Source organism: Rahnella sp. AN3-3W3 (assembly GCF_003263545.1).
Taxonomy (GTDB): domain Bacteria; phylum Pseudomonadota; class Gammaproteobacteria; order Enterobacterales; family Enterobacteriaceae; genus Rahnella; species Rahnella variigena.
On the sequence record NZ_JYDG01000063.1, the window covers coordinates 57,672 to 114,482 of the forward strand.

Annotated in this window: 59 protein-coding genes and 1 pseudogene (2 of these 60 running past the window's edge); 33 read left to right on the forward strand and 27 right to left on the reverse strand. The window is 50.2% G+C overall.

The genetic code is table 11. From position 1 onward, the window contains the following. On the forward strand, window positions 1-58 hold the end of the coding sequence (locus UC15_RS17235) for an MFS transporter (RefSeq protein ID WP_112289605.1). It extends 1,145 nt beyond the left edge of the window; 58 of the gene's 1,203 nt are visible here — the last part of the coding sequence; its start codon lies off the left edge, out of view; its stop codon occupies window positions 56-58. Window positions 59-151: 93 nt separating this feature from the next. Here UC15_RS17235 and UC15_RS17240 read toward each other — a convergent pair whose 3' ends face one another. Then, complete coding sequence (locus tag UC15_RS17240) at window positions 152-544, reverse strand: nuclear transport factor 2 family protein (protein ID WP_112289607.1); 393 nt, start codon at window positions 542-544, stop codon at window positions 152-154. Window positions 545-638: 94 nt separating this feature from the next. On the opposite strand from UC15_RS17240, the gene UC15_RS17245 reads away from it, so the two are divergent. Then, a complete protein-coding gene (locus tag UC15_RS17245) occupies window positions 639-1,397 on the forward strand; it encodes a helix-turn-helix transcriptional regulator (RefSeq protein ID WP_112289741.1) in 759 nt (252 codons plus the stop codon). Here UC15_RS17245 and UC15_RS17250 read toward each other — a convergent pair. After that, the gene (locus UC15_RS17250) at window positions 1,389-2,423 is read right to left on the reverse strand and encodes a LacI family DNA-binding transcriptional regulator (protein WP_112289608.1); all 1,035 of its coding nucleotides are present in this window, start codon (window positions 2,421-2,423) and stop codon (window positions 1,389-1,391) included. The genes UC15_RS17245 and UC15_RS17250 overlap by 9 nt on opposite strands. Before the next feature lie 344 nt (window positions 2,424-2,767). On the opposite strand from UC15_RS17250, the gene UC15_RS17255 reads away from it, so the two are divergent. From UC15_RS17255 to chbG, 6 genes are all read left to right on the forward strand, one after another. Then, window positions 2,768-3,091, forward strand: coding sequence for a PTS sugar transporter subunit IIB (locus UC15_RS17255; protein ID WP_255563976.1), 324 nt, complete (start codon window positions 2,768-2,770; stop codon window positions 3,089-3,091). Between the two features lie 127 nt (window positions 3,092-3,218). Continuing rightward, a complete protein-coding gene (gene chbC / locus UC15_RS17260; protein WP_112289611.1) occupies window positions 3,219-4,577 on the forward strand; it encodes a PTS N,N'-diacetylchitobiose transporter subunit IIC in 1,359 nt (452 codons plus the stop codon). Between the two features lie 63 nt (window positions 4,578-4,640). Next, complete coding sequence (chbA, locus tag UC15_RS17265) at window positions 4,641-4,988, forward strand: PTS N,N'-diacetylchitobiose transporter subunit IIA (RefSeq protein ID WP_112289613.1); 348 nt, start codon at window positions 4,641-4,643, stop codon at window positions 4,986-4,988. A 14-nt stretch (window positions 4,989-5,002) separates the two neighbouring features. Next, complete coding sequence (gene chbR, locus UC15_RS17270) at window positions 5,003-5,839, forward strand: transcriptional regulator ChbR (protein WP_157960998.1); 837 nt, start codon at window positions 5,003-5,005, stop codon at window positions 5,837-5,839. 65 nt (window positions 5,840-5,904) lie between these two features. Then, on the forward strand, window positions 5,905-7,248 hold the full coding sequence (locus tag UC15_RS17275) for a 6-phospho-beta-glucosidase (RefSeq protein WP_112289616.1): 1,344 nt from the start codon (window positions 5,905-5,907) through the stop codon (window positions 7,246-7,248). 44 nt (window positions 7,249-7,292) lie between these two features. After that, window positions 7,293-8,051: a chitin disaccharide deacetylase gene (chbG, locus tag UC15_RS17280; RefSeq protein ID WP_112289617.1), complete on the forward strand. Its 759-nt coding sequence runs from the start codon at window positions 7,293-7,295 to the stop codon at window positions 8,049-8,051. Window positions 8,052-8,109: 58 nt separating this feature from the next. Here chbG and UC15_RS17285 read toward each other — a convergent pair whose 3' ends face one another. From UC15_RS17285 to UC15_RS17295, 3 genes are read right to left on the reverse strand one after another with little or no spacing between them, the layout of a single operon-like run. Then, a complete protein-coding gene (locus tag UC15_RS17285) occupies window positions 8,110-8,901 on the reverse strand; it encodes a spermidine synthase (RefSeq protein ID WP_112289619.1) in 792 nt (263 codons plus the stop codon). A gap of 48 nt (window positions 8,902-8,949) precedes the next feature. Then, the gene (locus UC15_RS17290) at window positions 8,950-9,735 is read right to left on the reverse strand and encodes a DeoR/GlpR family DNA-binding transcription regulator (protein WP_112289621.1); all 786 of its coding nucleotides are present in this window, start codon (window positions 9,733-9,735) and stop codon (window positions 8,950-8,952) included. A gap of 36 nt (window positions 9,736-9,771) precedes the next feature. Continuing rightward, on the reverse strand, window positions 9,772-10,668 hold the full coding sequence (locus UC15_RS17295) for a sugar kinase (RefSeq protein ID WP_112289622.1): 897 nt from the start codon (window positions 10,666-10,668) through the stop codon (window positions 9,772-9,774). 172 nt (window positions 10,669-10,840) lie between these two features. Here UC15_RS17295 and yihU point away from each other — a divergent pair, with 172 nt between their 5' ends. The 7 genes and pseudogenes from yihU to UC15_RS17330 all read left to right on the forward strand — a co-directional run bounded on the left by yihU (window position 10,841) and on the right by UC15_RS17330 (window position 19,439). Next, window positions 10,841-11,737 carry a sulfolactaldehyde 3-reductase gene (gene yihU, locus UC15_RS17300; protein WP_112289623.1) on the forward strand — a complete coding sequence of 299 codons (897 nt, stop codon included), beginning with the start codon at window positions 10,841-10,843 and terminating at the stop codon, window positions 11,735-11,737. Window positions 11,738-11,759: 22 nt separating this feature from the next. Next, complete coding sequence (gene yihT / locus UC15_RS17305; RefSeq protein WP_112289625.1) at window positions 11,760-12,638, forward strand: sulfofructosephosphate aldolase; 879 nt, start codon at window positions 11,760-11,762, stop codon at window positions 12,636-12,638. A 15-nt stretch (window positions 12,639-12,653) separates the two neighbouring features. Beyond that, a complete protein-coding gene (gene yihS, locus UC15_RS17310; RefSeq protein WP_112289627.1) occupies window positions 12,654-13,895 on the forward strand; it encodes a sulfoquinovose isomerase in 1,242 nt (413 codons plus the stop codon). 17 nt (window positions 13,896-13,912) lie between these two features. After that, the gene (locus tag UC15_RS17315) at window positions 13,913-15,949 is read left to right on the forward strand and encodes an alpha-glucosidase (protein WP_112289628.1); all 2,037 of its coding nucleotides are present in this window, start codon (window positions 13,913-13,915) and stop codon (window positions 15,947-15,949) included. A gap of 124 nt (window positions 15,950-16,073) precedes the next feature. After that, a pseudogene (locus UC15_RS17320) lies at window positions 16,074-17,389 on the forward strand (MFS transporter). Between the two features lie 46 nt (window positions 17,390-17,435). After that, window positions 17,436-18,854, forward strand: a complete 1,419-nt coding sequence (locus UC15_RS17325) for an MFS transporter (protein ID WP_112289630.1) — start codon at window positions 17,436-17,438, stop codon at window positions 18,852-18,854. A gap of 141 nt (window positions 18,855-18,995) precedes the next feature. Continuing rightward, on the forward strand, window positions 18,996-19,439 hold the full coding sequence (locus UC15_RS17330; protein ID WP_112289631.1) for a PACE efflux transporter: 444 nt from the start codon (window positions 18,996-18,998) through the stop codon (window positions 19,437-19,439). Window positions 19,440-19,530: 91 nt separating this feature from the next. Here the strand turns inward: UC15_RS17330 and UC15_RS17335 are convergent, their stop codons facing one another. Both UC15_RS17335 and UC15_RS17340 read right to left on the reverse strand, forming a co-directional pair. Beyond that, window positions 19,531-20,007 carry a glutathione peroxidase gene (locus UC15_RS17335; RefSeq protein WP_112289633.1) on the reverse strand — a complete coding sequence of 159 codons (477 nt, stop codon included), beginning with the start codon at window positions 20,005-20,007 and terminating at the stop codon, window positions 19,531-19,533. A 26-nt stretch (window positions 20,008-20,033) separates the two neighbouring features. Then, window positions 20,034-20,501, reverse strand: a complete 468-nt coding sequence (locus UC15_RS17340; protein WP_112289635.1) for a DUF3237 domain-containing protein — start codon at window positions 20,499-20,501, stop codon at window positions 20,034-20,036. 549 nt (window positions 20,502-21,050) lie between these two features. On the opposite strand from UC15_RS17340, the gene UC15_RS17345 reads away from it, so the two are divergent. From UC15_RS17345 to UC15_RS17365, 5 genes are all read left to right on the forward strand, one after another. Beyond that, on the forward strand, window positions 21,051-21,575 hold the full coding sequence (locus UC15_RS17345; protein ID WP_112289636.1) for a phenolic acid decarboxylase: 525 nt from the start codon (window positions 21,051-21,053) through the stop codon (window positions 21,573-21,575). 247 nt (window positions 21,576-21,822) lie between these two features. Next, window positions 21,823-22,437, forward strand: coding sequence for a TetR/AcrR family transcriptional regulator (locus tag UC15_RS17350; protein WP_232829936.1), 615 nt, complete (start codon window positions 21,823-21,825; stop codon window positions 22,435-22,437). Between the two features lie 72 nt (window positions 22,438-22,509). Then, complete coding sequence (locus UC15_RS17355) at window positions 22,510-23,610, forward strand: efflux RND transporter periplasmic adaptor subunit (protein WP_112289637.1); 1,101 nt, start codon at window positions 22,510-22,512, stop codon at window positions 23,608-23,610. Beyond that, window positions 23,607-26,681: an efflux RND transporter permease subunit gene (locus UC15_RS17360; protein WP_112289639.1), complete on the forward strand. Its 3,075-nt coding sequence runs from the start codon at window positions 23,607-23,609 to the stop codon at window positions 26,679-26,681. Before UC15_RS17355 ends, UC15_RS17360 begins: the two co-directional genes overlap by 4 nt. Window positions 26,682-27,032: 351 nt before the next feature. Beyond that, window positions 27,033-27,782, forward strand: a complete 750-nt coding sequence (locus UC15_RS17365; protein ID WP_112289640.1) for a LuxR family transcriptional regulator — start codon at window positions 27,033-27,035, stop codon at window positions 27,780-27,782. Here the strand turns inward: UC15_RS17365 and UC15_RS17370 are convergent. Both UC15_RS17370 and UC15_RS17375 read right to left on the reverse strand, forming a co-directional pair. Further along, window positions 27,754-28,374: an acyl-homoserine-lactone synthase gene (locus UC15_RS17370; protein ID WP_112289642.1), complete on the reverse strand. Its 621-nt coding sequence runs from the start codon at window positions 28,372-28,374 to the stop codon at window positions 27,754-27,756. The genes UC15_RS17365 and UC15_RS17370 overlap by 29 nt on opposite strands. A gap of 377 nt (window positions 28,375-28,751) precedes the next feature. Next, window positions 28,752-29,651 (reverse strand): hypothetical protein, encoded by a 900-nt coding sequence (locus tag UC15_RS17375; protein ID WP_112289644.1) that lies wholly within the window; start codon window positions 29,649-29,651, stop codon window positions 28,752-28,754. Window positions 29,652-30,102: 451 nt separating this feature from the next. Between UC15_RS17375 and UC15_RS17380 the strand changes: the two genes are divergently transcribed. Both UC15_RS17380 and UC15_RS17385 read left to right on the forward strand, forming a co-directional pair. Further along, on the forward strand, window positions 30,103-31,038 hold the full coding sequence (locus UC15_RS17380; RefSeq protein ID WP_112289645.1) for a LysR family transcriptional regulator: 936 nt from the start codon (window positions 30,103-30,105) through the stop codon (window positions 31,036-31,038). Window positions 31,039-31,454: 416 nt separating this feature from the next. Beyond that, entirely contained in the window at window positions 31,455-31,790 is a 336-nt protein-coding gene (locus UC15_RS17385; protein WP_112289647.1) for a multidrug efflux SMR transporter, read from the forward strand. 28 nt (window positions 31,791-31,818) lie between these two features. Here UC15_RS17385 and UC15_RS17390 read toward each other — a convergent pair whose 3' ends face one another. The 3 genes from UC15_RS17390 to UC15_RS17400 form a co-directional block, all read right to left on the reverse strand. Then, window positions 31,819-33,144, reverse strand: coding sequence for an HdeD family acid-resistance protein (locus UC15_RS17390; protein ID WP_112289648.1), 1,326 nt, complete (start codon window positions 33,142-33,144; stop codon window positions 31,819-31,821). A gap of 37 nt (window positions 33,145-33,181) precedes the next feature. After that, complete coding sequence (locus UC15_RS17395) at window positions 33,182-34,450, reverse strand: MASE1 domain-containing protein (RefSeq protein WP_112289650.1); 1,269 nt, start codon at window positions 34,448-34,450, stop codon at window positions 33,182-33,184. 176 nt (window positions 34,451-34,626) lie between these two features. Then, window positions 34,627-35,064 carry an N-acetyltransferase gene (locus tag UC15_RS17400; protein ID WP_112289652.1) on the reverse strand — a complete coding sequence of 146 codons (438 nt, stop codon included), beginning with the start codon at window positions 35,062-35,064 and terminating at the stop codon, window positions 34,627-34,629. Between the two features lie 484 nt (window positions 35,065-35,548). Between UC15_RS17400 and UC15_RS17405 the strand changes: the two genes are divergently transcribed. From UC15_RS17405 to UC15_RS17420, 4 genes are all read left to right on the forward strand, one after another. Beyond that, on the forward strand, window positions 35,549-36,094 hold the full coding sequence (locus tag UC15_RS17405; protein WP_112289654.1) for a cysteine hydrolase family protein: 546 nt from the start codon (window positions 35,549-35,551) through the stop codon (window positions 36,092-36,094). 236 nt (window positions 36,095-36,330) lie between these two features. After that, window positions 36,331-36,696 (forward strand): GNAT family N-acetyltransferase, encoded by a 366-nt coding sequence (locus UC15_RS17410; RefSeq protein ID WP_232829938.1) that lies wholly within the window; start codon window positions 36,331-36,333, stop codon window positions 36,694-36,696. A 232-nt stretch (window positions 36,697-36,928) separates the two neighbouring features. Continuing rightward, the gene (locus UC15_RS17415; protein ID WP_112289657.1) at window positions 36,929-37,372 is read left to right on the forward strand and encodes a DUF3290 domain-containing protein; all 444 of its coding nucleotides are present in this window, start codon (window positions 36,929-36,931) and stop codon (window positions 37,370-37,372) included. Window positions 37,373-37,383: 11 nt separating this feature from the next. Beyond that, complete coding sequence (locus tag UC15_RS17420; RefSeq protein WP_112289659.1) at window positions 37,384-38,019, forward strand: DUF421 domain-containing protein; 636 nt, start codon at window positions 37,384-37,386, stop codon at window positions 38,017-38,019. Window positions 38,020-38,147: 128 nt separating this feature from the next. Here the strand turns inward: UC15_RS17420 and UC15_RS17425 are convergent, their stop codons facing one another. The 6 genes from UC15_RS17425 to UC15_RS17450 all read right to left on the reverse strand — a co-directional run bounded on the left by UC15_RS17425 (window position 38,148) and on the right by UC15_RS17450 (window position 42,447). Beyond that, entirely contained in the window at window positions 38,148-38,483 is a 336-nt protein-coding gene (locus UC15_RS17425; RefSeq protein WP_112289660.1) for a DUF1493 family protein, read from the reverse strand. Then, window positions 38,477-38,920, reverse strand: coding sequence for an STM2901 family protein (locus UC15_RS17430; RefSeq protein ID WP_112289662.1), 444 nt, complete (start codon window positions 38,918-38,920; stop codon window positions 38,477-38,479). The genes UC15_RS17425 and UC15_RS17430 overlap by 7 nt, the downstream gene beginning before the upstream one ends. Before the next feature lie 10 nt (window positions 38,921-38,930). Next, a complete protein-coding gene (locus UC15_RS17435) occupies window positions 38,931-39,416 on the reverse strand; it encodes an Hcp family type VI secretion system effector (protein ID WP_112289664.1) in 486 nt (161 codons plus the stop codon). A 387-nt stretch (window positions 39,417-39,803) separates the two neighbouring features. After that, window positions 39,804-40,589, reverse strand: a complete 786-nt coding sequence (locus UC15_RS17440) for an alpha/beta fold hydrolase (RefSeq protein WP_112289666.1) — start codon at window positions 40,587-40,589, stop codon at window positions 39,804-39,806. A 119-nt stretch (window positions 40,590-40,708) separates the two neighbouring features. Continuing rightward, window positions 40,709-41,584 carry an SMP-30/gluconolactonase/LRE family protein gene (locus UC15_RS17445; RefSeq protein ID WP_112289667.1) on the reverse strand — a complete coding sequence of 292 codons (876 nt, stop codon included), beginning with the start codon at window positions 41,582-41,584 and terminating at the stop codon, window positions 40,709-40,711. Beyond that, on the reverse strand, window positions 41,581-42,447 hold the full coding sequence (locus UC15_RS17450) for an SDR family NAD(P)-dependent oxidoreductase (protein ID WP_112289669.1): 867 nt from the start codon (window positions 42,445-42,447) through the stop codon (window positions 41,581-41,583). The genes UC15_RS17445 and UC15_RS17450 overlap by 4 nt, the downstream gene beginning before the upstream one ends. Window positions 42,448-42,590: 143 nt before the next feature. On the opposite strand from UC15_RS17450, the gene UC15_RS17455 reads away from it, so the two are divergent. Further along, window positions 42,591-43,514 carry a LysR substrate-binding domain-containing protein gene (locus UC15_RS17455; RefSeq protein WP_112289670.1) on the forward strand — a complete coding sequence of 308 codons (924 nt, stop codon included), beginning with the start codon at window positions 42,591-42,593 and terminating at the stop codon, window positions 43,512-43,514. 59 nt (window positions 43,515-43,573) lie between these two features. On the opposite strand, the gene UC15_RS17460 is transcribed toward UC15_RS17455, so the two are convergent. Further along, window positions 43,574-44,479 carry a LysR family transcriptional regulator gene (locus UC15_RS17460; protein WP_112289672.1) on the reverse strand — a complete coding sequence of 302 codons (906 nt, stop codon included), beginning with the start codon at window positions 44,477-44,479 and terminating at the stop codon, window positions 43,574-43,576. Window positions 44,480-44,653: 174 nt separating this feature from the next. Here UC15_RS17460 and UC15_RS17465 point away from each other — a divergent pair, with 174 nt between their 5' ends. After that, entirely contained in the window at window positions 44,654-45,667 is a 1,014-nt protein-coding gene (locus UC15_RS17465) for an NAD(P)-dependent alcohol dehydrogenase (protein ID WP_112289673.1), read from the forward strand. A gap of 122 nt (window positions 45,668-45,789) precedes the next feature. On the opposite strand, the gene UC15_RS17470 is transcribed toward UC15_RS17465, so the two are convergent. The 5 genes from UC15_RS17470 to UC15_RS17490 form a co-directional block, all read right to left on the reverse strand. Further along, window positions 45,790-46,581 (reverse strand): ABC transporter ATP-binding protein, encoded by a 792-nt coding sequence (locus UC15_RS17470; protein ID WP_112289675.1) that lies wholly within the window; start codon window positions 46,579-46,581, stop codon window positions 45,790-45,792. A 35-nt stretch (window positions 46,582-46,616) separates the two neighbouring features. Then, a complete protein-coding gene (locus UC15_RS17475) occupies window positions 46,617-48,335 on the reverse strand; it encodes an ABC transporter permease subunit (protein WP_112289677.1) in 1,719 nt (572 codons plus the stop codon). 802 nt (window positions 48,336-49,137) lie between these two features. Continuing rightward, a complete protein-coding gene (locus UC15_RS17480) occupies window positions 49,138-51,009 on the reverse strand; it encodes an amidohydrolase (RefSeq protein ID WP_112289678.1) in 1,872 nt (623 codons plus the stop codon). A 14-nt stretch (window positions 51,010-51,023) separates the two neighbouring features. Next, a complete protein-coding gene (locus tag UC15_RS17485; RefSeq protein ID WP_112289680.1) occupies window positions 51,024-51,584 on the reverse strand; it encodes an antibiotic biosynthesis monooxygenase in 561 nt (186 codons plus the stop codon). Between the two features lie 118 nt (window positions 51,585-51,702). Beyond that, a complete protein-coding gene (locus UC15_RS17490) occupies window positions 51,703-52,119 on the reverse strand; it encodes a helix-turn-helix domain-containing protein (protein ID WP_112289682.1) in 417 nt (138 codons plus the stop codon). Between the two features lie 132 nt (window positions 52,120-52,251). On the opposite strand from UC15_RS17490, the gene UC15_RS17495 reads away from it, so the two are divergent. Next, complete coding sequence (locus tag UC15_RS17495; protein ID WP_112289683.1) at window positions 52,252-53,109, forward strand: SDR family oxidoreductase; 858 nt, start codon at window positions 52,252-52,254, stop codon at window positions 53,107-53,109. A gap of 70 nt (window positions 53,110-53,179) precedes the next feature. On the opposite strand, the gene UC15_RS17500 is transcribed toward UC15_RS17495, so the two are convergent. Further along, window positions 53,180-53,437: a biofilm/acid-resistance regulator YmgB/AriR gene (locus UC15_RS17500; RefSeq protein ID WP_112289685.1), complete on the reverse strand. Its 258-nt coding sequence runs from the start codon at window positions 53,435-53,437 to the stop codon at window positions 53,180-53,182. 75 nt (window positions 53,438-53,512) lie between these two features. Between UC15_RS17500 and UC15_RS17505 the strand changes: the two genes are divergently transcribed. After that, on the forward strand, window positions 53,513-53,737 hold the full coding sequence (locus UC15_RS17505) for a hypothetical protein (protein ID WP_147412502.1): 225 nt from the start codon (window positions 53,513-53,515) through the stop codon (window positions 53,735-53,737). A 216-nt stretch (window positions 53,738-53,953) separates the two neighbouring features. Beyond that, a complete protein-coding gene (locus UC15_RS17510) occupies window positions 53,954-54,490 on the forward strand; it encodes an AAA family ATPase (protein ID WP_112289688.1) in 537 nt (178 codons plus the stop codon). On the opposite strand, the gene idi is transcribed toward UC15_RS17510, so the two are convergent. Next, complete coding sequence (gene idi, locus UC15_RS17515; protein WP_112289690.1) at window positions 54,443-54,976, reverse strand: isopentenyl-diphosphate Delta-isomerase; 534 nt, start codon at window positions 54,974-54,976, stop codon at window positions 54,443-54,445. The two genes, UC15_RS17510 and idi, sit on opposite strands and share 48 nt — an antisense overlap. A 25-nt stretch (window positions 54,977-55,001) precedes the next feature. Continuing rightward, a complete protein-coding gene (locus tag UC15_RS17520) occupies window positions 55,002-55,421 on the reverse strand; it encodes a MarR family winged helix-turn-helix transcriptional regulator (protein WP_112289692.1) in 420 nt (139 codons plus the stop codon). A gap of 156 nt (window positions 55,422-55,577) precedes the next feature. Here UC15_RS17520 and UC15_RS17525 point away from each other — a divergent pair, with 156 nt between their 5' ends. Next, on the forward strand, window positions 55,578-56,150 hold the full coding sequence (locus UC15_RS17525; RefSeq protein WP_112289693.1) for a non-oxidative hydroxyarylic acid decarboxylases subunit B: 573 nt from the start codon (window positions 55,578-55,580) through the stop codon (window positions 56,148-56,150). 65 nt (window positions 56,151-56,215) lie between these two features. After that, on the forward strand, window positions 56,216-56,811 hold the start of the coding sequence (locus UC15_RS17530) for a non-oxidative hydroxyarylic acid decarboxylases subunit C (RefSeq protein WP_112289695.1). Its footprint extends 835 nt past the window's final position; the window shows 596 of its 1,431 coding nt (coding positions 1-596); it begins with the start codon at window positions 56,216-56,218; its stop codon lies off the right edge, out of view.

The window sequence follows — 56,811 nt, forward strand, 5'->3', positions numbered from 1 at the left end:
CATCATGTTTTTTGCCACGCTCGTTATTGGACTAAAGGTGAGGGTCGCGCTGACCTGACCACCAGACCAGGTAGCGAGTGAAGGGAAACGTATCAATTAAGCCTGGTTATTGGGTGGTGGTCCCCACCCCTAAGCTAAGAGTGGGGGACTGTTAATGTCTGCCCCCAAGATCGCGGTCACCTGATGTGCCGCGAATCATCCGGGTAAGTTCTTCGCAGCGGATGATCTTTCCAGATGACAACGTGAAGCGGGCAAAAACTTCAAATTCACAGTGTTCATCCTGAATTTTTGCTGCGTTGACATGATGGTGTGTAAAAACCGTCTGATCCTCCGTGACGGCGGACAGAACAGAGACTTTTATTTGTGTGGTCTGTGATTTAAGCAGCGCCATATGCTGAATAAATTCGCGGTAATCGAACCGGTGACCATCGACCACCTGCTGATAGCCCGGATCAAAGTAAAGGGCAATTTCATGCTCGCTGTGTTCAGGGCTGCAGACCACGTTTTGCAGTGCATCAATGACTGTCTGAGTTGTCTTTTTCATCGGTTCCTCCATTTTGAGAGCAGAAAGAGTACGGGAAGAGCGGATGAGGGTATTATCCGTATCTGGACAAGATATACGGTTAACCGGCCAGAAGATGAAAATTGAAAGATTCGACTACGACAGTCTGCATTCGACGCCCTGGCATAAACACGCATCCGGTCAGCTGTACTGGTTGAGTCATGGCATTCTTGTCATTGAAACGACGTCAGTACAGTGGACTGTCACACCGGGATCACTGGGATGGTTTCCCGCTGATGTCAGCCACAGGGCCTGGGTTCCGGCAGGCGTGAAAGGTCAAAGCCTTTACCTTGAACCTGCTTCCTGCTCACCGTTTCCCGCTCATCCGGGTGTCTATGGGGCAGATGCCTTCGTGATGGCGATTTTGGAACGCCTGTGCCGGGAAGGTGATCTTTCATCCTCTGCGGAATATCAAAGCCATCTTCTCAAATTATTAGGCTTTGAAATTGCCGGAGCTCCTGACTTGCCGCTTCAGTTGACGTTGCCCGTCGATCGCCGGGCGCGTAATGTCGCGAATCAATTACTGAAAAACCCGGCATGCGAGCTGGACCAGACGCAGCTTGCCCAACAATGGGGGCTCAGCGTTCGCAGCCTGAGTCGTTTGTTTACTCAACAAACCGGCCTCAGTTTTAGCCAGTGGAGACAGCAGGCAAAAGTGGTCACTTCATTGCAATGGGTGCTTGCCGGCTTGCCGGTCAGCGAGGTGGCGTTAAGAAGTGGTTACAGCAACGTCAGTGCTTATATCGACGTCTTCCGGCAACGTTTTGGAAAGACGCCGGGGCAGTTGCAAAATGCCCTCATTCGCACGGAGACTCGACAAAAGCCATCAGGCTGATTCCCGAATAACAAGCCGGTAACCCATATCCACAATAGGTTCTTCAACCGTGATGCCTTCGATTTTATCCGCCAGCATGTCCGCCGCGCGGATGCCCAGATCCCATTTTTCGACGCTGACGGTCGTGATGGCAGGGCGGTTGTGTGCGGCAAAATTCAGGTCTGCGAATCCGATCACCGAGAAATCATCGGGTACGCGTAAACCTTGTGCTTCGGCTTCCATAATGGCGCCCTGGGCAAGGGTGTCGGAGCTGCAAATGATGGCGTCGAACCGGTGACCACTGTCGAGTAACTGGCGCAGAGCATGGCGTCCGACTTCCATATTCGCCGGTCGTGACACAATCACTTCTTTAATGTCGTGCTCAGGGATCGCCCGCAATACGCTGATCGCCCCGTTTTTACGTACCATTGCGCGGCGATCCGAGGCGCAGATAAAGCCAAAACGCGTAAATCCTTTGGTGGCGAAGTATTCACCGATGGCATTGCCGACTTTTTCGTGCGAGAAGCCAATCAGCATATCAATCGGCGTCGGCGTCAGATCCCAAATCTCTACTACCGGGATATTGGCGTTCAGGATGATTCTTTTAAGCTCTGATGTGTGATGAATACCGGTCAGTACGATGCCATCCGGGCGACGGGATAACAGCGTGGAAACAATATCGGTTTCGTCTTCCGGCTCGTAGCCGACAATACACAACAACATGTGGTAACCGCGTGCCGCCAGCTGATCGCTGATCGCCTGAACGGTATCGACAAACATATTGTTGTTAATTTGCGGCACGACGACGGCAATGAGTTTGGTGCGGCTGGTCGCCAGTCCACCGGCCAGCATATTCGGAATGTATCCGGTGCTGTTGACTGCTTCCATTACGCGCGCGATGGTTGCAGGGCGAACGACTTTGGGATTGTTTAAGGCGCGGCTGACTGTCATCGGAGAAAGTCCGGCAGCCTGGGCGACATCTTCGAGCGTAGCCGTACGGGAACGGCCTTTTTGCGATTTTATTTTATTATTCAAAACGTTGGTCACTGATGTCCGGGGATCGATACAAGAATGTTTGCGCAAACATTCTTAGTTTCTCATAACAGAACCGGCTTAGGTAGGCTTAAATGTTAATTTGTTGTTGCTTCATGGGCGCCGCAATCTTATTTATCCCCGCGAATTATTTGCCCAAAACGTGAAGGGAGTCATAGGCGTTGGTCAAGGAGAGACAATTTTGGTTAGTTGAGAATTATCCCCTGCCTAAGCGATGCCGTATACTCCATTCAGGCAGAGACAATAGGTCATTTTCATCGATTGGCTTTGAAAGCATTCTTACTGGTTTACCAGGAACCGTTGTCGGAGCTGTAATTTATTCGGGATATGAGGGTTTCATCATGGAAAAGAAAGTCATTTATTTGTTTTGTTCCGCAGGAATGTCTACCTCGTTGCTGGTTTCTAAAATGAAAATCCAGGCCGAGAAATATGAAGTACCGGTCATTATCGAAGCATTCCCAGAAACACTGGCTGCCGAAAAAGGTGCCGCCGCAGATGTGGTGTTACTCGGACCACAAATTGCCTACATGCTCGACGAAATCAAAAAAGTATTACCGGGCAAACCGGTTGAAGTGATCGATTCTGCTCTGTACGGCAAAATTGATGGGTTAGGTGTACTGAAAGCAGCGGTTGCTGCGATCAAAAAAGCAGCAGCGCAGTAATTTACCGTTTTTCCTTATTTTTAAATTGAACGTCTTTATATTGAAATTTTTAAGTCAAAGAGAACTCCAGTCAAAGAGCGAATTTCATACCCTGGCCGCCGGATGGCGGCATTAAAGGAAAATCCCAATGAGCAAAGCCATTGATTCACTTGAAAAGATACTTCTTCCTTTTGCCGTCAAAATAGGTAAACAGCCGCATATTAATGCCATCAAAAATGGTTTTATCAAATTAATGCCGCTGACCCTGGCTGGCGCCATGTTCGTTTTAATTAATAACGTATTTCTGAACTTCGGTGCCGGTTCTTTCTTTTATTCTCTGGGCGTACGTTTAGACCCATCAACCATTGAAACGCTGGCCGGTTTAAAAACGATTGGTATTAATGTCTATAACGGCACGTTAGGTATTATGTCGCTAATGGCGCCCTTCTTTATCGGGATGGCATTAGCAGAAGAACGAAAAGTCGATTCGCTTTCCGCAGGCTTATTAGCTGTCGCCGCATTTATGACGGTTACCCCTTATAGCGTGGGTGAAGCTTATGCGGTCGGTGCAAACTGGTTAGGTGGCGCGAATATCATTTCCGGTATGATAATCGGTCTGGTTGTCGCCGAAATGTTTACGTTTGTTATTCGCAGAAACTGGGTGATTACTTTACCCGCGAGCGTTCCGACGTCGGTTTCCCGTTCATTCTCAGCGTTAATTCCGGGCTTTATTATTCTGTTCTTCTTCGGGGTCATTTCCTGGTTGCTGGGATTATACGGTCATAACTTCCACCAGATTATTATGGATTCTATTTCCAAACCTCTGGCGGCGATGGGCAGCGTAGTCGGCTGGGCGTATGTGATTTTCAACTCCCTGCTGTGGTTCTTCGGTGTGCACGGTTCACTGGCGCTGACCGCACTGGACAACGGCATCATGACGCCTTGGGCACTGGAAAACATTGCGTTGTATACCGAGTACGGTTCTGTCAGCGCAGCGATTGACGCGGGTAAAACCTTCCACTTCTGGGCCAAACCGATGCTGGATTCCTACATCCTGCTGGGCGGTTCCGGAGCGACGCTAGGTCTGATTATCGCCATCTTTATCGCATCACGCCGTGCAGATCACCGCCAGGTCGCGAAGCTTGCGCTGCCATCAGGCATCTTCCAGATTAACGAACCTATCCTGTTCGGCCTGCCGATTATCATGAACCCGGTGATGTTTATTCCGTTCGTGTTGGTTCAGCCGATTCTGGCGGCGATTACGCTGGCGGCTTACAGCATGGGGATTATTCCACCGGTGACGAACCTTGCGCCATGGACCATGCCGACGGGTCTGGGTGCCTTCTTTAACAGTAACGGCAGCATCGCCGCCCTGTTAGTGGCTCTGTTCAACCTTGGTATCGCCACGCTGGTTTATATGCCTTTCGTAATCTTGTCGAACAAAGCGCAGGCGATAATCGAGGAAGAAGAAAGCGAAGAAGACATTGCCGCAGCACTGAAATTTTAATCTGAACGGACAGCGGCGGGGCAAGCTTCCTGCCGCTGTCCGGCAAATCACGGAGAGATAAAAATGATGGATTTAGACAGCATTGTTGATACCGAAGGCGAACTGCAGGATTTAGAAGAAGTGGTGATGGGGTTGATTATTAACTCCGGACAGGCCCGCAGCCTGGCGTATTCAGCACTGAAAAAAGCTAAAGAAGGCGATTTTGAGCAGGCGCGTGCAGTGATGGCGCAATCGAGAATGGCGCTCAATGAAGCCCATCTGATACAGACCAAACTGATTGAAGAAGATCAGGGCGAAGGCAAAACCAAAGTCAGCCTGGTGCTGGTTCACGCGCAGGATCACCTGATGACATCCATGCTCGCCCGCGAACTGATTGCAGAACTCATTGAGCTTCATGAGAAAATAAAATAACGTAGGGAACCATAATGCAGCCACCGGTACTGAGTATGGAAATTAAGACAGCGCGCGAAAATCAACTCTTCGACGGTCAGAATTTCCACATGTTTATCTACAACAAGGTAGAAAGCATCTCCGGGTTGCATGAGCATGACTACTATGAGTTCACCATCGTCCTGACTGGCCGGTATTTTCAGCACGTTAACGGCAAACGGGTACTTTTAGAACGTGGCGATTTCGTTTTCATCCCGTTAGGTTCTAACCATCAAAGTTTTTATGAATTTGGTGCTACCCGGATTTTAAATGTTGGGATCAGTAAAGCCTTTTTCGAGCAACATTATTTATCGTTATTACCTGCCCGATTTGTTGCATCGCAGGTCTATCAGATAAAAACGGAATTTCTGGCTTATATTGAGTCGGTCATTGCTTCAATGAATTTCCGCAACGGTGAATTCAATGAATTTCTGGAGATGGTGACGTTTTATATTGTTAACCGCTTACGTCATCACCGTGAATCAGAAGTGACTCCTGATATTCCAGTCTGGCTGAAAACGGCGATTGAGAAAATGCATGATAAAGCGCGCTTCGGTGATAAAGCATTATCCAATATGGTGGAGCTTTCCGGGAAGTCGCAGGAATACCTGACGCGCGCGACGCAGCGACATTATGGCAAAACGCCGATGCAGATTATAAATGAAATCCGTATTGATTTTGCCAAAAAACAGCTGGAGATCACTAACTACTCGGTCACGGATATTGCTTTTGATTCCGGTTACAGTAGCCCGAGTATGTTTATTAAAAACTTTAAAAAGCTGACTTCTTTTACGCCGAACCATTACCGGAAGAAGTTGTGCAGCATTAATTAATGTCGGTTCATACAACAATATTTCTGTATTAATTTGCAGTGCATGATTATTGCACGGGAGTTCCTATGACTAAAAAACTGAAAGTCGTCACTATTGGTGGCGGGAGCAGCTATACCCCGGAATTACTGGAAGGCTTTATTAAACGCTACGCCGAATTACCGATCACTGAATTATGGCTGGTGGATGTCGAAGGTGGAAAAGAGAAGCAGGATATTATCTTCAATCTCTGCCAGCGTATGGTCGAACGTGCCGGTGTGCCTATTGTCATGCATAAAACGCTGAACCGCCGCGAAGCACTGGTAGACGCTGATTTCGTCACCACGCAACTGCGCGTCGGTCAGTTAAAAGCGCGTGAACTTGATGAACGTATTCCGCTGAGTCACGGCTATCTGGGGCAGGAAACCAACGGCGCAGGTGGCTTGTTTAAAGGGCTGCGCACCATTCCGGTGATTTTTGACATCATTAAAGATGTCGAAGAAATCTGCCCGGACGCCTGGGTGATCAACTTCACCAACCCGGCCGGTATGGTCACTGAGGCGGTATTCCGTCACACCAAATTCAAAAAATTCATCGGCGTGTGCAACATCCCTGTCGGCATGAAAATGTTCATTCAGGATGTACTGAAACTGACGCCGCAGGATGACTTGTCCATTGACCTCTTTGGCCTGAACCACATGGTGTTCATCAAAGATGTCATTGTGAACGGCGAATCACGCTTTGCCGAACTGCTCGACGGTGTGGCTTCCGGCACACTGACCGCCGGTTCGGTGAAAAACATCTTCGACCTGCCGTTCAGCGAAGGCCTGATCCGCTCTTTGAATCTGCTGCCGTGTTCTTACCTGTTGTACTACTTCAAGCAGAAAGAGATGCTGGCGATTGAAATGGGTGAGTTCTACAAAGGCGGCGCGCGTGCCACTGTGGTGCAAAAAGTCGAGAAACAGCTGTTCGATTTGTACAAAAATCCTGATCTGAACGTGAAGCCAAAAGAGCTGGAACTTCGCGGCGGCGCTTATTATTCCGATGCGGCGTGTGAAGTGATCAGCGCGATTTATAACGACAAGCAAACTGAACAGTACGTCAATTTCCCGCACAACGGGCATATTGATAATATTCCGGCGGACTGGGCGGTGGAAATGACCTGCACCATCGGGCGTGACGGCGCAAAACCCCATCCGCGCATCACGCACTTCGACGAAAAAGTGCTGGGGCTTATCTACACCATTAAAGGTTTTGAGATTGCTGCGAGCAATGCCGCCATCAGCGGCGAGCTGAACGATGTGCTGCTGGCGATGAACCTCAGCCCGCTGATCCATTCCGATAAAGATGCCGAAATACTGGCACGTGAAATGTTGCTGGCACATGAAAAACTGCTGCCGAATTTTGCAAAAACCATTGCCGCGTTAAAATAACCCATCGCCTTCCCGCAAGGGAAGGCTCTCCGGAAGGGGTGTTTATGGATAAATTACTGATTGTGAACGCGGACGACTTCGGGCTTTGCAAAGCGCAAAATTACGGGATCATTGAGGCGTTTAATCACGGCGTGGTGCGATCTACCACGGCGATGATGAATGCGCCGGGCATCGAACACGCCGCCGTACTCAGCAAAGCCAGTCCGCAACTGAGCGTCGGGATGCATTTTGTCCTGACGTTAGGTCGTCCACTTTCGCCTATGCCAAATCTGACCCGTGAAGGCGAACTGGGGAAATGGATCTGGGAAATGGCCGAGGCCGGAACCCTGCCGCTGGATGAAATCGCCCGTGAACTGGAATGTCAGTTCAGTCGTTTTATCGAGCTGTTTGGCAAAATGCCGACACATATCGACAGTCACCACCACGTGCATATGTTTGCGCAAATATTCCCTATAGTGGAAGCGTTCGCGAAAGAGAAGGGCGTTCCGGTGCGTATTGACCGTGACGAAGTCCGCAAGGGTGAAATTGCTCTGTGTGGCGCGAAAAGTACCGACGGTTTCGACAGCACGTTCTACGGCGATGCCATTTCAGAAGCGCTGTTTCTGCAAACGCTGGACAATGCGACGCAGCGCGGCAATCGCTCTGTTGAGATCATGACGCATCCATCGTTTATTGATAACACCATTCTGGCGAGTAAATATTGCTATCCGCGTCTGGCAGAACTGGATGTGCTGACGTCAGAAACACTGAAATCCGCGATTACGCAACGCGGATTCCGGCTGGGATCGTTTAAAGATTTATGACCGGAATGCCCCTGCCGCTGGCATATATGTCAGAGGTCAGGGGTATCCTGAGAGGCGGCTACGGGTACAGCGGGACAATATTTTTTGACAGATCACCCATCTCGTTGCCGATGTTCAGACGAGAAAGCAACAATTGGGCCTGCTCTCTTAATTCACTTATCGTCTGCAGATACGGTTTCCTGGCTGCATAAATGACGACATTCCCACTTGGCACCCTGCAATAAAGTACCTCACCAAATACCTCCCGCAGTGCGCAAGATAATGCGCTTCCGGCTCGTGGCACCTCGTAATAATTCAGCACCAGCCAGCCCTGATCGCTCAATTTTTCCAGACACAATCTCAGAAAAGCTTCTGTGCCCTGACGTGGCTCCATCGAAAAGGCTGAGTACAGATCTGAGAAAATCAAATCGTACTGATGCGTATGCTCTCTGCGCAAATAATGTTCTGCGTCTTCAATGTAATAAGAGATTTTGTCCGACCCGGGCAACGTAAACCATTCCTGCGCGACGGATAACACACCCGCTCTCAGCTCAACCACATCCATAATCCGCTGTTCATCAAGAGCATGAAGCGCGCGCAGTAATGCGCCTCCGCCAAGTCCGAGCAGAAGCGCAGTCCGCCCGGAAGTAAACGCAGTCGCCATCAACATGGCTTTGGAATAGTGATGAACAGGTAAGTTAACGTCTTTTTTGAGCATTTTGCTCTGCTCATTAATCCCTTCAAAACGCAGTATCCGGTGCTCTTCAGTGTCCGCGACGATGATGTCCCCGTACTCATCTGTAACATGGCAAACAATATCGCCCTCAGGCTGAATATTGAATTTGTTTGAAAAAACATCCTTATTTGTCATCTGCAGACTCATTTCTTATAAAAATTGGCGAGAAGGGGATTATGCCCGTTAATCCGACGGGCTGGCTTTAACAATTTCGACCTGGTTGTTTTTCAGTATCTTGTGCAGACCCGGCGCAGGCAGTTCATCCGTAAATAATGCCGTCACCTGAGAAACATTGCCGATTTCAACGGCGGCGGAAGCATGATATTTGGTATGGTCAGCAGCCAGAAGGATATGCCGTGAGTGCGCCATCATGGTTTTCGCCACGCTGGCCTCGTTGACATCAAATTCCATTAAAGCGCCATCGCTTTCTATCGCGCCGACGCTGGTGACCAGATAGTCTGCGCGGAATCCCGCCACAAAAGCCGTCGCCGAGGGCCCGATAATTCCGCCGTTGTGAGGACGCAGCGTTCCGCCCGGCACCATTACCTCAAATCGCGGATTCTTATACAGAATATGGGCGACACGCAGGCAGTTTGTGATAATGCGCAGATGGTTATGATTGAGCAGGGCATGCGCCACCTGTTCAACCGTGGTACCAATGGTAATAAATACCGTCGAGCCGTCGGGAATGTAATCGGCGATCGCTTGTGCAATCGCTTTTTTCTCTTCTGTCCACGACATTTCCCGCTGCTCAAAGGCCGTATTGACTACGCTGGAGGCCCGACCCGCGCCGCCGTGATGACGCGATACCAGTCCCTGTTCACTGAGCTTGCGGATATCCCGGCGTACGGTTTGCGTCGAGACATCAAGTAAGGCTGCCAGTTCTTCAATGTTCATATACCCGTTTTCACCAATCAGCCCGAGCAGCTGATCGTGGCGCGGATTCCCAGTCAGTTCCGTAAGACTCATGGGCATACCTCTAAAAATGAGCGTCTGAGTCGTATTCTATACAGAAAGTGACAAAAAAGACCGTGTCTGATCACAGTCGGGAATTCCGGCACGGCCACCTGGCTTTGTGCATTTCAGGGCGGCCACACCACTGGCAAAACGCACGGCTTCCCCACAATCCGCACCCTGTGCCAGACTGACGGCCAGCGCGCCGTGAAAGACATCTCCCGCGCCGGTCGTGTCCACCACGCTGACGGCAAACCCGGGCTGATGATGCAGACTGCCATTTTCCAGCCACAGACAACCTTGTCCGCCTTGCGTGACATACACATGACCCTTTGTGAGCGTTTGTGCGTTAACTAACGCAGCACCGGCGTCAGTTTTTCCGGTCAGCCGCTGCAAACCAGGGGCAGAGAATGCGCTGTGATCGCTTAACGCCACCAGATCGGCGATATCCTGCGGTGTTACATCGGCATCCAGCACGGTGAGCACACCGGCCTGACGCGCCAGTGTGAACGCTTGTTTCGCGCCGTCGTGCCAGCGCACGTCCGCCAGCACCACATCCCACTGCGAAAAGTCGATGGCCTGTAGCCACGTGGCGCAAACGGGTAAATCCGGGCTGGGATAATTGATGATAATCCGCTCACCGTGTTGATCCACCAGAATGGCAGATTGCGAAGAACGGGCCTGATCAATGCGACGGACGTAGCGGGTATTTACCCCCAAGGATCCCAGCTCCGCGAGCAGCCGGTTGCCGGTATCGTCATCGCCCACGCGGCCAATAAAGTCCACCTCTGCGCCCAGTTTCGCCGCAGCCACTGCGGCAGTGGCTGCCGGACCTCCACCCACTTCATGATATTTTTCAGCGACATATTTCCCTCCTTCCGCAGGTAATTCATTCACGTAATAGATCCGGTCCATCACGGTGATCCCGACACAGGCAATGCGAATCATGGCTGTTCCTTAAGCGTGTTTTGATGAGGTTATTTTAATTAAGCGAATTGTTAAAAAAGTGATGGCTGTCAATTTTTTGACCTGAAATTACAAATACGATCAAAAAACGACAAACAAATACAGCGCTGATTATCAAAAAGTGACATGGCTGATCAGCACAAAGGAGAGACGCATGGCAAATGTGGCATTTATTGGTCTGGGGCAAATGGGCGCTCCGATGGCGGCCAACCTGATTAAACAGGAACACCGGTTAGCGGTGTTCGATCTTAATCCGCAGGCTGTGGCAGCACTGGTGCAGCAGGGAGCAACGGGCAGCAAGAGCGCGGCAGAGGCAGCGGAGGGCGCAGAATTTGTCATCACCATGCTCCCCAACGGCGATCTGGTGCGCGATGTGTTATTTGGCCGCGACGGTATCTGCGAAACCCTGAGCCCGTCGGCGCTGGTTATCGACATGTCGACCATTCATCCGTTGCAAACTGACAAGCTGATCGCGCAGATGCACGAAAAAGGTTTCAGCCTGATGGACGTGCCGGTCGGCAGAACCTCGGATCACGCCGTAGCAGGGACTTTACTGCTGCTGGCGGGCGGTACGCAGGAACAGGTTGAGCGGGCGACGCCGGTGCTGATGGCGATGGGATCTGAACTGATTAATGCGGGCGGGCCGGGCAAAGGCATCCGCGTCAAGCTGATCAATAACTACATGAGCATCGCCCTGAATGCGCTCTCTGCCGAAGCCGCCGTGCTGTGCGAAGCGCTGGAACTCTCTTTCGAAGTGGCGTTGCAGGTCATGAGCGGAACACCTGCCGGAAAAGGTCACTTCACCACTTCATGGCCAAACAAAGTGCTGAAAGGCGATTTGTCGCCGGCCTTCATGATTGACCTCGCCCATAAAGATCTCGGTATCGCGCTGGACGTCGCCAATCAGTTGCATGTGCCAATGCCGCTCGGTGCGGCTTCCCGCGAAGTCTACAACCAGGCGCGTGCCGCCGGGCGCGGACGTCAGGACTGGACCGCCATTCTTGAGCAGGTGCGCACCAGCGCCGGTCTGACTCAGAAAACACATCCGTAACGCATTAACCAAGGAAAGTTAAATGACTCAATACAGCCTTAACGATATCACCCGTCCTTCCGGCGGTTTCGCCATGCTGGCGGTCGATCAGCGCGAAGCGATGCGCTTAATGTTCGTGGCCGCGGGTGCGAAAGCGCCGGTCGCCGATCAGGTTCTTACTGATTTTAAAGTCAATGCCGCACGGATTCTATCGCCGTACGCCTCAGCGATTCTGGTCGATCAGCAGTTCTGTTACCGCCAGATTGTTGAGCAGCAGGCCATTGCAAAAAGCTGCGCGATGATTGTCGCGGCAGACGAATTTATTCCGGGCAACGGCATTCCGGTGGACAGCGTGGTGATCGACAAAAATGTGGATCCGCAGCAGGTCAGGGAAAACGGTGGCAAGGCGCTGAAACTGCTAGTGTTGTGGCGCAGCGATGAAGACCCGCAGGAGCGTCTTGAGAGGGTGAAAGAATTCAATCAGCGCTGCCATACGCACGGATTGCTGAGCATTATCGAGCCGGTGGTCAGGCCGCCGCGTCGTGGCGATAAATTTGACCGCGAACAGGCGATTATCGATGCCGCGAAAGAACTCGGTGACAGCGGCGCTGACCTTTATAAAGTCGAAATGCCCCTCAGCGGGCGCGGCACGCAGGCTGAACTGCTGCGCGCCTCGCAACACCTCAATGAACATATTCATATGCCGTGGGTGATCCTCTCCTCCGGCGTTGATGAAAAACTTTTTCCGCGTGCGGTCAGCGTCGCCATGACGGCGGGCGCATCCGGTTTTCTCGCAGGCCGTGCGGTCTGGTCATCTGTGGTCGGTTTACCCGATACCGAACTCATGCTCAGGGATATTTCCGCGCCGAAATTGCAGCGTCTGGGTGACATTGTGGACGAGATGATGGCGCGTCGCCGCTAACGAAAGGAGTGGAAAATGAAATGGTTTAACACGATGAGCCACCATCGCTGGCTTGAGCAGGAAACCGATCGGATTTTCGATTTTGGCAAAAATGCCGCCGTGCCCACCGGCTTCGGCTGGCTGGGCAATAACGGGCAAGTGCGGACCGATATGGGCACGCATTTGTGGATCACCGCCCGCATGCTCCACGTCTATTCCGTTGCCGCAGGTATGGGGCGTCCCGGCGCGTATTCGCTGGTCGATCACGGTATCCGTGCGCTTAATGGCGCGCTGGCGGATAAACAGCACGGTGGCTGGTACGCCTGCGTGAATGATGAAGGCGTTATGGATGCTTCAAAACAGGGCTATCAGCATTTCTTTGTGCTGCTGGGCGCGGCCAGCGCTGTCACCACCGGCCATCCTGAGGCCAGAAAATTACTCGATCAGGCCATCGGCGTGATCGAAAAGTACTTCTGGAGTGAAGACGAGCAGATGTGTCTCGAGTCGTGGGATGAAGCCTTCACCGAAACCGAAGCCTATCGCGGCGGTAACGCCAATATGCACGCGGTTGAAGCTTTCCTGATCGTTTACGACGTCACGCATGAGCGCAAATGGCTGGATCGCGCACTGAGAATTGCCTCGGTGATTATTCATGACGTCGCCCGTCGCGGCGAGTATCGCGTAAATGAGCATTTTGATACGCAGTGGAAGCCGATCCGCGATTACAACAAAGACAATCCTGCGCACCGTTTCCGCGCTTACGGCGGCACGCCGGGGCACTGGATCGAATGGGGACGCCTGATGCTACACCTTCACGCCGCGCTCGAGGCTCGTTTTGAAACGCCACCGGACTGGTTGCTGGAAGATGCCAAAGGGCTGTTCCACGCCACGATCCGCGATGCCTGGGCACCGGACGGCGCAGACGGTTTTGTTTATTCCGTTGACTGGGACGGGCAACCTATCGTGCGCGAACGCGTGCGCTGGCCCATTGTGGAGGCGATGGGTACCGCGTATGCGTTGCATTGCCTGACCGGCGAAGCGCAATACGAAACCTGGTATCAGACCTGGTGGGAATACTGCGTGAAATACCTGATGGACTTCGAAAATGGCTCGTGGTGGCAGGAGCTGGATACCGACAACAAAGTGACCACCAAAGTCTGGGACGGTAAACAGGATATTTATCATCTTCTGCATTGCCTGGTGATCCCGCGTCTGCCGCTGGCACCGGGGCTGGCACCTGCCGTTGCCGCCGGTCTGCTGGACATCAATGCAAAATAAAAATCACGGAGACCATCATGAGTACCCTACAAAATAAAAATACTCAGATTGAATTTATCGCCGGTAATAATGAATTTTCGCTGATTTATCAGCAGCGCCAGATTTTACGTCATACCGCGCAAGCGCCCTGTTTATGGATTGGCGCTGGCGAGGCGGATATCGACATGTTCCGTGGCAATTTCAGTATTAAAGATCGCCTGAACGAAAAGGTTGCCCTGACCGATGTAAAAATTACCGCGCACCCTGCGGGATGGGATCTGCATTTCAGCCGGGGCGATACGCTCAGCGCGAGGATTGCGATCACCACTGATAACAGCGGGCGTTTACAGCTTAACCTGCAAAACGACGACCGCGCGCATAACCGCATCTGGCTGCGACTGGCGGCAGAACCGCAAGATCATATTTATGGCTGCGGTGAACAGTTTTCTTACTTTGATTTGCGCGGAAAACCCTTCCCGTTGTGGACCAGCGAGCAGGGCGTCGGGCGTAACAAACAAACCTATGTCACCTGGCAGGCCGACTGCAAAGAGAACGCAGGCGGCGACTATTACTGGACGTTCTTCCCGCAGCCAACCTTTGTCAGCACGCAAAAGTTTTACTGCCACGTTGAAAACAGCGGCTATATGAATTTCGATTTCAGTGCGCCGGACTATCACGAACTGGCCTTCTGGGAAGATAACGCGACGCTGCGTTTTGAATGCGCCGACAGCTATATCAGCCTGCTGGAAAAACTCACCGCCTTGTTAGGTCGCCAGCCGGAATTGCCGGACTGGGTATACAACGGCGTGACGCTGGGCGTTCAGGGCGGCACGGAAATCTGCCAGCAAAAACTCGACGTCATGCGCGAAGGGGGCGTGAAGGTCAATGGCATCTGGGCGCAGGACTGGTCAGGTATTCGTATGACCTCGTTCGGCAAGCGCGTGATGTGGAACTGGAAGTGGAACCGCGAGCTGTATCCGCAACTCGACGAACGTATCGCGCAGTGGAAAGAAGAGGGCGTGCAGTTTCTTTCTTACATCAATCCGTATGTCGCCAGCGATCGTGACTTATGCGCAGAGGCATCCAAACACGGCTATCTGACCAAAGACGCCAGCGGTGCGGATTACCACGTTGAGTTCGGCGAATTCTATGCAGGCGTGGTCGATCTGACCCATCCCGCGGCCTATGAGTGGTTTAAAAACGTCATCAAGAAGAACCTGATTGAACTGGGCTGCGGCGGCTGGATGGCGGATTTTGGCGAATATCTGCCAACCGATACTTTCCTGCATAACCGCGTCAGCGCGGAAATTATGCATAACGCCTGGCCCGCGCTGTGGGCGAAGTGCAACTACGAAGCCTTGCAGGAAACCGGCAAGCTCGGCGAGGTGCTGTTCTTTATGCGCGCCGGTTACACCGGCAGCCAGAAATATTCGACCATGATGTGGGCGGGCGATCAGAACGTTGACTGGAGCCTGGACGACGGGCTGGCCTCGGTGATCCCGGCGGCATTATCGCTGGCAATGAGCGGCCACGGTCTGCATCACAGCGACATCGGCGGTTACACCACGCTGTTTGATATGAAACGCAGCAAAGAACTGCTGCTGCGCTGGTGCGATTTCAGCGCTTTCACGCCGATGATGCGCACCCACGAAGGCAACCGTCCGGGCGACAACTGGCAGTTTGACGGCGATGCCGAAACCATCGCGCATTTCGCCCGCATGACCGGAGTGTTCACCCATCTCAAGCCTTACATCAGACAGGCCGTGAAGCATAACAGCCAGAGCGGTTTGCCGGTGATGCGGCCGCTGTTCCTGCATTACGAAGACGATGCCCGCACTTACACGCTGAAATACCAGTACCTGTTTGGCCGCGATCTGCTGGTGGCACCGGTGCATGAAGAAGGGCGCAGCGAGTGGTCGCTGTATCTGCCGCAGGATACCTGGATCAACGCCTGGACCGGTGAAACCCATCGCGGCGGCGATATCACAGTGGCAGCGCCGTTAGGCAAACCGCCGGTCTTTTATCGTGCAGACAGCGAGTGGGCAGCGCTGTTCGACGAATTACGTCACCTCTGATAAGGCTCAACCGCCGGGGGGAGTTTATCGCCCCGGCGGTTGAAGGAGAATAATAATGAGTCAGACAACACCGGAAAACCCTGCGACCCTGCGGCTGCCTTTCAGGGAAAAATTGGCCTATGGCATGGGGGATTTAGGCTCCAATATCCTGCTCGATATCGGCACGCTGTATCTGCTGAAATTCTACACTGACGTACTCGGTTTGCCGGGAACTTACGGCGGCATTATCTTTTTGATCGCCAAATTCTTTACCGCGTTTACCGATATGGGCACCGGCATCATGCTGGATTCGCGCCGCAAAATCGGGCCGAAAGGTAAGTTTCGCCCGTTCGTATTATACGCTGCATTTCCGGTGACGTTGCTGGCTGTCGCCAATTTCGTCGGCACTCCGCTGGAGATTACCGGTAAGACCGTGGTGGCGACGCTGCTCTTCATGCTGTACGGATTATTTTTCAGCATGATGAATTGCTCGTATGGCGCGATGGTGCCCGCCATTACTAAAAATCCCGACGAACGCGCCTCACTCGCGGCGTGGCGACAGGGCGGTGCCACGCTGGGGCTGTTGTTGTGTACCGTTGGGTTTGTGCCGGTGATGAATCTGCTCGAAGGCAGTTCGCAGCGCAGTTATATTTTTGCCGCGACGCTGTTCTCACTGGTGGGCTTGTTGTTTATGTGGCTGTGTTATGCCGGTGTGAAAGAGCGTTATGTCGAAGCGCAGCCGCAGGATCCTGCGCAAAGCCGGGGTTGTTGCAGTCGTTTCGTGCGATCGCCGGTAACCGTCCGCTGTTCATCCTGTGCATCGCGAACCTCTGCACGCTCGGCGCGTTCAACGTCAAACTGGCGATCCAGGTGTATTACACCCAGTACGTACTTAACGATCCCATTTTGCTTTCGTACATGGGCTTTTTCAGCATGGGCTGCATTTTCATCGGCGTGTTCCTGATGCCCGCCGCCGTGCGCCGCTTCGGCAAGAAAAAAGTCTATATCGTCGGTCTGGCGCTGTGGATTGTCGGCGACATTCTCAACTACTTCTACGGCAGCGGATCGGTCAGCTTTGTCGCGTACTCTTGTCTGGCGTTCTTCGGTTCGGCCTTCGTCAACAGCCTGAACTGGGCGCTGGTGTCCGATACGGTGGAATACGGTGAATGGCGCACCGGCGTGCGTTCCGAAGGTACCGTCTACACCGGTTTCACCTTCTTTCGTAAAGTCTCGCAGGCGCTGGCGGGGTTTTTCCCCGGCCTGATGCTGACGCAAATCGGCTATGTGCCTAACGTGGTGCAGTCGGCGGGTACGCAGGAAGGGTTGCGTCAGCTGATCTTCATTTATCCCTGCGCGCTGGCAGCGATCACTATCGTGGCGATGGGCTGTTTTTATAACCTCAACGAGAAAATGTACGTGCGCATCGTGGCGGAAATCGAGCAGCGCAGGCAGACGGCATAAGGCATTCACTGTGTCAGCGCCCTGCGGGGCGCTGTGAGGATCGACTATGAAGGATTTACATCACCCTGATCCGCTGACCCTGCGTGAGAAGTGCGCCTATGGAATGGGCGATTTTGGCTCGAACCTGATGCTGTGCATCGGGACGCTTTATCTGCTGAAGTTTTATACCGATGAACTGGGCATGCCGGCGTTTTATGGCGGCATCATCTTTCTGGTGGCGAAGTTTTTCACCGCCTTTACCGACATGCTGACCGGCGTATTGCTCGATTCCCGCCGCCATATCGGCGCGCGGGGCAAATTCAGTCCGTTTATTCTGTATGCCTCGGTGCCGGTGGGACTGGTGGCGACCGCACAGTTTATGGCGAATGATTTTGGCCTGCCGGTGAAAACGGCGCTCGCCACTGTACTGTTTATGCTGTTCGGCCTGTTCTACAGCCTGATGAACTGTTCGTACGGTGCGATGGTGCCCGCCATCACCAAAAATCCGCATGAAAGGGCACAACTTGCGGCCTGGCGTCAGGGCGGTGCCACGCTCGGGTTACTGCTGTGTACCGTCGGGTTTATGCCGGTGCAGGCGTTATTGGGTCACTCTCCCGCGGTGGGATATTTCTCCGCTGCGCTGATTTTCGCCACCTGCGGCATTCTGTGCATGGGCTGGTGTTATCGCGGCGTCCGGGAACGTTACGTTGAACTCACGCCAGCGGGGCATAAATCCGGCATTCTGCGATCGTTTCGCGCCATATTTCGCAATCCGCCGTTGCTGGTACTGTGTCTCGCCAACCTGTGTACGCTGGCGGCGTTTAATATCAAACTGGCGATCCAGGTGTATTACACGCAGTACGTCCTCAATGATATTCATCTGCTGTCGTGGATGGGATTTTTCAGCATGGGCTGTATTCTGCTCGGCGTCTTTCTGGTGCCCGGTTGCGTGAAACGTTTTGGCAAAAAGCAGGTATATCTGGGCGGATTACTGTTGTGGGCGGCTGGCGATATTTTCAATTTTCTCTGGGGAAACAGCTCGTTAAGTTTTGTGCTGTTTTCCTGCATGGCGTTCTTTGGCACCGCCTTTGTCAACAGCCTGAACTGGGCGCTGGTGCCGGATACTGTGGATTACGGCGAATGGAAAACCGGCATCCGCGCGGAAGGCTCGGTGTATACCGGTTACACCTTTTCGCGCAAAATCTCTGCGGCGCTGGCGGGTTTTCTGCCAGGAATTATGCTGACGCAAATTGGTTATATTCCTAACGTGGTGCAAAGTAGTGCGACATTACTCGGCTTACGGCAGCTTATTTTTATCTGGCCCTGCGTACTGGCTGTGATGGCGGCTGTGATTATGGGCGTGTTTTATAAACTTAATGAAGAACGCTTCGCCAAAATTATTGAGGAAATTCATACGCGTAAAAAAATGAATTCGACCGAAATCGAAACAGGAAAACCCAGCGTCTCTGTCGTGACACAACAATAACAATTAAGTAACAATAAGGGGCGTCAAATCTGGTTCAGCGATAATGGACTAATGATCGCATAGATTAAGGCTGTGTTTTGTATTGGTTTAGGTTACAACGTTTAACGTCAGGTCATTTGCGGTAAACGGGAGTCAGGTAAGATGAAAGTGGAGTTGAATAAAAGCACAGCCGAGAGGATTTTCCATGCGGTGCTTTTCGAATTGCTTGGGAATGTCGTTATCGCCATTTTTATTTCTACTGTACTGAAAGTGTCCTTATTACAGTCTGGTAAACTTTCTGTTATCTCCGCGATTACCGCAACAATCTGGAACTATATCTTCAATAAGATTTTTGACGCAATTCAAAGGCGTTTTGCATTCGAACGGAATTTTACAGTAAGAATTCTGCATGCCGTGATTTTTGAAATTGTACTGGTACTTTCTTTGACGCCAGTCGCCATGTTTTTACTCGATTTGTCATTAGCTAAGGCTTTCATGGTCGAAATAGGGTTAATATTTGTCTTCCTTCCTTATACGTTAGTCTTTAACTGGACTTATGATTATATCCGCTGGCGTTTTGTAGCGAATAAAGCTTCGGCGCAATGATATTCTGATTTTATTAAAGGCAAAATCATGAAGAACAACAGGGCTCCGGGATTAGATTTCGTGAAGAGAAGTCCGAAACCAAAAAAATTGCTTAAAGTGCAGCAAGGATTGTCGCTTCCATTTTCTCCGGGGTCGTGATCGGTGCAAAACGCTTGAGCGGTTTTCCGTCGCGTCCGATCAGAAACTTAGTGAAGTTCCATTTGATCCTCCCGCCCAGAGCGCCGGGCAATTCATCCTTAAGGTAACGGAACACCGGGTGCGCTGCTTCGCCGTTAACCTCCACTTTCCCGAACATCGGAAAGCTCACACCGTAGTTGATGTGGCAAGTTTGCGCGATTTCATCGGCGCCGCCGGGTTCCTGTTTACCGAACTGGTTGCAGGGGAAACCCAGTACGATCAAACCTCGGGTCGCGTATTTCTTGTAGAGAGTTTCAAGGCCTGCATATTGTGGCGTGAAACCACAATGGCTGGCGGTATTGACCACCAGAACCAGCTTGCCAGCGTAGTCAGCCATAGAGACAGGCTGACCCTCGAGACTGGTGGCCGAAAGTTGATAAAAAGTGGTCATATCGGGATCCTCACGTCAACAGACGCTTAAGCAACGCGATAAAAATCAAGCTTCACACCCGCTTCAGTACGGGTAGCGGAGCAGAGAAAGATAGAATTTGTCAGCCACATGAGTTCGGGAGTATCGACTTCGAAAACGGGAACTGTTTTGAAGTAGATATCGGATGGAGAAAGCTGATCAAAGAAGCTCATATCATCAGTGAAAAGTTTATTTGTAAAGGCTTCTGGTACACGCCGTATGCCATTGTTCTCAATGTATATCGTGCCCTCATTGACACGTAAGGCATATCTTGCTGAGAGCCTGCAGACGCCATCAGGTTCAATAATCTGACTGTCCACGCCACCAGGCAAAACTTCACCAGTGAGTGCACCGGACACCCGACCGCCCAGAATGGGGATTAATTGTCGCTTGCCAGACCGCGCTGAATTAGAAACCACAATGGGTTTGTCGACGACAACGCTAATGCTGAAGCTAAATTCTAGTTTTGGTTGCATATTAATCTCCTTAATAAAAAGGATAGTTCATCAGGGAGGATCTGAAAAACGCAAAATATCAATGAATTTCATCGGATTTTCGAATGAATATATTTTTAGAGGCAGTGCCCTTGTCTGGAGAGGCTTGAATAATATTTTTTATCTTGAATAGGTTTCTTCATGGATACTAATTTCCTTTCTGATATCTACTTTACAATATTATTTTCTGGTCATTATGTAGAGTTTTCGGAATGTCGCTGCCAGGAGGAATTAACATGGTACTAAATACTAAAGTTCTTTAATTAGCGAAAAATAATAGCTTTGGCGTTACTTCAACAATCATTTATGCCGATCAGGATGTAATTCTTGTTGATGCTCAGTTCACCATTGTAAATGCCCACGGGTGGACTTGCGGAATGTAGTGAGCTTAACCGCAACTCCAGATTTATCTTCAGGCAGCGCGTTTTGCTCACGAGTGTAGCAAAGAGCAGGATATTCGACACAACCAGACTGGCGAACTCAGACGTTTTCTCTTACTTTTAATATTCAACAGCGCTGAAAGGAGATGTCATGAACACAATCCAGGATAAAGATTTTGCGAGTGATTTATCAGAGTTTGTCGGTACACATTTCGTGTATACCTATGACAATGGCTGGAAGTATGAATGGTATGCGCGCAACGACAACACCTGCGATTATCGAATTCATCAGGGGTTAGTTGGCGGACGCTGGGTCACGAATCAGAAGATGAATGCGGTGCAATTTGCGCCTGGCATTTTTAAAGTCGACTGGCACGAACCTACCGGCACCTGCGTTAGCCTGCTGTTTGATATTCGAAGAAAAGTGATCCACGGGACCATTTTCTTCCCTCAGTGGATAGCCGGGGAGGGTCAGCATCCCGAGAAAACCATCTGTTATCAGAATGAGTTTATTGAAGATATGCACCGTTTCCGCGATGAAGGCCCCGCTTATCCTTATGTGGTCATCCCTGAGTTTGCCAAAGTGACCTACATGAAAAATGAAGGTCCGGATAATGACCAGGTGATCAATATGCCGCCGGGACAACTTCCTTCAGACTTTTTTGAGGGTAAGTAATCTTCATAGCGATGCCTGACTGGCGCGTATTGACTGTTAACCCGGGGCGCGGTGCGCCCCAATGATAGTGAATGCGGCCCTGATTTTGAGAAACATCCCCGACGTATTTCTGTTTTATTTCCCTGTCACCTCATCACCACTTCTCAGCGATAAAGAAAATAAAAAACACTTTAACGATTTTTACTTGTGACCAAAATATAATAGGGTCACAAGCTATCTGTGTAATTAACCAACTTCCAGGCTGAAAATGACCGATAAAAAAATGTCCACCACAACACGAGGACCGTCTGATCACACTATCCGTGATCAGATTGTGGATGCCGCAATGGAGTACTTCAGCCATTATGGCTTTGAAAAAACAACCGTTTCAGACCTCGCCAGATCCATTGGATTTTCAAAGGCATATATCTACAAATTTTTCAGTTCCAAACAGGAAATCGGAGAAGTGATCTGCACTAATTGCCTTACGGAGATTGCCCGCCGTCTGGAGGCCGCGCTGGCGGATTCATCCTCCGCCACAGAGAAAATTCGCACCCTTTTTCAGGTGATTGCGCTGGGCGGCACTGAGCTGTTTTTCCGCGAAAGGCGTCTGTATGACATCGCCGCCGTCTCATCCCGTGACCGCTGGGCTGCGGCGGTTGATTATGAGGCCGGATTGCGCAAAACCGTGGTCGATATTTTGCAGGAAGGACGGAGTGCCGGTGAGTTTGAGCAGATAACACCGCTCGATGAAACGGCTGCCGCTGTTTATCTGGTGCTAAGACCCCTCGCCGATCCGATTCAGTTGCAAATCTATCTTGATACCGCAGAAGCTGATGCCGCACTGCTGACAGCAGTGGTGCTCAGGAGCCTGAAACCTTAAGTAGTGACCATTGACATAATTGGTCACTAGTCAGAGAATGGTTGCTCATACTTTTTTTGAGTAAGGCAACCCATGCTCCGGCACACTCTTTTTTTGTCCGTCACCTGTCTGCTCCCGCTTCTGCTGACCGCTTGCGGTGATCCTTCAACTGCAGCTGACGATCCGCGTACCCGGCCACCGCTTATCAGGACGGCGGAGGTCAAACCTGCTCAGGAACAATCACGCGTTTTTAACGGCATTGTGGCCGCGCGTTTTCAGGGGGATCTCGGTTTTCGCGTATCAGGTAAAGTGCTTGAGCGGATGGTGGATAAAGGGCAAAGCGTCACGCGAGGCCAGCCGCTGCTTCGGCTGGATCCCGCAGACCTGGCGTTACAGGCACGTGCTGCTCAGGATGCAGTGACTGCCGCGCAGGCTCGCGCCCGTCAGACCGGCGAGGATGAAAAACGCTATCGTAGTCTGGTGGGTGGCGGTGCGATTTCCGCTTCGGCTTACAGTCAGGTACGTGCTGCAGCAGACTCGGCACGCGCCGAGCTGAGTGCCGCTCAGGCGCAGGCGCGCGTAGCCCTTAACGCGTCTCAGTACGTCGTGCTTAGCGCAGATGCTGATGGCGTGGTTGTGGATACACTCGCAGATCCCGGACAGGTCGTCAGCGCGGGGCAAACGGTAGTGCGTCTTGCGCGTGCCGGACAGCGCGAGGCGATGGTGAGTCTCCCGGAGACGCTGCGTCCGCAAGTCGGATCGGTCGCGTCTGCCGTCATGTACGGTAGTCAGAGTGTCAGTGAAGCCAGATTGCGGGAACTGTCGGATTCTGCGGATAACGCGACACGTACCTTTGAGGCGCGCTATGTGCTGAGCGGCGCGGCAGCCCGTGCCCCCTTAGGCTCGACCGTGACCCTGCATATCCCGGAATCTTCGGCGACCTCACCCTCGTGGTCGGTGCCGCTCAGTGCCATATGGGATGCCGGACGGGGTTCTGGCGTATGGGTGGTGGAAGGCAAACCCGCCAAAGTGAAATGGCATGCGGTAACGATACTCGGCATCAGCGACGACAGCGCGCGCGTTTCAGGGGCTTTTACTGCCGGACAGCAGGTAGCTGCTCTGGGGGCGCATCTGCTTCATGAAGGCGAAACCGTGCGAACGGCGATGGCTGGCCCTGAGGGGATCGCACCATGAGTCGCCATCGCTTTAATTTGTCGGCGCTGGCCGTGCGCGAACGGGCAATCACGTTGTTCCTGATAATCCTGATAGCCGTGGCCGGGGTAATGGCTTTTCTCGGACTGGGCAGGGCTGAGGATCCCCCGTTTACTGTCAAACAGCTGACGGTGATCACCGCGTGGCCCGGTGCTACCTCACAGGAGATGCAGGACCTGGTGGCGGAACCTCTCGAGAAGCGCCTCCAGGAACTGAAATGGTACGACCGTACCGAGACTTATACCCGTCCGGGAATGGCTTACACCATGGTTTCCCTGAAGGACAGTACTCCGCCGTCAGAAGTGCAGGAGCAGTTTTATCAGGCGCGTAAAAAGCTCAGTGATGAGGCGCGTAATCTGCCCGCGGGGGCGATCGGGCCGATGGTTAACGATGAATTTTCCGATGTGGTGTTCGCGCTGTATGCCCTTAAGGCAAAGGGGGAGCCGCAGCGCTTTCTGACGCGTGACGCCGAGAAGCTCCGTCAACAACTTCTCCATGTGCCCGGCGTGAAAAAAGTCACCATTACTGGTGAGCAGGCCGAGCGTATTTATGTCTCTTTCTCCCATGACCGGCTGGCCACACTCGGTATTTCACCGGAACAAATTTTTACTGCGCTTAATGCACAGAACGTTCTGTCGCCCGCAGGTTCGATACAGACGCGCGGACCTGAAATCTTTATCCGTCTTGACGGTGCGCTGGATACGCTGGAGAAAATTCGTAATACCCCCGTTGTTGCCGGTAATCATACTTTACGGCTGGCGGATATCGCCAAGGTAGAGCGCGGTTATATCGATCCCCCGGATTTTCTTATTCGTAATGATGGGGAGCCCGCGCTAATGCTGAGCGTGGTGATGCGTGAGGGCTGGAACGGCCTCGAACTGGGTAAAGCACTAAAACAAGAAGTCAGTACGATTAATGAAGGGATGCCGCTGGGCATGACGCTGACTAACGTTTCCGATCAGGCCGTCAATATCAGTGCTGCTGTCGATGAGTTCATGATCAAGTTCTTTGTGGCGCTGCTGGTGGTGATGGTCGTGTGTTTCGTCAGCATGGGCTGGCGGGTTGGCATTGTAGTCGCCGCCGCCGTGCCGCTAACCCTCGCCGTGGTTTTCGTCGTGATGGCCGCCACCGGTAAAAATTTCGATCGCATAACGCTTGGCTCGCTCATCCTCGCGCTGGGACTGCTGGTTGATGACGCCATCATTGCGCTGGAGATGATGGTGGTCAAAATGGAGGAGGGTTACGACCGTATCAAGGCCTCGGCCTATGCCTGGAGCCATACGGCTGCCCCCATGCTCGCGGGTACGCTGGTCACTGCTGTCGGATTTATGCCCAACGGATTTGCGCAGTCGACCGCAGGCGAATACACCAGCAACATGTTCTGGATTGTGGGGATTGCGCTGATCACCTCCTGGGTCGTTGCAGTGGTCTTTACCCCGTATCTCGGTGTGAAAATGCTGCCTGACATTAAGCCAATAGAAGGCGGTCACGCGGCGATTTACAACACCCGTCATTATAATCGCTTCAGACAATGGCTGACTCTGGTCATCAGGCGTAAGTGGTGGGTAGCCGGCGCGGTGATTGGCTGCTTTATCATCGCCATACTGGGTATGGGGCTGGTGAAGAAACAATTTTTCCCCACCTCCGATCGACCGGAAGTTTTGGTTGAAGTCCAGATGCCTTACGGCACCTCAATTGAACAGACCAGTATGACGTCTGCCCGGATTGAACGCTGGCTGCGTGAGCAAAAAGAGACGCAAACGGTAACATCCTATATCGGCCAGGGCGCGCCGCGCTTCTATCTGGCTATGGCGCCAGAGATGCCGGATCCATCTTTCGCGAAAATCGTGGTCCTCACCAGAAGTGAGCATGAACGCGATGCGATTAAAAAACGCCTGCGTGACACCGTGGCTGACGGGCTCGCGCCTGAGGCACAGGTGCGTGTTACCCAGCTGGTGTTTGGCCCGTATTCCCCATACCCGGTTGCTTATCGGGTAACGGGACCTGATCCTGACGTCCTTCGCCAGCTTGCCACCAAAGTGAAAACGCTGATGCAGGCCAGCCCGATGATGCGTACGGTTAATACCGACTGGGGTTCACGGGTACCGGTGATACATTTCGCGTTAAATCAGGACCGGCTGCAGGCTATGGGACTGACACCCGCCGACGCAGCCCGGCAGTTGCAATTTCTGCTCAGTGGTGCACCGGTCACTGCGGTCCGTGAAGATATTCGTTCTGTGGAAGTCACGGGCAGGGCGGCGGGAGAGGTACGTCTCGATCCGGCTCAGCTTGGCGCACTGACGCTTGCTGGCGCCGGGGGGCAGCGCATTCCCCTGTCGCAACTGGGTGAAACCGAAGTTCGTATGGAAGATCCGCTGCTGCGTCGTCGCGACAGAATGCCGACAATTACGGTGCGTGGTGATATCGCCGACGGCTTGCAGCCCCCGGATGTGTCGGCGTCGATCACACGCGAGCTTCAGCCGGTCATCGCCTCCTTACCGCCGGGGTATCACATTGAGCAGGCGGGTGCCATCGAGGAGTCGGACAAGGCCACCCAGGCAATGCTGCCGCTATTCCCGATAATGATTGCCCTTACGCTGCTCATTATCATCGTGCAGGTGCGGTCGATGTCGGCAATGATAATGGTGTTTATGACGGCGCCGCTGGGGCTGGTCGGGGTGGTGCCTACGCTGCTTCTCTTCCAGCAACCTTTTGGCATCAACGCACTGGTAGGACTCATCGCACTGTCCGGCATTCTGATGCGTAACACGCTGATCCTGATAGGCCAAATTCACCACAATGAGCAGGAAGGCCTTAGCCCTTTCCATGCCATCGTGGAAGCTACCGTTCAACGCGCACGACCCGTCTTACTGACGGCAATGGCAGCGATTCTGGCCTTTATCCCCCTGACACACTCTGTGTTCTGGGGAACGCTGGCATATACGCTGATTGGCGGGACTTTCGGCGGCACCATTATTACTCTCGTCTTTCTGCCTGCAATGTATGCGATCTGGTTCAGGATCCGACCTGACGGTGAAAAGGTTTCTGAATGAATGTCGGGCAGGCAAAAAGGTTTTGCATCACCTGCCCGCATAATGGCCGGTTCTGCCGGTCTTTTAGCCGACATAATCGGGCAAAAAAAAAGCACCCAATGGGCGCTTTTATCAAAAAAATTTTATATTCTTAAAATTTAATTTATTATGGTTTTAGTACGAGTGTTTCCCTGGTGTTGGCCGTCCATTGGCCTCCTCACACATTGTTCGGAGCAGTGTGTGAGGTTTCTTTTTCGTTAAAGAAGGTACCATTCATTATAATGGGGCGTAAGTTGTACTTAAGTCCTGAAAAAACCTGTACTTAAGTATAGATGTCGGCATTAAGGGATAAGCAGCCCTCAGGGAGTCAGTATGTTTAGTGCTTTTGAACAAAATCACACGATCACTGAAACATTGAAAGATTATATCGACCGTAAGCTGTGTCCACTAGGCAGTCCCGACTATGCCTATACCGTTGTGAGGAAAAAAAACCCTGCAGAAGTCCTGATCATCTCCAGTTATCCTGATGAGTGGGTCAATCTTTATCGGACCAACAATTTTCAGCTTACCGACCCGGTAATACTCACCGCATTCAAAAGAACCTCTCCCTTTGCGTGGGACGAAAACATCACGCTAATGTCTGAACTGAAATTTACAAAAATCTTTTCCCTTTCCAGGCAGTACAACATTCTGAATGGCTATACATTTGTGCTGCATGATCAGATGGGAAATCTGGCATTGCTGTCTTTTATCATTGCCGACAATAGCCAGCAAGAGTTGGAAGAGCGACTGACTTCTGAACGTGGCAACTTGCAGATGCTTCTCATCGATATAAATGAACAGATGTATCGGCTTGTTGGCGGTATATCAGCCCGCGGACGTCAAATTACGGCGAGAAAGGAAAATAACATTTTCACTCTCCGTGAAAATGAGGTGCTTTACTGGGCCAGTATGGGGAAAACCTATGCAGAGATTGCGACTATTATCGGCGTTTCAGTCAGTACGATAAAGTTTCATATGGGAAATGTCGTTGCTAAGTTGGGTGTCAGTAACGCCCGCCAGGCAATCAGGCTGGGCGTTGAACTGGAGCTGATTATACCGGCAGCGTCAGCGGCCAGGTAAACAAAGAGTCTGTTTGGCTGTTGAGTCCTGTGGCCATGTTCATCTGATCGTCTTGCCCGGCAGGAAGATAGATCAGATAGATGCGTTCCCGCTCACTAAGAAATGCCTCTTTAAGTGTCTGTATTTGCCAGCCCGAGCGTTTCAATATCGTCAACATAGCGCGACTTACGATGGTATAAATACCAGCATGTCCGTTATCCTGAGCCCAGTTTATCATGGCAAGAAAAAGTGCCTGACTAACAGGGTATCGTTCGCCGAGAAGTTCCCGGGCTCGCAATTTGTCGACAAAGAAACGGCTCGACTCAACTCCCTCAGAAGGAAGTGGAACCGAATCAAAACACGCACGAAACGTATGGGTTATCATGTTTGGCTGGTCGAGAGCGGTAAAGCGCACGCTGCAAACGAGTTTCCCCTTACACAGTCCGAGAATATAGCGTGTTGAGTCATTGTCGAACTCATCGAACTCCATATCTTGGTTGCAAACAACTTCCCATCCCAGGCGGTCACTGAAGGTTGTTTTTCTTAGCCGGTAAAGTTCATCTACTCTGGTCATTCTGAGCTCTTCATAGCTCACGTCAAACAGTTCAAGCATCCCATTATCCTGTTAATAAAGCGTTGTATCCCGTAAACCGTGCATCATTATCCTACAAACCCCGACAATCGCTGACCCGAAAATGCACTGAATAACAGGATGTTAGTAAAATAATAAATATCTCGTCAAATCCCGCTCAATGGGAAATTACAGTTCCGATCCCACATCCGCAACAATACCTGCGCGTTTATTGATTTGACTCAAATCTGAGCAAGGCTTTCATCAGCAGGTATATCTCGCCCGGACCTCTGATTTATCCTGGCACCGATATTGGGAAGGGATCTATCTGGCCGTGATCTCAAAAAGTGCGTGGAACTAAAACGGGTCTTTTTGCAGTTGCAGTATAAAATTCAAACCGGCTGCAACTGAGGTCCTGTTTACATGAAGATTGTTTTACCAACAGGCACCTTATTGCACCAACGCGTTTTATAATCCCATTTTGGATCATATAATCCAATTGAAAATAGCCTCTTTTTGTTTTTATCATTACATAACTTGTCAGCTTCATTTATATTCAACCACATGAGTATACTTCCGACACTCAGATGTGAGTAATCAGGATCTACACCCCCATTAGGCACATCAAAATATATCCATTTATCAGACTCAGCCTTAAGTATAAAATCATATGCGCAGGGTAACGAACCATCGATAAAAAGAACATAACCAAAAATCATATCTTTAAAATATGTGAAAAAATCTATCAAAATTTCTTTGCTGTAGCATTTCACATTGTCCTGGAATCTTTTTTTGAAAAGAAGTACATATATATTGGCAAGTTGTTCTGGTTGTAGTTCGTTTACATTTTTAACGACACCTCCCTCTTTAATGAATTTATTGAATTCATTCCTTCTGTTTTTATGGCTCTTTTTTGAAAAATCATCCTTGGCCAGACATATAAATTTCTTCTTTGGTCTGAACTTAGTGAAAATTGTATTGTAAAAATGGTTGGAATGGGCAGAGGATATCTTATTTGAACGTCCCGGGAGGAATACTTTCTTATCTATGTTTACAGGTAATATGATTTCATCACTCGTTATGGGATATGTTCTCCACAGATTAACGCCAATCTTATTACTGATTTCAAAAAAACAACCTTGGATGATATCTTTATTTTTATAATGATAAAAATCTATTTCGCATATTTTCTTATCTAACAGATACTGCAAGATTTTAGGGTGTGTATTTACACTTCCGCCAAACTTGTAATAACTCTGTTGATATATGTCGAATGAAGAACATTCCCAGCCAAATATTTTCTTGAACATTTTATTCATAATTTCAATCTTTTAAAATAAATTAAATTTCAATTTAACGCTATCAATACAAATATTTTAATGAAGTACCCGTTGGCTACTGCTCTTGCAGTTCTTTTAATAGCATGAGGGATGCAAACTTTGAAATAACTTAAACCCTGAGAAAGAGAAAAAACAATGAGTAAACCTAAAGGTATTAAATGCTTTTTTTTCATGATTAGTTCTCATTCTATTCAAATGTTAAGCCTAAAAAATCAATTCGTTTATAATACATTTACATTTCAAACAAGTGAATGAACAAGTGGGAAAATTAACTTTTCCAATTTGGAAAAATTGGAATTATGTAGTTAGCTACATAATAAAATAACATAATAGAAAATTATGCTATATAGTTACCAGAGCATCATGTTTATCCCTTATTTAAAATTTCATGCTATAGTAAATTTTGTTTTTATTTCTTTGCAGGTGAAACTTGAAATATAATAACACTCGCGAGCTTCGTGATTGGGTGATTTTTATAAAGACAATTGAGAAGGCGAACCTTTCTCTTGCTGCTCGTGAGCTCGGTGTTAGTGTCAGCACCGTGAGCAAGGCTATATCCAGGTTAGAGGATTATGTCCAAACGATGCTGATAAAGAGGGATGCTCGTAATTTTGAAATCACTTCTGCGGGTCATATTGCGTATAGTAAAGCGAAGAATATTACTGAATCCTTTCAGTCCCTGCTGTCAGAATTACAGAATCCTGAACTCTTAATTCAGGGGGACATACAATTCTCCGTACCCTCTGTGGTATGTCAGTTGCTTGCTAATCATTGGACAAGTGAATATATAATAAAAAACCCTATGGCCAGGGTGGAGATAAAATCACAGGAGCTTTTTGAATTCAATCATGATGTGAAAAACTTCGATCATGTAGCACTTCAATACGGAAATATTCAAAGACCAGAACTGGTGCATAGAGAACTAAGCTCTGTTGAGCTTATTAGCTGCGCCTCTCCTGAATACATTAAAAAATTTAATATTTTTGACAGGCCCGACAATTTCGAAGGGCATACCCTGTTGATGGTGGATAATTGTAATCTAAAAGATAATATGATTTTTTCAAAAGGGGATGAAACAGTTTCCTTAGACAAAAATCACAAGCCTGCTATTAAATCTAACGATTTTCTGGCTCTTTTTAACTTACTCCTTGAAGGAAAAGGGCTGCTTCTGGGCACGCCTAAATGGCTAGCATTAACACATATCCACGACGGAAAACTTGTGCAGATCATTCCTGAATGGAAACTGGCTAATATACCCGTCTATCTTGTCTGGATGCATAGACCCTATTATTCCCCTCTGTTTTTAGATTTTATTAATTATGTGGAAAAAAAATGGAACAATTTTAACCAGGTTTATTTAAAATGACCTGCACTCAGGATTTGCTACAACGCTCAGTGAGTCATGCAGGATCTTGCCCCGTTCCCCGTAGGTGATCCAGCCATAATCAGGAACACCCGGCACAACCATTGGCGGACTTCAGCAACTGCGGTAAAGGAAGCCTGAGCGCTATACTGTTCAGCATCCCAGCCACCTCTGACGAGCGCCAATTCTGCCCCCGCATTTGCGGGTGTAAACGTCGGTCTTCGTCTACAGGCGCAGTCGTCGCCCGTCAACCAAAGCATCAGAAAAAAAAATTCATGTCCAGACGTGGCGTGGATATAAGCCCTGAGCTTCGGTTGCCGCCGCGACGTGTTTAATAGCGGATGATTTCCCGGTTGTTTAAACTTTAGATTGAGTCGGGTTATATACTCTTCCAGATATTTTGTACAAGAGGAAAGAAGATGCTCAACACCTACATTATTCTCGCCATTTCTATCTGCGCTGAAACGCTGGCCACAACCATGATGAAAGCTTCCGATGGCTTCACCCGAATAATCCCAAGCATCGTTGTGGTGGTGGGATATGCTATTTCGTTTTATGGTCTTTCCCAGGTGGTCAAGACCATGAATATTGGTATCGCTTACGCGATTTGGGCGGGGATGGGGATCTTTTTGGTTTCTATAATGTCATTCCTGTTTTATAAGCAGAAACTCGATCTTCCTGCCATCATGGGCATGGTTTTTATTGCTGTGGGAATTTTGATTATCCAGCTGTTCTCTAAATCCGTTTCCCACTGACTGACTCCCAAGATATCCAGTCAGTGCGCTATTCATCGGCCTCTCTGTTGTCATGCCGTTTGAAGCGAACGCGTTGATACCAGGGCTTTGGTACCGGATGGATGATGCTGCGCAGCGCCCTGGAGTAATCCATCACCAGACCTGGCGTCCAGGCCATTGAGATAGCGCGTTTGCGTAACTGAGCGGCAACCCAAAGCTCAGGCATAGTGAGCGTTCTGATTATGGATAACCAGCTTTCAGTACGTCCGGAGAGCACACCATCCAGGGCGTTTTCCAACGCGTAGGCAACACTGCTTGAACAGTTGCGGTAGGTCAGGTTATAGGTCTTTGTTAACTTGTAGTCACTCCAAAAACGGTGTAAAGCTGTTCCGTTGTATTTGGTGAAACAAATTTTACGATCTGAATGGCACCATTCTGCTGCCTCGGTGGCATAGTCAGGCTGAAACTTACCCAAAACATCATTATCGCGTGTTGCTTTAAGTGTATTCAGGAACTCCGATGGCGACCGGTCGATATCTTCCGCTGGGTACAGGCTGATGTAAATACTGTCAGGGACTTCCAGCGCAGCATGGCCGGTTGATATTACACCTTCCGAGTCTACTGCGGCTATGTAACGGTTGATCACCGGGCGTGGAATAGTCGATGCGCTGGCTGTCCCTTCGGGCGTCCATATATGAACGGTGAGGGGTTCGCGAAAATCAGTAATAACTTGCGAAGCAACTTCTGGCTTTGCCGCGCCACCTTTATTGAACTCAAATCCTATACCTTCAGGCGCTAAAAGTTCGAATACAGAAGTCCCTTCCTGCAGTCGCATAACCCGAAGAGCAAGGCGTACGGTATGAATACCGCTGAAAACCATCAATGTTCCCAGGAAGAAAGAGACCGTAGCCTTGTAATGTGTTGGGTAGGGACTGAATATGAAAATGGCAAAAAAGATTTGTGCCAGGCCGTTCAAAAAAGAGCTCTTCCAGTTAGGGAAACGCACAATCCACGCCGAGAAAACCACAAACAGACCAATCACGAAATAGGCAAATCCGAATACGATCGCCAGGAGCAAATTGCTATAAGACTGGTTTGATAAGATTAGAAGCGAGACGAAACAAAATATGCCTCCCTTAAAGTAGAGGAGTGCTTTTTGCGCACCGATGCCTCCCGACGCTATGCTCAGCGTCACTAAACTTTCCGTGAGCAACAGCAAGCCAAAAAATCGCAGAGGGAAGTACGTCACTCCGTCCAGACCGTCGAGGAAGATGGCCAGTCCGAACAGGCTCCACAGGATCCCAAACAGGATCAGATATTTGCCCCAGTAACGCATAAAATCCACGCCGAACAATAATAATGCAATCTGTATCACAAGTCGGTCTCTCTTTATTAAATCATGACGTCTGAGTTTAAATAGCCAAATCGTAATGGCTGGACTGCCAGTTCCCGACAATAATCAACGAGTCAGCATTTGCCATGGTGATACCGCCGCTGTCAACCAGCGTTAGCCACTCATCATTATTCGACTTAATACGAAAAATGACAGTATCGTGCTGGCTTGACATCGAATTGAACCAGTGTTGATTGAGTTTTTCTCTGTCTGAAGGATGTACATGACTTAGCACTTTCTCAACCGTATCGAACTCTGTCAGAGAAGCAGAATCCAGCAGTGAAGAGAGATCATTTTCCCAGGTAAACTTGCCAGTTTCAGGCTCAAGTCTGTAAAGTACGCCGTTACCTGAAAGCCTGCCTGTATCTGGATTGAAACGGGTTGTCGAGCGTCTTAATACGCGTACAAATACGATGAGCAATGCTGTCGCAGAAAGATAACTTAGCGCCAGTAGCAGTGACTCGACGAGGCTAAGTTTGTGCAGAAAGAACGGGCCCTGATGCATGTCGGTAAAATGGATGACAATCAGCCCTAATACCAGCAGGCCGATGGATCCTCCACGATTGCCCCATACCAGGGCGAGCATCAAACTCAGGACAATAGGCAAGCAGGAAAGGGCGAAATATAGCGCGGGAGCTTCGGTTTTAAGCCATGTGTCACTATAGCCGAAAATAAATACTGTCAGGGCACAGATCGATAGCAACAAGGCAAGGCCTCCCAGCAGCTTCGTCCAGGGGAGGAAAGCCTGATGGCCACGCTTGTTCACGAAACCCATCACCACAGTTGTGGCAAAGAAAATCCCAGTCACGTCAGCAACGAAACCGTTCCAGATAGTTGTCATTATCGGCTGTCCGCTGAAGAAAGCGTAACCTCCCGCCACGATTAGCGCATCCAACATGCTGATCACAAAAGTGGAGCATATCCACAAAATAATGACATGCAGATCATCATTTGGCCGCGCGAAACGCCGGACGATCCAGGCAATGAGAACGTTGGCGGGCATTTCGAGGAGTGAATAACCCACTGAGATAAGAAAAGTGGGGAGATTCTGCCAGGCCCGGTCCTGTAGTACGCTCGCCAGAACAAAGATAAGGATAAGCGCGGGATAATGGCGCCAGCGAGCAGATAAAAAGGCTGCTACCGCCACGCCAGGAGGAAACCACACTATAGCAATCGCAGAATTTGTGTCGTCAAATTTGAGAGACATCAATCCTGATAAATAATAAACCAGCCCCCATAAGAGCAGGATCGCAGTTTGCTGCAGCCAGGAGGGGATATTCGTTTTCATTTCTGGTCAACTTTGGGTCAGGTAAAGGACGCAGCATCGCTGCTGTGGATCGTTAATTAACATAAATTTTAACAACCCTTTGCTGAAATTACAAAATCAGCTCTTCAGAGAGTATTGCAGGGGCTACATTTTCTTGAGCGAAAAGAGTACATCCCAGCTGAAAGATAAAATTGGATTTACAAGGATTTCTTCATAAATATCCGGCTTGTTCCTTCAGGCGCGCAGTCAATACGGCCAAACTCTTCCCAACCGTGTTTTTTGTAAAAATCAGGAGCCTGAAAGCTTATCGTATACAAAAATGCTGCAGTGCAGCCCCTTCTTCGCCCTTCATCCTCGAAGCGATTTAGGATATCTGTGCCAAGCCCCATTCTCCGCAGCTCTGGTGGTAGATAGAAAAGATCTATAAAAAGGAGGCCCAGTGAGGAACGTCCTTGCATTCCTCCAAGAACTTCACCCGTTTTCGTTGATTTTATTAATACCGATAATGGCTTACGATCACTGATCCCCGTCATTAAATCGTTGAAATCATTAAGCCCTTCTTCAATGGGTAATAATTGTTCCGCATCAGCATTTTCACAAATCTCAAAACTTATCTCTTCAACAGTGCTATTCATTTCAAATGGCCTATTCGTTGTATAAATAACTGTTTAAATATACAGTCGTAAATCCAAAATCCCAGCTTTTTTTCTGTTTTGCTCTGCCACTTGCACTTAAGCATGCTTCGGCAGTCCATCTGTTGAGATGAGATATCTTACCGCCTGCTTTGAGCAAAAGCCGGTATAGGCGCTTTTTCGCGGCAACAAGGGCTGTACTTCATTCAGGTTAAATGTATTGAATCCGGTATTTGCTCAGTGTTATAAGCAATGAGCAGTATTTATGATTTCTGCTGTTTCCAGTGCCTGATTTTCAATAAATAAGTTAAGGTCAGAAAATGATTAAGTCAGTTCAGCCAACAACCACAGTCACCACCACTACCGTAACCTGCGGTGGTGTGGGCGTATCTGTGACTGACTCCTGACAAAACAGATCCTCACTCCCCGCCAATCCGGACGGGGAAGAAAATCTCTCCGTTCATAATATTCTGAATGGAGAAACATTATGATTTCATCTGAAAACGCACTTATCGTTATCGATATGCAGCAAGGACTTTTCCGTGGCCCGACATCTCCGCATTCCGCCGGAGCGGTTCTGTCGAATATTTGTCTGCTGATTGCAAAAGCAAGACAGGCTCAGGTGCCCGTCTTTTTCGCCCGCCACACCGGACCCGATGACTCCCCCTTATCTGAACAAAGTCCGTTAACACAACTGATACCTGAAATGGACGTGAACGTTGAGCGGGATATCGTATTTATTAAAAAGCACCCCAGCTGTTTCCGCGATACCGGCCTGCAGCTTCAGCTCATCCAGCGAGGCGTGAAGCGGGTGGTTATCGCCGGGATGAAAACAGAATTTTGTGTCGACACAACCTGCAGGGTTGCCTCGGAACTGGGATTCAAAACCGTGCTGATTTCAGATGCGCATACAACAATGGATAACGAATTTTTATCAGCAAATGAAATTATTGCTCATCACAATGTCACGCTGGCCGGGCCGTTTGTGACTCTGGCAACTGCCGATAACTTGAGATTTGCTCCTGACAAATGAGTTTGAGCGGAGAGCCGTCCGCAGGGCGGCTAAAAAATCCATTTTCGTTTCTGCCACGAACCTGTCGGGTGAGTATCTGGTTGATATATTTGGTATCATCACATTTTAAATCATGCCTGAGACCTTATCTGATGGGTATAAACATAAGACCAGCACTTGTTTCTGATGTCGGGAGTATTTTCGATGTGAGAACGTCGGTGATAGAAAATCATCTCAGTCGTGAGGAAATGCGGTTGATGGGGATCACTGAAAGCGTTGTGGCAGATATGATCCTGAAAAACCCCTGTGCCTGGGTAGCAGTTGATAATGAAAAAATTATCGGTTTTTCAATGATTTTACAGGATGAAGGCTGCCTCTTTGCGGCATTTGTTCGCCCGGAATATGAAAATAAAGGGGCAGGGCGTAAGCTTGTCATGGCTGCTGAGCAAGAGTTATTTAAACACCATGATGTAGTCTGGCTGGAAACCGATAAGAATAGCCGTGCTGCGAAATTTTACAGACATCTCGGTTGGGGTAATGACGCGGTTATTAATGATGTTGATATCAGATTAGAGAAAAAGAGAAGAGCATTCTGTAATTCAATTGTACGCAAAGATAGTTAATGAGTTATGCCCCTCTATAGAATCCTGTCAGGCGGGGCAGTGAGAAGAGAATGTCGTAGTATCACTTGAATTTGTGAAAATAATGTATAAATAAAGTCCGTGTAATACTCAAAGGATTTGACGCTTACTCTTTTTTTTTAACAAAAACACTCATCACCATCAAGATAATTGACAATACGTTGCTATAATTATAAAAAGCAGAGAGCCTTAATCAACAAGGAATGATTTTAGTATGAATTTTTATGGGATAAATTATCTGCAAACGCAGTCAAATATAAATGATTACCTTAAGTATGTAATTATTTTCAGTACATTGTTTGTTTTGATTGTCGTTTTCAGCTTGTATATGCGCCATCGCCTGCAGACCCGATATCGGGATTTGACGATTATTGCTTTTTTGTTTTTGCTGTTCGTTTCAGGTGTTCAGTATGCAGATTATGCAAACAGTGAAAATATTCACTCCCAGTCGTCGCAAATGGTTAATTTTGTCACGTTATTATCAAAAGAAAAGAATGTCAGCATAAATGATATTTATTCCAGCTCAGTGCAGTTATCCGATGGCGTGATCGTTAAAGTTAACGACGGCTATTACCGTGTTAACTTAAGTTCAGATCAAAACACCTATAACTTAACGGACGTCTGGTTAACAAACCCGGAAGTTAACATCATAAAATAACGAGAAATCAAATGCCTATATACACACCTATTATCATCAAATTGGGGCTGGGGATACTGTGCCTGATTGTCCAAATCAACCTTATGGGCAAAGGCAATCTTGCCCCGACGTCTGCTATGGATCAGGTTCAGAATTACGTTCTGGGCGGGATCATCGGTGGTGTCATCTACAATGAATCAATTACAGTGCTGCAATTTGTGTTGGTCTTAATTATCTGGACGTTGCTGGTCTTCATTCTTAAATTCCTGAAAGAAAATAACCGGTTTGTGAAGCGGATTATTGATGGTAAACCCATTACGCTGGTACATAACGGCAATGTGGATGTTAAAGAATGTTTGAGAAATGGCGTTTCAGCTAATGACCTGATGTTTAAGTTAAGATCTAATGGCATTTATGAAGTTGAACAGCTTAAACGCGTGGTCCTCGAACAAAATGGTCAGTTAACAATTATCCAAAGCGGTGACGAGAATATTCGTTATCCCATCATCGTGGATGGATCAGCAAACTTCGATCTGCTTGAGATAATTAATAAAGACGCTGAATGGTTAGAAGCAAGGATCGCCGAGCAAGGTTTCAAAAAAATCAGTGAAGTCTACTTGGGTGAATACCTTTCGGGCAGGATTAATTTGTACGGATATACGCGATAACTGCCGGACTTGAATCAGTTCTCACGGTATCGATGATGTAGCGGGTGATCGACAGGCAGTCCGTACATGTAAAAACCCGGCCTTTAGCCGGGTTAGAATTAGGATCAATAACCGATACCCAGTTTGAGTCAGTCATAGAGCCATTTACCTGCCCTGGCTGATTCTGCCAGCATTTGCAGGGTCAAAGGTTGAGGTTCATCGTCATCAGCGCCAGACGTGCACAGTGCAAATAAGATAAAGGTCTCTACAGGCCAGTATTTATAGAAATCGAATCCAGCAGGGTCTACATCAAATTTCTGGAAATACTCTTCCATGATTTCAGCACCAGCTTCACTTGCCCAGACATAGCGACCTGTTGACAGGCTGGTGTCAATCGTGACCGGAATCTGTTTCTTAGAGAACAGAACAGGCTTGTTGAACCGCTGCCTGTACCACTCTATGACATCCTCGTTGCTTACTACCATAGTTTGTCATTACCCCGCGCTATGGTGTTGTACTTGTTCGTTGCTTTATAGGCAATCGTCGAGACATCAGCAGCTATGATGATAATTCCCAGAATGGGGATCCACCGACCAACGAAAGCACCCAGATTTGTCACATAGCTGAACTCAAGGCGCTTAATACTCCCCGTTGTCAGCGTGGGTAAACGTCTGGTTTCAATGTCCAGATAATGACGCAACTGCTGACTCAATGGTGATGTTCCCTGTGTTGTCCCCCTAGGCTTACCGCGCGTACCTAGAGTTGGCTGACCAAGCAGAATCAGGCCAATCGTCAGGAAGTCATCAACACCGAAATGTTCAGCGGTAGTGTCCAGAAACACCCAGAACAGCAATTCACCTGATGACAGATTAGAGAATCCTCGATAGAAGTACGTTCCGTTTAGCTCTTCAACCGTATCCATGTTGCAGCACCTACCCGGTTACGCGCTCATTCCATGCGTCAGAATACTGAATGTTTCCGTCGAGGTAACGCCACGTGATTTTGTCGTAACGAACCTGAACCTGCTCCAGATGGCCTGAATGAATAGCGGTTTTGCAATCGTGCATCATCGGAGTTACAGAGACGATTTTCACCCCTTCCAACAGCATGTTGTAGTATTCCACTTCCTGACCTGCATCATTAATTCGATACCATTTGAACTCAGCCGAAGCAAGGCATTGACCCGTTGCCACTGCTTTCATCAGGTATGGGGATGAGCTATCGAATTCTTTCTCGAAAATAAGTGCACCGTGAACACGTGTACCGGTCAACTTACCGGTATTACCATCCGTGGGGATATAGAGGTTATGGCTGAAGCTGGTGATTTCTATTGAATGCTCACGATCTTTAACATCTACAGAACCTTTGATCAGTGCGCCGCCATCGTCTTTAAGCCATAGATAAGCTGGGATTGCCATTTTTATAAATTCCTTTTAAAGGTGAGGCTTTAAGCTATTCCTTCGCAGAGCAGGAAACAATTAGCGAATCACGTAAAAATAAAAGTTTCAGAAGTTTATTATGAGTTTTTGGCTGATTAGAAAAGCATCAAAATTGCTTTTGTTGAACCTTTTAATTCATTGAAAACAGCGGCTTATTTCTTTCGTGAAGGCAGCAGGAAGTTTAAAAACACAGTTATTGATAACAAACATTAGAATGACTAGCTTTTATCATTCTAATAAATCACTACACGCGCAGAGAAGCACAATTAATATATGGATAGAATAATTCGCCCCGCATCCTGAATGGACTCTACCGTGGACTACTCAGTCCACCCTGATGGTTTCTCTTGTTGTGGGATTTTTTCCTTACTTATTCATTATCGCCGTCAGCACATCGCCCGGTTTTTCAAGTACAGCCAGATGAGTTCTCGCATCTTCAAGGCGTTTCACATCAAAGAAATCATGCGCCTGAGCAAAACGCTGCTGTACGGCTAAGTAATCGTCATCTCTGTCGAGGGAGTAGATGTGTGTAGCCCTGGGGGGATTTTTGAGTTTTTCCAGACGCTGGAGCGGTGAGCCGTATTGATGATAGGCGTCGCTAATCACCTGTCCTGCAAGGCGCCACAGTGTGTAACCGGACTCAGACATCCCGATTTTTAGATGATCATTAATAATGGACGAGTCGCTGCCCGCTAACCAAAAATCGTACAGTTCATCCCGCGCAGATTGCCAGTTGTCTTCACGTTGCATCTCTTTGATTGACGTGAAGAACGCCGGCGCAGGTTCATTCATGATCCAGTCAAGGAATATGACTTGAGGCACGCGATCCGCCATACTTTCTGCCAAATCAACCGCTATCCAGCTGGCATGCGCGACGGAAACAGGCACAACGCGGGTCAGGCCCAGATGGTCAATCAAGGTCAACGCATCGGTTAATAACGCCGCACCGTCAAAATCATGACCATCGGTCGATGACTTACCATGGCCACGCCAGTCAATGATGACGACACGGAAGAATTCGGCGGCCAGTTTAGCGAAGTCATTGAAGACGGTTTTCGGCTGACACCAGCCCGGCATGAGGAACAGCGTCGTGTCGCCCTGACCGATATCCAGATAATCAATATCCCCATGATGCGTAGGTAAAACAGCCATGTCAGTGTCCTTCCTGAAGTGAATGAACACCTAACTTATACGATCCCTCACCAATTAAACAAGCATTTACTTGTTTAATTGGTGTTATATGATGTCACTCGCATCAGCCTGTGATGGATTTACCGCAGGTTCTTCCCCTGTATCGCCTGTTGTTGTATTGCGCGTTGGTAGTCAATTTTCAGAAGTGCTCCTGCAAATGGCATGTGTTTTAACAGCCTTTCCGAAAGCCCAAGCCGTGCCGAGGTGACATACAGTGATTGTTCATTATGACCAAACGCACAGCTTGTCGGCCGCTGAACGGGAAGGAGGATCAACTGGGCAATTTCTCCTTCCGGAGATATCCGCGCGATGGCCGCGCCATCGAAGAGCGTACTGAGCAGAAATCCATTCTGATCGACGATCAGTCCGTCTGGCTTACCTTTGCCGGGATCAATACTGATAACGACGCGCCGATGGCTGAGGTTGCCTGATGTCGGGTCGCACTCATAGCGATAAATTTCTCCACGCCGGGAATCCGTCACATAGAGTATTTTGCCGTCACGGCTGAACCGCATCCCATTGATAAGTGTGAAACCCGAATCCAGGGTGTGCCAGCGACCATCAGGATCCAGACGATACAGATAACCTGTCCCGTTCTTCAGATCTTCATCTATCAGCCCGACCCACAGGCGGTCTGCGCTGTCCATACACGCATCATTAAGCCGAAAGCCTCCTTGTGCGTGTGGCGCGGTGGCAATTCGCCGTCGGTTTCCTGCTGCGTCAATTTGCTCAACATGACAACCTACACCGAGGAGTAACTCACCCGAGCTTTTTTCTGCGACAAAACCGAGCGGAGCGGGCATCGGTTGGCTGAAATTTCTGCCTGTAGCGGGATCGAAAAAGTTCAGAGAGGCCCCCATGGTATCGACCCATAAGAGTCTGGCTCTTGAACGGCTCCAGACAGGAGATTCCCCCAGTATTGCCTGGCCTGCAAATATCACGGATACGCCATTCACGAGCGTGGCTCCACGGCGGTAATCGCGATCGACGCCCAGTTTTGTGCAACCTCCAGAGCCGTGGATGCCTGAACAGCCTGAAGATTTCGGGGGTAATCTACACCCGCGGCCTCCGCCGCTTTGGTCGCATGGAATTGCCCGTTCGCAGCACGCAGGATCCACCCACCCTCGGTACATTGTGCGCTGGCAAGGTATGCCACGCCCGGAGCCACCGCCGATGGCAGAAGTTCATCAGGTTCTTCTTCTGCACCCCACATACGTGTTTTGGCGACGGGGGAAACAGCATTCACGATAATGCCGTCACGTTTGCCTTCTTCCGCCAGAACATTCACGAGGCCAGCCACCGCCATTTTGGCTGCCGCGTAAGAGGCGAGTCCCTGATGCACATATTGCGGATAAAGCGCGCGGCAAGAAGTGGTCATTACGATGCGCCCATAGCCCGCCGCTTTCATCGCGGGCCAGGCCGCCTGGGCAAGCCAGAGAGGCGCCTTAGCCGTGACAGTCATCATGCGGTCAAAAGAACGTTCTTCTATCATCCCGATTTTTTCGTAAGCCACCCAGCCCGCATTATGGATCACGGCATCCAGCCGCGCGGCAACACGCAGTGCGTCTGCGCACAGCGTATGGCAGCCCTCACGTGTGCCAAGGTCTCCCGTGATAACCCGTACGTCCAGACCTTCTGAGCGCAACATATCTGCCGCGCGCTCTGCGACCAGCGGATCGGTGCCTTCACCCTCTGGGTTGGCACCGATATCCTGTATCAGAACTGTTGCGCCAAGCTGACCGATACACCGGGCATATGCCAGACCCAGCCCGCGAGCTGCGCCGGTGATAAGTACGACCTGATTTTTAAACGTCACCATCTCATTTCTCCCGTTAACACGCTTTCATTGGGAACAGAGCATAAAGTCACGCTTTCGATAGATAAAATACTGACTATGAGGCTCTGTGATACTTTAATTGTATCGGCAGTCAGCAAACGCATTGAACACAGGGAGAGCCGGACATGGCGACAGAAAAGCAGGCACGCGTCACTTTAAGGATGATGGAGCAATTCATCGCCGTCGCGGAGGAATTGCATTTTCATCGTGCTGCACTGCGCCTGAATATGTCTCAGCCGCCGCTGACCCATGCGATAAGAAAACTGGAAGAGGATTTAGGCGTCACGCTGATTGAGCGCGGTAACCGCGTACTTGGCCTGACGCCAGCAGGAGCGACGTTTGTACGTGAGGCACGTGAAACACTCCGACAGGCCGAAAAAACCCTTATTTCAACGGTTGATGTGGCTGAGGGACGAACAGGAGTTTTAAGGCTGGGCTATGTCGGAAGCGCGCTGTATGGTCGCCTGCCTGATGTGATCCGCGAATTCAGGGCAAGCCATCCGCAGGTGCGTCTTGAACTGCGTGAAGCGACAACGGCTTCTCAGATTGCTGCTTTACGCGATGAAATGCTGGATATCGGAATACTGATCCCTCCACTTGAAAACGCGGAAGACGTCGTGAAGACCCGCTTTGACCAGGACCGTCTCTGTATAGCGATGCCTGTAGATCATCCCCTGAGCCAGCGGACAAATCTTACGCTCGCCGATCTGGCCGCAGAGCCTTTTATTTTGTGGCCAATGGCAGAAGGGCGAAGCTTTCATCTGCAGGTGATCCGCCTGTGTGCCAATGCAGGTTTTGTGCCGACGATTACTCAGGAAGCGCACGGGATGCACGCTGTGCTGTCACTGGTGTCTGTCGGGGGCGGGGTGTCCGTCGTGCCACAAAGTATGAGTGGCTTTCGCCAGGATCAAATCAGCTATCATCCCTTATCGGGTATTGAGCCCGAATTTGAGCTGGTTCTCGGCCATCGTCACCTGTCTGCTTGCGCGAGGGCTTTCCTGAATTGCGCGCAAGCGAAGCAGGAGAGGGTTGCGAAACCGGCAGTCTGAGAGTTGCAGGGTAATAGGTTTGAATACCACAAAATGAATTCTGAGTGACGGTGTCACTGTTATTCCTGATACTTTCTTGCGAAGACCTCGCAGAACCAGTCGATAAAAACGCGGACTTTCGACGGCAGGTAGCGGCGATCGGGATACAGAACAGACACAGGTTTTGTGACAGCCGCGTAATCCGTGAGCACTTCCTTCAGCCTGCCGGACTGAATGTGAGGTTCCAGCGCTGTCCGTAATGCATGCACTAAACCCAGCCCTTCCAGCCCGCAGGAAAGAAGTACATCGGAATTGTTAACCAACATATTACTCCCCGGTCGCCGTGAAATAATTTCTCCGTTCATCATATACTTCCAGTCCATCACTTCACGGCTGTGTTCACTGAAAAAATTGACCGCTTTATGATGCACAAGCTCATCCGGCGTCAGCGGAATACCGTACTTATCCAGATATGACGGCGCAGCACAGGTGGTCATACTGACGCTGCCCACACGGCGCGCGCTGAAACCGGAATCGGCTAACTCCCCCAGACGAATAACGCAGTCAACACCTTCTGAAATCAGATCAGTCAGGCGATCGGATGCGGTGAGTACAATGTCAATTTGCGGATAAAGAGTTTGGAACTCACTTAAAGAAGGAATAAGGATTGCGTGTGTCAGGGCAAGCGGAGCATCGATGCGCAAGCGCCCGCGCGGCGGCTGGCTGGGAGAAAAAACCGCCATCATGTCGTTGACGTCGCTTAAAAGACCTTTTGCGCGTTGATAAATTTCTTCTCCTTCCGCCGTCATACTCAGGCTGCGCGTGGTGCGGTGGAGAAGTTTTATCCCTAAATCGTCTTCAAGGTGTTGAATGGATTTACTGACAGCAGGACGATGTAATTGCAAGGCATCTGCGGCTTTGGTGAAACTGCCCAGTTCGACAACCTGAACAAAAATACTCATTAACTCAAGCATATTAGTGCGCATCGTTTTTTCTCCTCTTCCGGCAAATTCTACCTATCAATGACCAGGAATGCGGGATGTACCTTACCCGAATTGTTTCCCCTGCAATAACACTGAAATCCTTTGCAGTGACTTTTTCCCCTCTCTTTTGCGCTCTAACATGGCTTTATCTTATGCAGACAAAGTGGACGCAACGAAATGAAAGCATGGTTATTGAAAGATTTTGGTCTCGAAAATTTGCACCTCGAAGAGGTCGAAACACCGAAGCCGGGGCCAGGTGAACTTCTGGTTAAAGTAGGTGCGGTCTCCCTGAATTTTCGTGATAAAGCGATTGTTGAAGGCTTTTATGAGCCTCATCTGGTTCCCAAACCTCTTATACCTGTCTCTGATGCGGCGGGAACCATTGTGGCCGTGGGCGAGGGGGTCACACGTTTTCGCACCGGCGAACGTGTCAATTCACATCTCTATTCGCGCTGGCTGGATGGCGAACCGGCAGCAGATGAACCCGCCTGGTGTATGGGTATGCCGCTGCCGGGAGGACTGGCTGAATATATGATTATTCACGAAGACAGTGCCGTCAGAGCTCCGGACAACATGACTGATGAGGAAGCGTCAACATTACCTATCGCCGCGCTGACCGCCTGGTATTCGCTGATGGACATCGGTCATCTTCAGCCCGACCAGACGGTTTTGGTGCAAGGTACCGGTGGGGTATCTGTTTTTGCTGCGCAGATTGCACATGCGTACGGTGCGAAAGTCATCGCCACGTCAAGCAATGACGCCAATCTTGAGCGGATCAAGGCGCTGGGCGCAGATGAGGGGATCAATTATAAAAATACGCCTGACTGGGAGAACAAAGTGCTTGAACTGACCGGGGGTAAAGGCGCCGATATTACGGTGGAAGTTGCCGGGGGTAACGGGGTTAATCAGTCGGTTGCCGCCACTAAAGTGGCCGGGACGATTGCTCAGGTCGGTTTTCTCACCGGACAGACCTCACAGCTTGATCTGATGCCTTTGATTTTCCGGCAGACGACGATACGCGGTATTGCTGTTGCACCGCGTTCATCCTTTGATCGCATGAATCCTTTCCTCACTGAACATAATATCAGGCCGGTCATTGAACAGGTGTACAGCTTTAGTGACGCGATCGAAGCGTTCAGACACCTCTCCCGTGGCGCATTTGGTAAAATTGTTATTAAGATCGGTGACTGATCGCCAGGAATTACGCTTTGCACACAACGTGGTATGACCCTCTGTCCCCGGATAATAAGGAACAGGGGTCATATCAGCATGATGAGTCTGAAGGTGAAAAAACTAGAGGATCAACAGCGGTTTCAAAGCTGCGTCGCCGTTAGCGCAATCTTGTGATTCAACGTATCACTGATTGTATCGACCCAAACTTTGGTATTTTCCTGTGTACGGGTCTTGCGCGGAATATCGATTTTAAATTCATCCGTGATGGTACCGGGTGAACCCGTCAATAAGAGAACACGATCGCACAGCATCACGGCCTCTTCAATATCATGCGTCACCAGAATCATCGACTTGGTTTTAATGTAGTGCTTCTCCCACAGCTCCAGCAGATCCTGACGCAGCTTATGGCCGGTATAAATGTCGAGCGCGGAGAAAGGTTCATCGAGCAACAACAGCTGAGGTTCAACCGCCAGAGCGCGTGCAAAACCAATCCTCTGGCGCATCCCGCCGGATAACTCTTTTGGATAGGCGTCCGCATAACCTGAAAGACCGATCAGGTCGATCATATCTACCGTCCTGCGGTTCACCTCACTGGCGGGTAAACCTAGCGCCTGCAGGCCAAAGGAGACATTACCAAACACGGTTAACCATGGGAAAAGCGCAAATGTCTGGAAGACCATACTGGTATCCGGGCAAGGGCCGGTGACGGGTTGATCATTACACACGATGGAACCGAAGCTGCTGTCAACCAGCCCGGCAATCATGCGCAGTAAGGTGGATTTCCCTGAGCCAGATCGTCCGAGCAAGGCAACAATTTCATTTTCGCTGACCTCCAGATTGATGTTATCCAGAACGCATTGCGTATGTTTTTGGTCCTTCTGAAAGGACTTCGACACATTTTTAATTTCTAAAACAGTACGGGTATTTTTCATGTCATTATCTCTTTTTAACTTTATTTATAAGCGAGTTAGTCAAATTTAAACCGGGTTTCTGCAAAACGATAAAGTGGCTGCCAGATGAATATCACGCAAAGGGCAACCATAAAGCACATGGCAATGCAGCCCAGTGCAGCCTCAGGGTTTTGCCCGGCCTCGGTGGTGGTGGAAATGAATGCGCCCAGTCCGTTGGTTTTGAGAGTGACGTCGCCCCAGTTCAGTACTTCGGCAGCAATGGCAGCGTTCCAGGCTCCGCCGGCGGCAGAAATAATGCCTGTCACGATGTACGGGAAAATGGCGGGCAAAATATACTTGCTCCACCACATCCAGCCTTTCACGCCAAAGACCCGGCTCACATCCACCATCTGACTAGGGATAACAGATGCCCCGGCAATCACGTTAAACAACACGTACCACTGCGTACCCAGCATGATCATCGGGATTGTCCAGGCATTCAGACTTTGATGCCAGGTGATCAAAATGACGGTGACAATCGGATAGAAAACGTTAGACGGAATGGCTGCCATGATCTGAATCACGGGCTGGAAAATACGCACCAGTCGCGGACGCAGGCCGATCCATACGCCAAGCGGCGTAAAGATAACAATGCTTAGCAGCATGGCGATGATTACCCGCGCCGCCGTCAGTCCCATCCATTCAGGAAGCTTTGACAGATACTGGAAGGGCAGATAACCCCATAAAATATTGCCGTAGTACAAGCAGGCGACGGCAATCGCCAGATACCACAGACTCGCCCATAGCCAGTTGAGTAATCCGAGGAAATTAAACAGACGACTCAGCCCCAGCAGGTACCACGCCTTAGGCAATGTGAACAGCCAGAACTGGCAGAAGCGGCTGCCCAGTTTTCCCAGCAGCTGCCCGGTGAATGACCGCTGCAAACAGCTGTAAAACCAGGAGGTTGGCCGTTCAGCATAAGAGGTATCTTCATATTTAAACTGGCTGGCAAAGCGCACTAACGGGCGGAAAAGTAACTGGTCAAACAGCACGATGGTGATGACGAGAGCCAGTACGCCCCAGAGCACACCGTGGATGCTTCCGGCATCAATGGCCTGACCCAGAAACGATCCGACACCGGGCAGATTGACGTTATTGTTGCCGATAGTCAGCATCTCGGAGGCAATCAGCGCAAACCATGCCGCCGACTGAGACACCATGGTATTCCACAGCAAACCGGGGAATGAGTAGAGAAATCCCAGCCGCCAGAACCGTTGCCACGGGTTGCATTGAAACGCGCAGGAGACTTCGGTAAGTTCGTTCGGCACCACGCGTAAAGTCTGATACATCGTCAGCATCATATTCCACGCCTGTCCGGTAAATACGGCAAAGATGGCGAGCCCCTCAAGCCCCATAACACTGTGCGGATACAGCCCCAGGAAGAAAGCAGTGGTAAAGGTCAGGAATCCCAGAAGAGGAACGGACTCCATAAAGTTCACAAAAGGCAAAATAATGCGACGCATCGCAGCATATTTTGCTGCCAGCACACCAAATACGATGGTGAAAATGAGTGAGAACGCTAACCCAAACAGCAGGCGCATGGTGGTGCGTAATGCGTAATAAGGTAAGTCTTTATAGTCTTGTGTGACTGGCGGTAGCGTGCTCCCGTCAAAAGGCGAGTGCATACCTTGCCAGCCATAAATCAGTAATCCTGCTAACAGACACAATATTGAGATGATAATCAGATCATTCAGGCCGAATTTATTCCGGCTCATCACTGGGGTGTTCTTCTGCATAACGTTAATTCTCAGTGGGAATTTTTATATCGATTAAAACCGATAAGCAGAGAGAATAGGGCGTAATTAATCCCTCCGGATAAATGGAGTTATTTATACGCCGTATTCAATTTAGAATAATGTTCATCACGGTAACAGTGTAAGACGTCGATACCGTAATGAACCTCGCCCTCTCAGGGGAGAAGACTGTCTATTTGCGATTTAATCGCACGCTGATAATGGGTTGAGAAGTATTGCTTCAGGGTCTGAACGAAAGGAAAGGACCGCGGCGCCCTGGCAGTTGGGGCCGTAATGCTTTTATTGGCAAGCGTATCGCTGAAAGATGAAGAATGTGTAGTCTTCAACATCAGTGGAAAAACAAATTTTTGTAACAGCATAGAGCACCTCGATATAACAGCATCGAAATAAAGATAATCTTCGCCCTTAATTTATCGGGCTTGTGGTTCTGATTATCCTTACAGACACTGACAGGTGCTGAGGATAATCAGATGTTGGTCGGGATACCCGACGGGGGTTCATCGTTTAACATACACGTCCTCTTTAGATTTATTATTAATTGCAGGCGGATACTATCAGGGCAATATTAAACAGAACGTATATATACACACAATTGAGGCGACTTTCTCTGGGGGTGTTAATCGGGCAGGATATCCGAAAAGAATAACCCCGTTTCGTGAGCAAGACGTAACAGAGCCTGATTGTTTATCGAAAGACATTATTAATATTATGTGCAGTGCTACTGAAGCGTAGTGACAGCGCCCGACATCATATCGGGCGCTAATTTTTTGTCAGTCACGCATGATCAGAACGAGAAACACGAACATCCCAGCGCGCCCCAGAAGGCGTTGTCGTTGGACACCGGGACATCGGATCCGCGGGCGATGTCATGGCTGTGTTTATGCACGCCACAAGGCCCGGCGCACTGATGTGCCTGACGTACCAGCCCGACGCGCGCGGCACCTTCTGGCGGGGCAGAGCGGTAATGGCCAGGCACGTTGGTGACTGGCGACCAGTCCGGTAAGACCGGGATTGCAGGCGGGGCGAGCGGTGAGAAACTGCCTGCCGCGTACACCACTTTGCCGTCCACGACGGTCATCACCGATTCAATGCCCTTGATACGTTCTTCCTGCACACTGAAAAAATCCTCCGAAAGCACCGCCAGATCCGCCAGCTGTCCGGCTTTGATCTGCCCCTTTTTGCCCTGCTCGCTGGAGAACCAGGAACTGCCCTGCGTCCACAGCATCAGCGCGGTTTCGCGGTCGATGCGCGCATCGTCATCGTACATTGCCATGCCGCCGACGGTGCGGCCGGAAACCAGCCAGTACAGCGCTGTCCACGGGTTGTAACTGGCAACGCGCGTGGCGTCAGTGCCCAGCCCGACCGGCAGACCGGCAGAGAGCATTTTCGCCACCGGCGGCGTGTGTCTGGTGGCCTCGATGCCGTAACGGTCAGCGAAATATTCCCCCTGAAACGCCATACGATGCTGAACGGCAATGCCGCCACCGAGCGCTTTTACGCGTTCGATATTGCGCTCGGTAATGGTTTCCGCATGGTCAAAGAACCAGTGCAGGCCGTTGAACGGAATGTCGTTATTCACCTTTTCGAAGACATCGAGCATACGGCTGATCGACTCATCGTAAGTGGCGTGCAGACGGAACGGCCAGCGGTGCTCCACCAGATGACGCACCACGCGTTCCAGCTCAACTTCGGTGCCTGGCGGTAAATCCGGACGCGGTTGCAGGAAGTCTTCAAAGTCAGCGGCGGAAAACACCAGCATCTCGCCCGCGCCGTTGTGACGGTAGAAATCTGTGCCTTGACCCGGTTTCAGCATATCGGTCCACAGCTCGAAATCTTCCAGCTCATGCTGCGGCCGCTGGGTAAACAGGTTGTAAGCGATGCGCACGGTCAGCTGATCTTTCTGATGAAGTTCATCAATGATCTGATAATCCTCAGGATAATTCTGGAAGCCGCCACCCGCATCAATCGCACTGGTCAGGCCGAGGCGATTCAGTTCGCGCATAAACTGGCGTGTAGAATTCACCTGCTGCTCAAGTGGCAGTTTCGGGCCCTTCGCCAGCGTCGAATAGAGGATCATCGCATTCGGTTTGGCAATTAACATACCGGTCGGATTGCCGTTGCTGTCGCGCTGAATTTCTCCGCCAGGCGGATTCGGCGTGTCTTTGGTGTAACCGACGACCTTCAGTGCGGCGCGGTTGAGCAGGGCGCGGTCGTATAAATGCAGGATAAATACCGGCGTGTCGGGTGCTGCCTGATTGATCTCTTCCAGCGTCGGCATCCGGCGTTCGGCGAACTGAAATTCCGTCCAGCCACCGACCACGCGTACCCATTGCGGTGAGGGCGTGCGCAGTGCCTGTTCTTTCAGCATCCGCAGCGCATCGGCCAGAGAAGGCACGCCTTCCCAGCGCAGTTCCAGATTGTAGTTCAGCCCGCCACGGATGAGATGTAGGTGGGAATCGTTCAGACCGGGGATCGCCGTGTGACCGTGCAGATCCACCACCTGAGTAGACGCATCCGCGAACTGCATCACTTCATTTTCAGTGCCGACAGCAAGAAATTTGCCGTCTTTAATCGCCACGGCGTTCGCCAGGGGTTTCTCCCGGTCAACGGTATGAAATTTGCCATTAATCAGGATCAGGGAAGCAAAACGTGTCATTGGAAAAGCTCCTGTCATTGCGCGGAAGTGCGCGTCAGCCATGAATGGAAAACTCGGGTAATCACTGGCATCCAGAGGAAAACCACCAGCGCAACCACAGAGGCGTCATTGAGTAAATGACCGCCTTCCGTGCCTTTAAGCTGCGGCAAAAATTGCCCCCAAAACCAGGGCACAATGTGGGTCGAAGGGTAAATCACCAGCAAGGTAAGCAGGTATTGTTTCCAGCGGGCAGGGGGACGAACCGTCGCACTCGGCGGGGTAAACCAGAATTCCGCGCCGGGACGCACTTCGGTGCTGTCGTCCTGCAACAGCAGCGGACTGACTTCTGCCACCAGCTGTTTACGCAGTTCAGAGTTGTGCCAGGCGTTGAGATTTTCCAGCGTGTCGAAGCGCACCAGAATGGTGTACGGATCCCCGCTGCGGCTTGGACGGATGACGTTGACGCCCAGATGTCCCGGGAACGTGCTCGCCTGCGGCATGATTTTGTTCAGCCAGGCTTCGTATTGTGCCTCGCTGGCGGGGGCAATTTTGTGCGTAATGACGAGCGTAACGTGTTGCTTGTGGGACTGGGACATACATCACCTCAGCTGATTTAAATAAAAGCATTTATCGAATCAATGAAATGATGTTAGTCGGCGGGTTGAAACAATGATAGGTGAGAATTTTTGCGTTCTTGTTAAGATTTTTTGAGGGTTATTCTTCCCCGACCACGCGCAGTTCGCGCTGCCTGAGAATGCGATGCAGATTGAATTCCAGCCAGTCGGCCAGCCCGGCAACCTGGTCTTTCATCTCAAGCCCCAGAGGCGAGAGGCTATACTCAACATGCGGCGGCACCACCGGAAACGAATGCCGGTCGACAAAGCCATCTTCTTCTAAGGTCTGTAACGTTTGCGCCAGCATCTTTTCGCTGATACCCCCGACTTTGCGGCGCAGTTCACTAAAGCGCAGCGTTTCGTCGCACAGGGCGATCAGGATCAGTAAACCCCAGCGGCTGGTGACGTGGCGCAGAATTTCGCGTGATGGACAATTCGGGTCGAGGACTTTCCCCTGACGAATTTGTTCTGACAGCGGCAGGCGTGCCTCAGCCGGGTCTGACGGAATTATTTTCATACTTACCTTTTGGTGCGTACTTACGAAAAGTAAGTGTATCGCATAGCATGTCTTCACGGCGACGAATTTCGCGTCTTGCAGAACATAAACCCACAATATGAATTTTGTGTCGAAACCTTCAGGAGAATAAATATGATCGCAGTTACCGGTGCTACCGGCCAGTTAGGCCGCCTTGTTATTGCCGCGCTTCTGAAAAAAGTGCCCGCTAATCAAATTATTGCCGCAGTGCGCAGCCCTGAGAAAGCCAAAGATCTGACGGATTTAGGCGTTCAGGTTCGCCAGGCGGATTACAGCAAGCCGGAAACGCTGGATTCAGCGTTTAAAGGCGCAGAGAAACTGCTGCTGATTTCCTCAAGCGAAGTCGGTCAGCGCGAAGCGCAGCACAACGCGGTGATCGCGGCGGCTAAACGTGCGGGCGTGAAACTTCTGGCTTATACCAGCCTGCTGCACGCGGATAAATCTCCGCTCGGACTGGGCGTGGAACACCGCGCGACCGAAAAAGCGTTAAGTGAATCCGGCATTCCTTTTGTCCTGCTGCGTAACGGCTGGTATACGGAAAACTATGCCGCGAGCATTGCACCGGCTTTGGCGCATAACGCCTTTATAGGTTCTGTCGGAGAAGGGCGGATTTCTTCTGCTGCCCGTCAGGATTATGCCGAAGCGGCGGCTGCCGTTCTGGTGCTTGAGGATCAGAGCGGGAAAATCTACGAACTGGCGGGCGACGAATCCTACACGCTGGCTGAATTCTCGGCGGAAATCGCGCATCAGTCCGGCAAAAAAGTGGATTACGTGAATCTGCCGGAAGCAGAATTTGCTAAAGCCTTACTGGGCGCCGGTTTACCGGAAGGTCTGGCGTATATGCTGGCAGATTCTGACGCGGGCGCAGAGAAGGGTGGTCTGTTTGATGATTCTCATACACTGAGCAAACTGATTGGTCGTCCAACGACGCCGGTGAAAGACGTGATCGCTGCGACACTGAAACCGCTGTGATACGCTAAAGCTTCAGAAAGAAGTGAACACCGGCCTGCTAGCACTGTTACTTAACAGGCCGGTGTATTTGTTAAATTATGTCATCTTGCGTGGAGAGCAAAACCAGCTCCAGCAAATTACGGCAACCCTGCTGGTTGCTGACGTTAGACTCCTGCTCCAGCTGGCGCAGCAGCCCTTCAATAATCGCTTTATTGCTTACCGGATAGCCGTTGTTTAACAGCCCTGAAACGATGGTGCCGAGGATCTCGACTTCGCTTAATGTTGGTGTTTCACGGGTTTTGAAATAATCACTGATTTCTGTAACTGTTTGTTCTGCTTCGAGTTGCATGTAGACCTCCTCAAACTTTTCTGCGAATTATCATCGCCGGAAAAGTGCCTATTGCCAGTCAGAAAAGAGAATATTGTGAAGCGTTTCTTCACAATTGCCTTCCCTGTTCATCCCGTGATTATTTTGTACAAAAATAAAATCAGCCATGAAAAAAACCTTTGGAAGAAGGGAAATCCAATTTTTTCTTCCAAAGGCCAGGCTGAAACTGCCCGTAAAAGACGGACTAATGATGAAGCAGGGGTACAAGAAAGTTATACAATGATTGCAATTTTGTACAGGTATGGATGCGAAAAATCTTAAATATTGTTGCTAGCAATGTTTTAAAAAGCACGAAATGCTCAATTTCATTTAAAGCGGTTACATTCGCAGTACGCGTTAGTTTCATATGTAATGGTAAATAAGGTGACTTCTGCGGTTGTCTATTGCATCTGTACAACAGTCCGCCTGTGCGGCAGAATAACCGCCCTTTTTTTCGCCATCCGGCGAATTCTGCAACAGCAGATCAGGAGTCTTGCGGTGAAAGTTAACGTCATAGGCACCAGCGGCAGCGGCAAATCAACGCTTGCACGTGGCATTTCTCAGAAACTGAATATTCCCTATATTGAACTGGATGCGCTGTTCTGGCGGCCTGACTGGCAGGGTACGCCTGACGAACAATTCTTTGCCCGCCTTGAAGAGAAAATGGCAGCCAGCGAAAGCTGGGTCATCGACGGCAATTACAAACGCTCGCAACCCGTCAAATGGCGAAATATTGATGTGATCGTCTGGGTGGATTATTCGTTCGGGCGCACGCTGTTTCAGGCAGTTAAAAGGGCGGCTACGCGTGCGTGGGGCGGGCAGGAAATCTGGGCGGGGACAGGCAACTACGAGACGTTTCGCAAAAGCTTTTTCAGCCGGGAGTCGATAATTCTGTGGACGCTGAAAACTTACAGGAAAAACCGCCGCCAGTATGAGGCGTTACTCCGTGACCCCGCATGGCAGCATGTCCGGTTTGTGCGTCTACGCTCACCCCAGCAGACTGAGGTTTTTCTCAGTGATCTGACCCAGTTGTAACACCATCCACGGGCTGAAGGCCCACGGCGTCGTGCGCACGCTGCTCAGCAAATCTTCTGGTTTCACCCACTGATAATCCATCACTTCAGACTCGCGCGGTGCCGGTGTCTGGCCGGTGAAGGCGGTAAAAATCGGGCAGAATTCATTTTCGACAATGCCGGAAGCATCGGTGGCGTAATACTGAAATTCATCCACCAGCGGGGTGATGTTTTCCACGGATAATCCGATTTCATACTGACAACGGCGCAGAACCGCCGCCTGCAGGGACTCGCCGGGCAGCGGATGCCCGCACACGGAATTCGTCCAGACTCCCGGCCACGCGACTTTGCCCAGCGCACGGCGCGTCAGCAAAATCTCGCCACGGTCATTGCGGATGTAACAGGAAAACGCCAGATGCAGCGGAGTATGTCCGGAATGCACCAGCGCTTTGTCCATGGTTCCCGATGGCTGATGTTGTCCATCCAGCAACACGACTTCTTCAATCATAAAAACTCCCGTGACTCCTCAACTTTCAGTCTTCTGTTTCCAGCATTTGCTTAAGTAAACGCACCAGATGCCGCTGATCGTCAGGAGATAATCTTGCCAAAAACTCAGTATCCACCTGCTCACCGACAGGTTGAGTATTCGCCAGAACGGCTTTTCCCTCTGCGGTCAGCGTGATAAAACGCCGGCGCTTATCTGCCGGATCGGCCTGACGCACTAACAGCCCGCGTGATTCCAGCCGCGACAACATTTCTGCCAGGGTAGCCTTACTGCTGATCGCCACACCGGTCAGTTGTACCTGTTCAATTCCCGGATTTTCAGCAATCGAGCGCAACACGGCGTACTGCGGTTTGGTCAGTTCCGGGATGCATTGCTGCCAGCGCGCGGTGTGCTGCTGGAATACCTTACGCATTATGTGAAAGGCTTCCTGTCTCAATTGTGTGCTCATCATCGGTTTCCGCTGTTCTTATAGGTCTCCGGCTATTTTAGCAACCTATGAGGAATGAATGCGACAGACCATTGCGGTGATTTGAAAAGGAGTATAAGGTAAAAATCATTCGTATACGAACAAAATGTTCGGGATCATGATCTGTGTGAGGCTGGAATGAAACTGATTGTAGGGATGACGGGCGCGACGGGCGCCCCGCTGGCGGTAACGCTGTTGCAGGCGTTGCGGGATATGGACGGTGTGGAAACACATCTGGTGATGTCGAAATGGGCGAAAACCACGATTGAACTTGAAACGCCTTACACCGCACGCGAGGTGAGTGCCATGGCGGACTTCACGCACAACTGCGCCGATCAGGGAGCCACGATTTCTTCCGGCTCTTTCAAAACGGACGGCATGATCATCATCCCGTGCAGCATGAAAACGCTGGCGGGGATCCGCGCCGGATATGCCGAAGGGCTGGTCGGGCGCGCGGCAGATGTGGTGCTCAAAGAAAACCGCAAACTGGTGCTGGTTCCGCGTGAAACCCCTCTCAGCACCATTCACCTTGAAAACCTGCTCGCACTTTCCCGCATGGGGGCCGCAATCGTGCCGCCGATGCCGGCTTACTACAACCATCCTGAAACCATTCAGGACGTGACCGATCACATTGTGACCCGCGTGCTTGACCAGTTTGGCCTTGAATATCATCGGGCTAAGCGTTGGGCCGGGTTAACGGCAACAAAGTGACAGTGTCACTAATTAGTTTCTAAAACGTGTTAAATCTACTACGTACCAAGTACAGGAGAATCGAGATGGCTTTTGATGATCTGCGCAGTTTTATGCGCGCACTGGATGAGAACGGACAACTGCTGAAAATCACCGAGCAGGTGAAAGCGGAGCCGGATCTGGCCGCGGCGGCGAATGCCACAGGCCGTATCGGCGAGGGCGCACCTGCGCTGTATTTTGACAATGTGGAAGGGTTTACCGACGCGCGTATCGCCTTAAATACGCTGGGGTCATGGCCCAATCATGCCATTGCCATGGGGTTGCCGCCTTCCACGTCGACCAACGAACAGATTGCCGAATATATCCGCCGCTGGGATACGTTTCCGATCACACCCGAACGTCGTGAAAATCCGGCGTGGGCAGAAAATACCGTCGACGGTGAAGACATCAACCTGTTCGACATTCTGCCGCTGTTCCGTTTGAACGACGGCGACGGTGGTTTCTATCTCGATAAAGCCTGCGTGGTGTCCCGCGATCCGACCGACCCGGACAGCTTCGATAAACAGAATGTCGGCATTTATCGTATGGAAGTGAAGGGTAAACGTAAGCTCGGGCTGCAACCGGTGCCAATGCATGACATTGCGCTGCACTTACATAAAGCGGAAGAACGCGGCGAAGATTT

Excerpts from the sequence above, each read along its gene's own strand:
- UC15_RS17285 (WP_112289619.1), bottom strand. The coding sequence starts at position 8,901 with ATGACAAATAAGGATGTTTTTTCAAACAAATTCAATATTCAGCCTGAG.
- UC15_RS17475 (WP_112289677.1), bottom strand. The coding sequence starts at position 48,335 with ATGCAGAAGAACACCCCAGTGATGAGCCGGAATAAATTCGGCCTGAAT.
- UC15_RS17500 (WP_112289685.1), bottom strand. The coding sequence starts at position 53,437 with ATGCAACTCGAAGCAGAACAAACAGTTACAGAAATCAGTGATTATTTC.
- UC15_RS17450 (WP_112289669.1), bottom strand. The coding sequence starts at position 42,447 with ATGGTGACGTTTAAAAATCAGGTCGTACTTATCACCGGCGCAGCTCGC.
- UC15_RS17325 (WP_112289630.1), top strand. The coding sequence starts at position 17,436 with ATGAAGGATTTACATCACCCTGATCCGCTGACCCTGCGTGAGAAGTGC.
- UC15_RS17525 (WP_112289693.1), top strand. The coding sequence starts at position 55,578 with ATGAAACTGATTGTAGGGATGACGGGCGCGACGGGCGCCCCGCTGGCG.
- UC15_RS17340 (WP_112289635.1), bottom strand. The coding sequence starts at position 20,501 with ATGCAACCAAAACTAGAATTTAGCTTCAGCATTAGCGTTGTCGTCGAC.
- UC15_RS17400 (WP_112289652.1), bottom strand. The coding sequence starts at position 35,064 with ATGAATAGCACTGTTGAAGAGATAAGTTTTGAGATTTGTGAAAATGCT.
- yihT (WP_112289625.1), top strand. The coding sequence starts at position 11,760 with ATGACTCAATACAGCCTTAACGATATCACCCGTCCTTCCGGCGGTTTC.
- yihU (WP_112289623.1), top strand. The coding sequence starts at position 10,841 with ATGGCAAATGTGGCATTTATTGGTCTGGGGCAAATGGGCGCTCCGATG.
- chbC (WP_112289611.1), top strand. The coding sequence starts at position 3,219 with ATGAGCAAAGCCATTGATTCACTTGAAAAGATACTTCTTCCTTTTGCC.
- UC15_RS17275 (WP_112289616.1), top strand. The coding sequence starts at position 5,905 with ATGACTAAAAAACTGAAAGTCGTCACTATTGGTGGCGGGAGCAGCTAT.
- UC15_RS17245 (WP_112289741.1), top strand. The coding sequence starts at position 639 with ATGAAAATTGAAAGATTCGACTACGACAGTCTGCATTCGACGCCCTGG.
- UC15_RS17355 (WP_112289637.1), top strand. The coding sequence starts at position 22,510 with ATGCTCCGGCACACTCTTTTTTTGTCCGTCACCTGTCTGCTCCCGCTT.
- UC15_RS17240 (WP_112289607.1), bottom strand. The coding sequence starts at position 544 with ATGAAAAAGACAACTCAGACAGTCATTGATGCACTGCAAAACGTGGTC.
- UC15_RS17375 (WP_112289644.1), bottom strand. The coding sequence starts at position 29,651 with ATGAATAAAATGTTCAAGAAAATATTTGGCTGGGAATGTTCTTCATTC.
- UC15_RS17520 (WP_112289692.1), bottom strand. The coding sequence starts at position 55,421 with ATGAGCACACAATTGAGACAGGAAGCCTTTCACATAATGCGTAAGGTA.
- UC15_RS17495 (WP_112289683.1), top strand. The coding sequence starts at position 52,252 with ATGATCGCAGTTACCGGTGCTACCGGCCAGTTAGGCCGCCTTGTTATT.
- UC15_RS17370 (WP_112289642.1), bottom strand. The coding sequence starts at position 28,374 with ATGCTTGAACTGTTTGACGTGAGCTATGAAGAGCTCAGAATGACCAGA.
- UC15_RS17480 (WP_112289678.1), bottom strand. The coding sequence starts at position 51,009 with ATGACACGTTTTGCTTCCCTGATCCTGATTAATGGCAAATTTCATACC.
- UC15_RS17470 (WP_112289675.1), bottom strand. The coding sequence starts at position 46,581 with ATGAAAAATACCCGTACTGTTTTAGAAATTAAAAATGTGTCGAAGTCC.
- UC15_RS17460 (WP_112289672.1), bottom strand. The coding sequence starts at position 44,479 with ATGCGCACTAATATGCTTGAGTTAATGAGTATTTTTGTTCAGGTTGTC.
- yihS (WP_112289627.1), top strand. The coding sequence starts at position 12,654 with ATGAAATGGTTTAACACGATGAGCCACCATCGCTGGCTTGAGCAGGAA.
- idi (WP_112289690.1), bottom strand. The coding sequence starts at position 54,976 with ATGATTGAAGAAGTCGTGTTGCTGGATGGACAACATCAGCCATCGGGA.
- UC15_RS17430 (WP_112289662.1), bottom strand. The coding sequence starts at position 38,920 with ATGGATACGGTTGAAGAGCTAAACGGAACGTACTTCTATCGAGGATTC.
- UC15_RS17335 (WP_112289633.1), bottom strand. The coding sequence starts at position 20,007 with ATGACCACTTTTTATCAACTTTCGGCCACCAGTCTCGAGGGTCAGCCT.
- UC15_RS17465 (WP_112289673.1), top strand. The coding sequence starts at position 44,654 with ATGAAAGCATGGTTATTGAAAGATTTTGGTCTCGAAAATTTGCACCTC.
- UC15_RS17385 (WP_112289647.1), top strand. The coding sequence starts at position 31,455 with ATGCTCAACACCTACATTATTCTCGCCATTTCTATCTGCGCTGAAACG.
- UC15_RS17440 (WP_112289666.1), bottom strand. The coding sequence starts at position 40,589 with ATGGCTGTTTTACCTACGCATCATGGGGATATTGATTATCTGGATATC.
- UC15_RS17395 (WP_112289650.1), bottom strand. The coding sequence starts at position 34,450 with ATGAAAACGAATATCCCCTCCTGGCTGCAGCAAACTGCGATCCTGCTC.
- UC15_RS17365 (WP_112289640.1), top strand. The coding sequence starts at position 27,033 with ATGTTTAGTGCTTTTGAACAAAATCACACGATCACTGAAACATTGAAA.
- UC15_RS17425 (WP_112289660.1), bottom strand. The coding sequence starts at position 38,483 with ATGGTAGTAAGCAACGAGGATGTCATAGAGTGGTACAGGCAGCGGTTC.
- UC15_RS17350 (WP_232829936.1), top strand. The coding sequence starts at position 21,823 with ATGACCGATAAAAAAATGTCCACCACAACACGAGGACCGTCTGATCAC.
- UC15_RS17295 (WP_112289622.1), bottom strand. The coding sequence starts at position 10,668 with ATGATTCGCATTGCCTGTGTCGGGATCACCGTGATGGACCGGATCTAT.
- UC15_RS17435 (WP_112289664.1), bottom strand. The coding sequence starts at position 39,416 with ATGGCAATCCCAGCTTATCTATGGCTTAAAGACGATGGCGGCGCACTG.
- UC15_RS17415 (WP_112289657.1), top strand. The coding sequence starts at position 36,929 with ATGAATTTTTATGGGATAAATTATCTGCAAACGCAGTCAAATATAAAT.
- UC15_RS17455 (WP_112289670.1), top strand. The coding sequence starts at position 42,591 with ATGGCGACAGAAAAGCAGGCACGCGTCACTTTAAGGATGATGGAGCAA.
- UC15_RS17330 (WP_112289631.1), top strand. The coding sequence starts at position 18,996 with ATGAAAGTGGAGTTGAATAAAAGCACAGCCGAGAGGATTTTCCATGCG.
- UC15_RS17410 (WP_232829938.1), top strand. The coding sequence starts at position 36,331 with ATGGGGATCACTGAAAGCGTTGTGGCAGATATGATCCTGAAAAACCCC.
- UC15_RS17315 (WP_112289628.1), top strand. The coding sequence starts at position 13,913 with ATGAGTACCCTACAAAATAAAAATACTCAGATTGAATTTATCGCCGGT.
- chbG (WP_112289617.1), top strand. The coding sequence starts at position 7,293 with ATGGATAAATTACTGATTGTGAACGCGGACGACTTCGGGCTTTGCAAA.
- UC15_RS17485 (WP_112289680.1), bottom strand. The coding sequence starts at position 51,584 with ATGTCCCAGTCCCACAAGCAACACGTTACGCTCGTCATTACGCACAAA.
- UC15_RS17405 (WP_112289654.1), top strand. The coding sequence starts at position 35,549 with ATGATTTCATCTGAAAACGCACTTATCGTTATCGATATGCAGCAAGGA.
- UC15_RS17490 (WP_112289682.1), bottom strand. The coding sequence starts at position 52,119 with ATGAAAATAATTCCGTCAGACCCGGCTGAGGCACGCCTGCCGCTGTCA.
- UC15_RS17420 (WP_112289659.1), top strand. The coding sequence starts at position 37,384 with ATGCCTATATACACACCTATTATCATCAAATTGGGGCTGGGGATACTG.
- UC15_RS17345 (WP_112289636.1), top strand. The coding sequence starts at position 21,051 with ATGAACACAATCCAGGATAAAGATTTTGCGAGTGATTTATCAGAGTTT.
- chbR (WP_157960998.1), top strand. The coding sequence starts at position 5,003 with ATGCAGCCACCGGTACTGAGTATGGAAATTAAGACAGCGCGCGAAAAT.
- UC15_RS17290 (WP_112289621.1), bottom strand. The coding sequence starts at position 9,735 with ATGAGTCTTACGGAACTGACTGGGAATCCGCGCCACGATCAGCTGCTC.
- chbA (WP_112289613.1), top strand. The coding sequence starts at position 4,641 with ATGATGGATTTAGACAGCATTGTTGATACCGAAGGCGAACTGCAGGAT.
- UC15_RS17360 (WP_112289639.1), top strand. The coding sequence starts at position 23,607 with ATGAGTCGCCATCGCTTTAATTTGTCGGCGCTGGCCGTGCGCGAACGG.